We start from the raw sequence: 55558 nt of genomic DNA on the forward strand, positions 1-55558 counted from the left end.
GAGACGGTCGAGCATCCCTTTGGCACGATCAAGGCCCGTATGGGTGCAACCCACTTCTTGATGAAGCGCCTACGGAACGTCGCCGCCGAGATGGCTTTGCACGTCCTGGCCTATAACCTCACTCGGGTGATGAACATCGTCGGCAAACCGAGCCTGATTGCAGCAATCCGCGCCACCTGAACGCGCGGAAGTGCGTCCAAAAGCGCCACCGCGCGTCGCTATAACCACCTCAGCCGGCTATTGGACGATCCGACGCGAAAACATCGGCGGCCTGCAACGATTGTCGACTACGGCCGCTTCCGAGCTATCCATTTCCACACAACCAAGACCCTCCGCTGACCTCACCGAGGTATCTGCTGCGCAGCCCTCCAAGAACTCGCGCGTCCTCCCGAGTTCGGCGCGCGGCCTGATGCCGGTATCCGCCTGTTGTAGGAGTGCGGAGCAAAAAGCAGGTGCGGCGCCCCCGCGACAGGCGCGCCACGTCCGTCGTTCTGCTATAATGTAACCATGACGATCGGGATTTCCGGACCCGAACGGAAGGCACCAGGGCGAAGCGCCGTGGTGGGATTCATCATCGCGGCCATCATCGCCGCAATCGGCCTGATCCTGCTCGCTCTCGTCGGCGACTTCCTGGTCGACTGGATGTGGTTCTCGTCGATCGGCTACACGCAGGTCTTCTGGACCACAATCGGCGCGAAAGCCGCCGTCTTCCTCGTCGTTTTCGCGGCGACCGCCGCCATCTTGTGGGCGAACGCGCGCCTTGCACTAGGCCTTGCCGGGCGCCGAAGCCGGTTGCCCGCGGCCTTCGACCCGCCGCTCGTGGCCGCCGCGGCGCAGCCCGATCCGCTTGAATTCCTGCGCGAGCGGCTGCCGTGGCGCAGTATGATCGCCGCCAGTAGCGGCCTCGTCGCTCTGCTTGTCGCCTGGGGAGAAGTCGGCAACTGGAGCACTCTTCTGCGCTTCATCTATCAGGTGCCCTACGGCACCAACGATCCCTTGTACGACAAGGATATCGGATTCTACCTGTTTTCCCTGCCGGCCTTTGTGGCCATCAAGAATTGGGCATTGCTGACGCTCGTCATGAGCGCACTGTTCGCCGGGTCTATCTACTGGGTGCACGGCGACATCGAGGACCGGGTGCAGCAAATATCGCCAGCGGCGATCTCGCACGGTTCGGCGCTTCTCGGCCTTTTCTTTGGCGTGAAGGCGTGGTCCTACAGTCTCGACCGCTATCTCCTGCTGTACGGCGACAACGGCGTGGTGGTCGGCGCAGGCTTCACAGACGTCAATGTGGAACTGCCGGTGCTGTGGTTGCTGATCGCACTTTCGATCGTCGCCGCTTTGGCGGCGTGCGCGAACCTGTGGGTGCGTACCTACCGCCTCCCCACCGCCGCGATTGTGCTGCTGTTCGGCGGCGCACTCCTGCTATCGGGCATCATCCCCGCAGTGTTTCAGCGCTTCTATGTCGGGCCGAACGAGCTGGACTGGGAGCGGCCCTACATGGAGCGCAACATTGCGCTGACCCGGGAGGCCTACAATCTCAATCGGATCGTGCCGAAGCCGTTCCCTGCGGAACAGAACCTGACCTTCAGGACACTCGAGGCCAACAAGGCCACCATTGAAAATATAAGGCTGTGGGATTGGCAACCATTGGCCGACACCTACGCGCAACTGCAGGAGATTCGCACCTACTACAAACTGCGCGACCTCGATGTCGATCGCTACTGGTTTGGCGACACCTATCAAAGCGTGATGATTTCAGGCCGCGAGTTGAATTCCGCGCTGCTGCCACCGAACGCGCAGACCTGGGTCAACCGCCACATCCTGTTCACCCACGGCAATGGTGCGGTGATGAGTCCGGTCACCCAGAAGAGCGGTGAAGGCCTTCCGCTTCTCTATCTGCACGACATTCCTCCGGTCGCGCACGGAGGTCCCGCCATTCGCGAGCCGCGCATCTATTACGGGCAGCAGACCGAGGACTACGTCATCGTCAAGGGAACCGTGCCGGAATTCGACTATCCCAGGGGAAAGGACAATGTCTACGCATCCTATGACGGCTCCGGCGGCGTGCCGCTGTCGGGCATGGTGCGGAGACTGATCTTCGCCCACCATTTCAACGATGTGAACCTGCTGCTGTCAGACTACATCGGTGACGGCAGCCGCATCATGATCCGGCGCAACATTCAGAAGCGGGTTGGCACGATCGCCCCGTTCCTCCCTCTCGATCGCGATCCCTATCTGGTCGTCAGCGAGGGCCGGATGTTCTGGATGCAGGACGCCTACACGACCAGCGAATACTTTCCCTACGCACAGCCTGCGCCCGGCTACAACCTCAACTATATCCGCAATTCGGTGAAGGTCGTGATCGACGCCTACAACGGCACCGTCGATTTTTACCTGATGGATCCGGCCGACCCGGTTGCCGCGACCTATCAGCGAATCTTCCCGGACCTGTTCAAGCCGTTCGCGGCCATGCCGTCCGATCTTCAGAAGCACATCCGTTATCCCGAAGATCTCTTCCTGATTCAGGCGCGACTTTTCCAGACCTACCACATGGAAGCTGCCGATGTTTTCTATAACCGGGAGGACCTCTGGCAGTTTCCGCGCCAACCGGCCGGTGATGGCGTCTCTTCAATGGACGGCATCACCACCATGGCCCCCTACTACATCATCATGCGGCTGCCCGGAGAGGCGCAAGCCGAGTTCTTCATCATGATCCCGATGGTGCCGAGCCGTCGCGACAACATGATCGCTTGGCTTGCCGCGCGCTGCGACGAGCCCGGCTATGGCAAGCTGATCGTGTACGAATTTCCCAAGGAGAAGCTGGTCTACGGGCCTTTCCAGATCGAGGCGCGAATTCATCAGAACACGGAGATCTCCCAGCAGATATCGCTGTGGAACCAGATGGGGTCGCGGGTGATCCGGGGAAATCTGCTCGTGATTCCGATCGAGAATTCGATTCTCTACGTGTCGCCGCTGTATTTGCGGGCGGAGCAAGGACATTTGCCGGAGCTCAAGCGGGTGATTGCCGCCTATGGTGAGCATGTCGTCATGAAGGAAACGCTTGCCGAGGCTCTGTCGGCACTCTTCGTGGACGGCGGCCCCTCCGCGGCAGCGTCGGGTGTGACCGCGGAAACACCCACCGAAGGCTCCGCGGCAGCGCGCGCGCAGGAGGCGCTCACGCACTACAACCAGGCCACGGAGCGGTTGAAATCCGGTGATTGGGCAGGCTTCGGCAAAGAGATCGATGCGATGCGCGGTATTTTGGAAGATATCCGCCGGCAATCGGGTAGCCGCTGAGGTGCCCGAGAAACGCAATTTTTCTGACTGCCGGTGTGACTGCTGACTACGATCGGAATCGTCGCCGCGCCAAAGCGGGTATTAGGCAAAGGCGCATGCAGGCGCGAGTGTGCTGCTCAAGGTGACGCGTCAGGATCGGTGACCTTAACTCAGGACGCGGCGCAGCACCGGTATCCAAATCGTCGAATGCAGCGCCGCCAGCGAGGTGATAAATGTCGCGCCGCGTCAGTGCGGCGTGCGCTCGAGCGACTCCAGCGTCGAGGCGTTGCCGCAATAGCCGTGGTAGTTCTCCGCCGCGGTGCCGTCGGCGAGATCGCGGTCGCATTGCGCCTTTTGGCTGCACAGCGCGCACACCCGCTCCATGTCGCGCAGCAACAGCGGCTGTGCGCGGCCGAGTTGCTCCACGCTGATGCCGAGCTGGTCCAGCATTTTCGGCAGCTCGTCGGCGGCATGTTTGCCGTGGCGGACCAGCTCCTCCAGATCGTCAGGTGAAATCCTGAGGTCGCCTGCAATCCGGTTGAAGTCGGAGCGATCGAGCTGCCGCATCTCGTTCAGCTCGCGGCGATGCTTCAGCCAGCCGGCAAAGGACTCGATGAGGTCCTGGACGATGGGATATGGCCTGCTTGCGGTGCTCATGCGAAGCTCCATTCGAGTCGTGAGATTGAAGCCGAATAGAGCAGACCTGCAGGAAAATGCGTTGCGCTGGATCAAATTGGAATCTCATGTCCCGGACGCGGTGCGGCGCGCTTGGCGATGCGGAGCATCGTCCAATGCGATGCGCCGCAGAGCCAGGACCCATGGTGCCGCATTGCTGGGCCCCGGCTCAGCGACGCATCATTCATGCTGCGTCGCGTCCGGGGCACGAGAGCAACCTAGCGAAACCGCTCCGTCGCCCACGCATACAGGCTGCCGGGAATCGGTGGCTGGCCGCCGCGGCCTTTGGGCGAGATGTGCAGGCCGATGATATCGGGGTTGGTGACGAGGCCGAGATAGCTCGACGGCTCGAAGAAGAGTCGTGGCTCGGCATGCACGGCGTAAAACGACTGCTTCGGCAGCGCGCAGCGGAGCTCGCCGGTGCGGCGGGCGAGCGCGGTGAGTGCTGCCGGGCCGAAGATCGCGACGCGGATGTCGGCTAGGCGGTTCGAGCCGCCGCGCAGGCGGCGCATCGCAAACGTGATGCGATGGCGCAGCGACAGCCAGTCGGGCGTCAGCTCCTCCTGCTCCATCAGTTCTTCGAAGGCGCGGACGATGCCATGCTCCGTCGGCAGGTAGATCACGGAGTTGCCGAGCTGCCGCGGCCGCTCCCAGGCGAAGTAGGGTTTGGCCGGATCGATCTCGACGGGCTTCAGCAGCAGCACGTCAGCGTCGAGCCAGAGGCCCAGGCTCTTGGCCATCAGCTTCATCCGGAAGAAGTCGCTGAACTGCAGCGTGGTCCAGTCGCGCCAGCTGCCGTCAGGCTGCGGCGGCCGCAGCCGTTCGGAGAAGGCATACGGCAGGATCGCCTCGGCATCGGCGTTGCCGACACCCGAGGGCAGGCCGGGAATGGGATCGAAGCTGTAGACCGTGACCTTGTGGCCGGCAGCAAGCTGCGAGCGCAGACACGTCTGGCGCAGCGCATCCATCGGGCCGTGCCAGAAGGTGACGATTTCGGGCAGCATGAGGGGAAGCTTAGAGCATGATCCGGAAAAGTGTGCAGCGGTTTTCCGAGAAGATCATGCTCAAAAAATAGAGGATAACGAGGGCAAAGAAAAAGCCCCGGCGCTGGCAGCACCGGGGCTCGAACTGAAAAGCTGATCTCAGGCCCAGGCACGCTCGCGCTTGAGCTTGTCCTCGTAGGTGTCGATCGAGGCCTTCTTCTCCATCGTGAGACCGATGTCGTCGAGACCGTTGATCAGGCAGTGCTTGCGGAACGGGTCGATCTCGAACTTCACCTTGCCGCCGTCGGGACCGCGGATCTCCTGGTTCGGCAGGTCGATCGTCAGCGTCGCATTGGCGCCGCGCTCGGCGTCGTCGAACAGCTTGTCGAGGTCTTCTTGGGAGACGCGGATCGGCAGAATGCCGTTCTTGAAGCAGTTATTGTAGAAGATGTCGCCGAACGAGGTCGAGATCACGCAGCGGATGCCGAAGTCGAGCAGCGCCCAGGGCGCGTGCTCGCGGCTCGAGCCGCAGCCGAAATTGTCGCCGGCGACCAGCACCTTGGTGTTGCGATAGGCCGGCTGGTTGAGCACGAAATCCGGGTTCTCGCTGCCGTCGTCCTTGTAGCGCTGCTCGGAGAAAAGCCCCTTGCCAAGGCCGGTGCGCTTGATGGTCTTCAGGTACTGCTTCGGAATGATCATGTCGGTGTCGACATTGATGATCTTCAGCGGCGCCGCGACGCCTTCCAGCGTGGTGAACTTGTCCATGGTTGCACTTTCCCGGGTCGGTCAGGGGAACAGGTATTTATCCCGATCAGGGCGGAAATCCTAGGCCGAATTCGGCAGGTCTGCCTTACCTCTCCCGCTTGCGGGAGAGGTCGGCGCGGAGCGCCGGGTGAGGGCTCTCTCCTTCCAGGGGGTCTTGATGGCTGAGGCACCCTCTCCCCAGCCCTCCCCCGCAAGCGGGGGAGGAAGCGCACCGCCGCTGCGGCGACACTATCAATCTGCTTGGGCCTCAATCGCCGCCATATCGTCGTCCGAGAGGCCGAAATGGTGGCCGATTTCGTGGATCAGGACGTGGCGGACGATATGACCGATCGTCTCGTCATGCTCGGCCCAATAGTCCAGGATCGGACGGCGGTAGAGCCAGACCATGTTGGGCAGCCGCGCCACGTCGCCAAAACTCTGCTGGGTCAGGCCGACGCCCTGGAACAGGCCGAGCAGGTCGAACTCGCTCTCGCACTCCATCTCGTCCAGGACCTCGTCGGTCGGGAAGTCGTCGACCCGGATGATCACGCCTTCGCAGAGCTTGCGAAAGTGCGCCGGCAGATGCTCGAAAATGTCATGCGCCATCGTCTCCATCTCGGCCAGCGAGGGCGCTTTCAGGTCGGTCCACATGCTCACTCCTTAGCGCGGGTTCCCTGATGATGCATCCCGCTTTATAGGATGGGACGAAGAGTTGACGTTGCCTGCGAAAACGGAGAGCGTACGTCGCACCAAGGGGATATTTCAGGTGGGTGGTACGATGCGGGCGGGAACAGCGGTACTGGTTCTACTTTGCATGGGGTTGTTTTCGCAATTTTGCGCCGGCGCGGAGGCCCAGACGGCTGGTCCCGAAATCCGCTTGGCCCAGGCGGCGCCCGACGCCCCGCCGCCGCGCAAGCGGCCGCCGACCCGGCTGCGCGTGCAGCCTTACTATTATGGCGACGAGAACCGGGTCTATCCGCGCTACAATCCCGGTCCCGACGCGGTCCGCGAATGCAACGCGACCTATGTCCAGGAATTCCGGCCGAGCGGCACGGTGATCGTGCCGCGTATGAGCTGCTACTGGCGTCGCGGCTGACGCCTGGCGCGCCGCTCAATCCGGCTGGCGCGCCATTGACCATCTCCTGCATTCGCTCGATCAGAAGATGCGCGCGTCACTGACGGCCGGTCTTGGCGCCGCCTGAAAAGTTCTGCCGGCATTCGGAACCTGCCGCGTGTTCTTCGCATTCATGTCCGGGGCGCGTTCATTCATACGCGATTCAGGCCGTGGACTCTAACGTCGTCTGCGTGCCGTAACGTCTGGTCAGCGCGCGCACCGCAGGAACGATGTCAGGAGATCACAGGAAATGCAGTCCATGAAAGTTTTCGGCCTCGCGGCCGTCGGAGCGATGTTCGTTCTCGCCGCGCCGGTCGAACGCGCGCAGGCCGTGTCGCTGATCAATCCGGGCGCCGCACAGTCGGTGCAGGATGTTGCCAAGCCCACGACCGAAGTGCACTGGCATCACGGACATGGCTGGCATCCTCGTCATCACTGGCGGCACCGCTGGCATCGTCACCATCATCATCATCGCCACTGGCGATAGCCTTTGAGGCGCGGACAGGCCCGGATTTCCGGGCCTGTTTTTGCTTGCAGACGGCCTTGCGATGCCCGCATGCTGAGAGCGGAGGTCGCCATGATGAAGTGGATCGGACTGGCCGTTGCTGTTGCGATCATTGCTGGCTCGCCGAGCGAGTCCGTTGCTCAGCCTGTGGCGAAGCCGGCGGCCTCGGCGGGGACAGCGGTTTTCGGTGCAACGCGGCACGCGCAACACCATGATGTAGCGCGGCGCTATGTGCCATATGAACCGCATTACTACGCGCGGCCCGTGTACTATCGGCCCTATCCTTACGCGGTGCCCTTTCCCTTCGTGTTCGGCTTCGGGCCGTGGTGGTGATGTCGCCGCGCTAGATGGCGGGCGTAAATCCCTTGACCAGCAGAACGGTCGCCTGCGCGCCTGCCTTGCGATCGCGTGAGATATCGAGATAGTCGGGCGCGTTCGAGAAGGCGAGAAAAGCGGCCTCATCGGGAAACGACATCATCACCAGCTTGTCGAACGGCCATGCGCCTTCAAGTACGCGCGGCTGTTCATCGGCTGCGAGGAGACGTCCATTGAATTTCCTGAACACGTCGAAGAACCGCGCCTGATAGCGGTCATAGGCCGCGCGGTCTGTCATCTTCAGTTGTGCGATCGCGTAAACGGTCATCTCTAGTGAACTCCATTGTCTCGCGGCTGTCTCGCGGCGCTGCGTTGCAGGCGCGATGCACCGAGCGCCGTTCATTCATGACGCATTCCACCGGCGCTACTATTACGGCGGCTATTATCCCTATTACCACTATCCGCGCCGCTGCCGGATCATCTGGACCTATTACGGCCCGCGCCGCATCTGCCGCTGGCACCATTGGCACCGCTGGCACCATCCGTACCGCTATTGGTGATGTGAGAGCGACCGAACTCTAACCGTTTGCGTCATGGCCGGGCTTCGTCCCGGCCATCCACGTCTTTGCCTCGGGCTCCGAAGTGCGTGGATGCCCGGGGACAAGCCCGGGCATGACGGAGAACGTGGCTCAGAGCCAATCCTTCAGCTTCCACGACGCCGGCTTCCAGCGCGCCAGGGTCTCGAGCTTCCACTGCCGCAACATCGCCGGCGGCCAGCGGCTGAGCTTTGACGTCTCCTCGGCCTCAGGCTTGGCGACGATACGCAATGGCGCCGCGCGCCGCCGGTTCTGGCGTGTCGCCTCGCTGATCAGATCGACATATTCAGGCTTGTTGGCCATGGCGCGCGTCCTCGCGAAAGTGCCGCGAGGACGCAATGTGGGCGATGCCGATTAACGGCGGTTTGCCGCGATCGCTACAATTGCAGGAAGCGGCTTACCGCCAGTCCCTGACATCGACGAAGTGGCCCGCGATCGCCGCGGCCGCTGCCATCGCCGGCGAGACGAGGTGGGTGCGGCCCTTGAAGCCCTGGCGGCCTTCGAAGTTGCGGTTCGAGGTCGAGGCGCAGCGCTCCTCCGGCTTCAGCTTGTCCGGGTTCATGGCGAGGCACATCGAGCAGCCCGGCTCGCGCCATTCGAAGCCCGCCTTGATGAAGATCTTGTCGAGACCTTCGGCTTCGGCCTGCTCCTTCACGATGCCGGAGCCCGGCACGACCATGGCGTTGACATGGCCGGAGACCTGCTTGCCTTCCGCGATCTTCGCGGCGGCGCGCAGGTCTTCGATGCGGCCGTTAGTGCAGGAGCCGATGAAGACGCGATCGAGCTTGATGTCGGTGATCTTCGTGCCTGCGGTCAGGCCCATGTACTTCAGCGCGCGGTGCTTGGAGATACGCTTGGCCTCGTCCGCGATCTTGTCGGGGTCGGGCACGAAGCCGGTCACCGAGATGACGTCCTCGGGGCTTGTGCCCCAGGTCACGATCGGCGGCAGCTTTGCGGCGTCCAGCCGCAGCTCATGGTCGAAATGCGCGCCCTCGTCGGAGCGCAGCTTCTCCCAGTAGCGCATCGCTTCATCCCAGGCTGCGCCCTTCGGAGCCTTCGGGCGATCGCGCAGGAAGTCGTAGGCCTTCTGGTCCGGCGCAACGAGGCCGGCGCGAGCGCCGCCTTCGATCGACATGTTGCAGACCGTCATGCGGCCTTCCATCGACAGCGCCCGGATCGCATCGCCGGCATATTCCAGCACGTAGCCGGTGCCGCCCGCGGTGCCGATCTCGCCGATGATGGCGAGAATGATGTCCTTGCCCGTCACGCCCTCCGGCAATTTGCCGTCGACGGTGACGCGCATGTTCTTCGCCTTCTTCTGGATCAGCGTCTGCGTCGCCAGCACGTGCTCGACCTCGCTCGTGCCGATGCCGTGCGCGAGCGCGCCGAACGCGCCATGCGTCGAGGTGTGGCTGTCACCGCAGACGATGGTGGTGCCGGGCAGCGTAAAGCCCTGCTCCGGGCCGATGACGTGGACGATGCCCTGGCGCTTGTCGAACTCGTTGTAATATTCGATGCCGAATTCCTTGGCGTTCTCCGCCAGCGCCTTGATCTGCTCGATGCTTTCAGGGTCGGGATTCGGCTTGCTGCGGTCGGTGGTCGGCACGTTGTGGTCGACGACGGCGAGCGTCTTCTCTGGCGCATGGACCTTGCGCCCGGTCGCGCGCAGGCCTTCGAACGCCTGCGGCGAGGTCACCTCGTGCACCAGGTGGCGGTCGATATAGAGCAGGCAGGTGCCATCGTCGGCCTCGTGCACCAGATGGTCGTTCCAGATCTTGTCGTACAATGTGGTCGGCTTGGACATGAGCGTCAGCTCCGGGAATGTTGTGTAGCGGATGTGCGCGGGTGGCGCGCGGGGCAACAAAAACGTCTTCAGCGCAGCGATTAAGCTGCGCGGCTAAGCTCTGACGTTGCCGAGGTCGCAAAGCGTCCGAAGAACCGGCCAGGCAGCCGCGAGCGATCGTCGATGACGATGCGCTTGACGGGGGCGAGGCTGGTCGGATCTGGAAACATTCCAAGAATATATAGCAGGCCGAATTGGAATCGCGAGTGGTTTCAATGCGCGGTCAGGACATGACCCTCACCCTGAGGAGCGCGCTCTTGGCGCGCGTCTCGAAGGGCGAGGCCACCGGCCGGGCCTTCATCCTTCGAGACGCGCGTTCCGCGCTCCTCAGGATGAGGTCCGACATCTGTGTCGGCGGCACGAGCGCAACAAAAAAGCGCGGAGCCGAGCCCCGCGCTTTTCGAAACTTGCCTGGTGGCGAAGATTACTCGCCGACGGCAGTCGCGCGGTCCTGCTTCTCGACGATGCGGGCCGACTTGCCGCGAAGGTTGCGGAGGTAATAGAGCTTGGCGCGACGCACCTTGCCGCGACGCACCACCTTGATCGAATCGATCATCGGGGAGAGCAGCGGGAACACGCGCTCGACACCCTCGCCGTACGAAATCTTGCGCACGGTGAAGCTCTCGTTGAGGCCACCACCGGAACGCGCGATGCAAACGCCCTCATAGGCCTGCACGCGTGTGCGCTCGCCTTCGACGACCTTCACGTTGACGATCACGGTGTCGCCGGGCGCGAACTCCGGGATGTCCTTGCCGGCGGAGAGCTTGTCGAATTGCTCTTTTTCGAGCTGCTTGATCAGGTTCATGGGTAAATCTCCATCGGCGCGCCCAGCCGCAGGACGGGGGCTGCGCAAAATTCGTCTATCCAGCCATTGCGGATTTGGCCGCTCCTATAAGGCAAGCCGAAGCGTTTGTCACCCGTCTGTCTTGTTTTTTGGCGTTTTTTGGCGACTGGCCCGATTCGGGACTTTGCCTGGGACCTGGGCCCACAAATCCGGTCGCCGGGCCGCCGTCAGGGCCTCGGATTCCGCTCTTCGCCAGGCAGCGACCTTGGCATGGTCGCCGGAGATCAGGACCTGCGGTATCGGAACCCCCTCGAACAGCTGCGGACGGGTGTATTGAGGGTATTCCAGAAGGCCCTCGGAAAAGCTTTCCTCGGCTCCGGAGGCCTCCTTGCCCATGACCCCCGGCAGCAGCCGGACGCAGGCGTCAATCAGCGCCAGGGCTGCGATTTCCCCGCCGGAGAGCACGTAGTCGCCGATCGAGACCTCCTCCAGGCCCCGTCCGTCGATCACCCGCTGGTCGACCCCCTCGAACCGCCCGCAGACGATCAGGGGACCAGGACCTTGGGCGAGCTCGGCGACGCGGACCTGGGTCAATGGCCGACCGCGGGGGCTCATCAAGAGCCTTGGTCGATCTTTTGGCCGCTCCGGACCGACCTCCGCGGCATCGATTGCGGCCGCCAGAATGTCGGCCCGCAGCACCATGCCCGGGCCGCCGCCGGCCGGCGTGTCGTCGACGCTGCGGTGGCGGTCGGTTGCCGAGGCGCGGATGTCCCGCGCCTCGAGCTCCCAGAGCCCGGACGCGAGCGCGCGGCCAGCCAGGCTCACCCCGAGCGGCCCCGGAAACATCTCGGGAAACAGGGTGAGGACGGTTGCTCGCCAGATCGGGGCTTGGGTGGTCATGCCGCTGGTTAGGGCATCGCACGTCTCAGGTCGAGGGCCTGCTAGGCGCCTCTCTGCGAGAAACTCCGGCGAACGCAGTTATTTCTTGCGGCCATATTCGACGAGTTCGCTCGTGCTGCTGTTGACCAAGTGGTTATTGGCCCGGGACACGAAGCTGCGCTTGACCCAGTGATCGATCGCCGGGGCATACCAAGTCTGCGCCGTGATCTCGCCCTTGTTGGACGGATCGTTGGTCGATTGCCTGGAGACGACCGTTTCGATCTTGAACGTGTCGAACGTGCCGGCCTTGGTGGTGATGGTTTCCTGACCGGTGACTTTTGAATTGACGGAGCGTCTGAAGATGCTGCCGTTTTGCGAGTTGACGTCGTCTGCGGTGACGCTCCAGGCAGAGCCAACCTTCAGCGGTGTACGAATCCCGGAGCCGTCAATCGGCTGATATTTCCAAGGGCCCGTGCTCTTCAGATTCCATGACCGGTCATAGACATTAAGCCGATCGCCGTTCCCGACTCCGGTAGCGAGTTGGATGCGAATCTCGCCGGGAGTTACGTCGGTGACGACAAACCGGCGGACTGTAGACGTTCCGCCGATTTCGTCCCTCACGTCGTACGCCCAGAAGTCGCCCGGCATCGGCTCTTCCATTGAAATGATCGGCTTTGCTTCGCCCGGTTTTGCAGGAGCAGGCGGCGCGCCGCCCTCGGCGGCCCGTGCCCAGGGAACGCTCGCGAGCAAGCAAATCGTTGCCACGGCGGCACAACGAGACATCGGTATCTCCAGCGACAGTGATCGGAATGCCTGGGCCGACGACTAGCGGCGGCCATATTCGATCAGCTCGACCGATCCCTTGTCGCTGACCCTGCCCTCCGATTTGCTGACCCAGGTACGCTTCACCCAATGATCGACGGTCGGCGCGTACCAGGTCTGCTGGCTGCTCTGAAACTTCTTGGTCGGATCATTGGCGTTTTGCATGTCGATCGACGTTTCAATCTTGTACGTCTCGAACGTGCCGGCGCGCGTCGTAATGCTTTCCTTGGCAGTGACCTTCGATGTGACCGAGCGCTTCAGGCTGGCGCCGCTACCGCTGTTGAAGTCAGTCGATCTGACGGACCAGGACTTGCCGACCTCAAGCGGGGTCTTGATGCCCGTGCCGTCGTTTGGGGTAAATTTCCATGTGCCGGTGTTGATGGAATTCCAGGAATGATCGAACGTCTGGAAGCCAATACCCGGTTTTCCGAGAAAGGTCAGGCGGATACCGATTTCAGCGGGAGATACATCGGTGATGGTTTGGGTGACGGTCGATTTCAGCTCGCCGGTGATCTCATCGCGAACCTCGTAGGTCCAGCGATCGCCTGTCCGCGGCTCTTGCTGCTCGGGGGTCTCCGTGGATGCTTCAGCAGGCGGCTGGCTCGCCGGCGTCTGCGCCGCTACCACGCTCGCGCACGCAAGCAGGCCGATCGTTGCCAGAAGACAGCGCCGCAACATTTGTATCTCCGGATGTTCAGGAGTCGTCGAGAGGAGGGGTGCAACCCGAGCGTGAACGAGCCCGGAACCAAACGCAAATCTCGATTTTGTGAGGACAATCGGCGGTCCGTCGTCGTCGTCATGTCATGACGGCGACGCCTCGTCCTCATCCTCGATCTCCTGCGGCAGCGCGATCACGACGCGTCCACCCGCGACGTTGACCTCCGGCACCACCGCGTTGGAGAACGGCAGCAGCAGCGTCGTGCCTGTCGGCGGGGCGATCTCGATGATGTCGCCGGCGCCAAAATTATGGACTGCGACGACACGGCCGAGCGTGTCGCCGGCCGTGGTGACGGCGGCGAGCCCGATCAAATCGGTGTGGTAATATTCGTCCTCGTCGGTCGCGGGCAGTTTTTCGCGCGCGACGTAGAGTTCGATGCCGTTGAGCCGCTCGGCTTCATCGCGGGTCGTGACGCCCTTGAACGTCGCGACCAGATGATCCTTGGCTTCACGGGCCTGCGCGACCTCGAACTGGCGCTTGCCGTCCTGGGTGACGAGCGGACCATAGCGCCGCACGGCAAAGGGATCTTCGGTGAAGGTCCACAGTTTGACCGCGCCGCGCACACCATGCGCGGCGCCGATCCGCGCGACGCAAACGAGCTGAGACATCAGGTGGCCTCTCCCTTCGAGACGCACGCTTCGTTTGCACCGTTCGCGACGGCCTCGCTTACGCTCGGCCTGCTCGGGTGTGCGTGCTGATCAGGATGAGGAGATAGACCCTCATGCTGAGGAGCGCGGCACAAGCCGCGCGTCTCGAAGCATGAAGGCCCGGCCATCGAAGCGGCTTACGCCTTCGCGGCGGCTTCGGCCTGCGCCTTGCGCTCCTTGCGCGGCACGGCCTTCTGCGGGTTGCTGCGTGCTTCGCGCTTCTTGACGCCGGCGGCGTCGAGGAAACGCATCACGCGGTCCGACGGCTGGGCGCCCTTGGCGAGCCAGGCCTTCACCTTGTCCATGTCGAGCTTGAGGCGGGTCTCGTTGTCCTTCGGCAGCAGCGGGTTGAAATAGCCGAGACGCTCGATGAAACGGCCATCGCGCGGGAAGCGCGAGTCGGCGACGACGACGTGATAGACCGGGCGCTTCTTGGTGCCTGCGCGAGCGAGGCGGATAACGACTGACATCTAGTTCTCCTTCAAAGTACGTTTTGTTCGGTTGATTGGTATTCCGCGTTGCGCGGGACGCTTGCGATCCCCCGCGACGAATTCCTCATTTCTTCTTGCCCGGAAATCCGCCGAGGCCCGGCAGCATCGGCTTGCCGCTCAGCCCGGTCAGACCAGGAACGTTCGGCAGACCGGTGCGAAGACCAGCCGGCAAATCCTTCGGCAGGTTGGGCAGACCCTGTCCGCCGCCGCTCTGCATCTTTTCCTGCAGCGCCTTCATCTCTTCCGGCGAGGGCATCTTCATGCCGCCGCCAAAGCCCATCGCCTGCGCGATGCCGGCAAGCGGGCCGCGCTTGCCCGAGCCCATGGCCTTCATCACGTCGGCCATGTTCCGGTGCATCTTCAAGAGCTTGTTGACGTGCTCGACGCTCTGGCCGGAACCTGCGGCGATACGTTTCTTGCGGCTGGCCTTGAGCAGGTCGGGGTGCCGGCGCTCGTCGCGCGTCATGGAATCGATGATCGCGACCTGGCGCTTCAGGATCCTGTCGTCGATCCCTGCGGCCGCGATCTGGTTCTTCATCTTGGAGATGCCGGGCATCATGCCCATCAGGCCGCTGATGCCGCCCATATTGGACATCTGCAGAAGCTGCTCGCGCATGTCGTTGAGGTCGAACTGGCCCTTGCGCATGCGCTCGGCAGTGCGCGCGGCCTTCTCGGCGTCGATGTTGGCGGCAGCCCGTTCGACCAGCGACACCACGTCGCCCATGCCGAGGATACGGCCGGCGATACGGTCGGGATGGAAATCCTCCAGCGCGTCGGTCTTTTCACCGGTGCCGATCAGTTTGATCGGCTTGCCGGTGACGGCGCGCATCGACAGCGCGGCGCCGCCGCGGCCGTCGCCGTCGACGCGGGTCAGCACGATGCCGGTCAGTCCCACGCGCTGATCGAACGAGCGGGCGAGGTTGACGGCGTCCTGGCCGGTGAGGCTATCCGCGACCAGCAGCACTTCATGCGGATTGGCGGCGGCTTTGATTGCAGCGGCTTCCGCCATCATCTCTTCGTCGAGCGTGGTGCGGCCGGCGGTGTCGAGCAGCACGATGTCGTAGCCGCCGAGCTTGCCGGCCTCCAGCGCGCGCTTCGCAATCTGCGGCGGCTGCTGGCCGGCAACGATCGGCAGGGTCGGAATGTCGAGATCGCGGCCGAGCACGGCAAGCTGCTCCATCGCCGCCGGGCGATAGACGTCGAGCGAGGCCATCAGCACCTTGCGCTTGTCACGCTGGACGAGGCGGCGGGCGAGCTTTGCGGTGGTGGTGGTTTTGCCGGAGCCTTGCAGGCCGACCATCATGATCGGCACCGGCGGCACCGAATTCACGTCGATGGTCTGCCCTTCTGCGCCGAGCGTGTTGATGAGCTCGTCATGGACGATCTTGACCACCATCTGGCCGGGCGTCACCGACTTCACGACGGTGGCGCCGATCGCCTGCTCGCGCACGCGTTCGGTGAAGCTGCGCACCACTTCGAGCGCAACGTCGGCTTCGAGCAGCGCGCGGCGCACCTCGCGCATCGCGGCGTCGACGTCCTTTTCGGTCAGCGCACCGCGCCCCGTCAGACGATCAAGGATGCCGCCAAGCCTTTCCGACAGATTGTCGAACAATGCCGTTGTCCTGTTCTTGCCCTCACCCTGAGGAGCAGGCAAAGCCTGCGTCTCGAAGGGTGCCGTCGTGGCCCCATCCTTCGAGGCGCCGCTTCGCGGCTCCTCAGGATGAGGGTCGTCCAAACACCTTTACGCCCGAGGGCGCACAGCGCTGTCGGGCGTTGACCTCTGGCCTCCAGGACCAGTCGGCGGGTCGAAAAGAAAGCCTTTCCGAGAAAGTGGCGGGGTTAAACGCCGCTCACGCCCAAAAGTCAAGGAAAGTTAGGCTGCCGGTGCGCATTTTGTAGGGCAAGCCATTGAAAATATAAGACTTCCGGCGATGGGTTCCTTTTTCTGCGGGCCCGCCCATATAGCCGGTGATGAACTCCCTCCGCTATCATCCCTGAAGCCGCCGTGTCGATCACCCGTCGCCGCCTGTTTGGACTGCTGGCCGGGGCGGGCGCGCTGGTCGGTGTCCCCCTTTGGATGTCCCGCATGAAAACCTACGACGGACCCGTCTCGGACCATTTCGACGGCCTGCACTTCTTTGATCCCGACGGTGTACCGCCGAAATCGCTGGGTGAAGTGTTCCGCTGGCAGTTCGGCGGCGGGCGGAAGCGCGAGACCTGGCCGGACTGGGTGCCGAGCCCTCACGCCGATACCCCGCCCGCGCGCGTCGACGGCGACAAGGTGCGGCTCTCCTTCGTTGGCCATGCAAGCTGGCTGATCCAGACCGCCGGCCTCAACATTCTCGTGGACCCCGTCTGGTCGATGCGGGTCTCGCCTGTCGGCTTTGCCGGACCGAAGCGGCATAACGATCCCGGCATCGCCTTCGACAAGCTGCCGAAGATCGACGTCGTGCTGGTCTCGCACGGCCACTACGATCATCTGGACATCGCGACGCTGTCGCGGCTCGCCAAGAATTTCGCCCCGCGCGTGGTCACGCCGTTCGGCAATGACCTGACGATGCGCGGTGCCGATTCCACGATCAAGGTGGAGGCCTTCGACTGGCATGACTGCGTCGAGCTCGGCGGCGGCCTCGCCGTGACGCTGGTGCCGACCCGGCACTGGTCGGCGCGCGGCATGTTCGACCGCAACAAGGCGCTGTGGGCGAGTTTTGTGCTGGAGACGCCGGCGGGGAAGATCTACGTCGTCTGCGATTCCGGCTATGGCGAGGGCAAACACTTTCGCCGCGTCGCCCAAGCGCACGGGCCGCTACGTCTGGCGATCCTCCCCATCGGCGCCTACGAGCCGCGTTGGTTCATGCGCGACCAGCACATGAACCCGGAGGACGCGGTGAAGGCATTGCTCGATTGCGGCGCGCAGGCCGCGCTCGGGCATCATCATGGGACGTTCCAGCTCACCGATGAAGCGATCGACGCGCCCGCGAAGGCGCTGGTCGAGGCGCTCGATGCGGCAAAGATTCCGCAGGAGCGGTTCGTGGCGATGCAGCCGGGGCAGGTGGTGGAGATTTAGGTCGATCCACGCAAAGACTCGTCGTCCCGGCCTTCGCCGGTTACTGTGCCGGCCTGATCGACCAGCTCACATTCACCGTCACCGACAGTGTTTCCTCGCCGGGCGCAACGGCGGCTGACGCTGCGGCCATCGGTGCTGTCGCCATCCGGCCCTTGAACAGCGGCACCGGGCCGCCGCCTTCGGAGACGCTGAGCGGCGCACCCAAGGCGACGCCGGCGGCCTTGGCGTAGATCTCGGCCTTGCGGCGGGCATCGGCCACGGCCTGCTCGCGGGCGCCGTCGAGCAGCTTCGAGGCCTGCGTCACCTCGAAGGAGATGTTGCCGATGTCATTGGCGCCGGCGCTGACCAGCGTGTCGATGATGCCTGCGGCCTTGGTCACGTCGCGAATCTTCACCGTGACGCGGTTGCTGGCGCGGAAGCTGACTACGGGCGAGGCGCCGCTGGAGCGGTTCGGCGCATATTGCGGCTGCAGCGACAGCCGCGAGGTCTGATAGTCCTTCTCGTCGATGCCGGCGCCCTTCAGCGCCAGCAGCACCTTGCCCATCGCGGCGTTGTTGGCGTCGGAAGCCTCCTTCGCCGTCTTGGCGTCGTTGGCGACGCCGGCGTCGAGCTGCGCGAGGTCAGGGGCCGCAGACACCGTGGCTTCGCCGCTGACCGAGATCGCGGCTGGAAAATCGTCGGCGCGCGCCGGCGCGGCGAGCAGCATGGTGGCAAGGGCGGCGGCAAGGACGGAGGTCAGCGCGGCGGGCTTTTTCATTGGTCTCACTTCAAGGGTACGTAGACATTGATCACGAGCTTGTCCTCGGCCGTCTTCAGGGGATCGGTGAGGTACTCCTCGATGAAGGTGTCCTTGGCTTCCAGCTTCTTGTCGTCGAGGTGATTGGTGATCGCCTCATAGGTGTTGTCCATGTTGTCGTAGGAACCGCGATGGACAAACTTGAGCGCCTTGCCCTCCGGCGATTTGCCCATGCTCATGTCCTTGGGCAGGTTCTTGAGATCCTGATCGACCGGGATCTCGGCGAGGAAGGTGAAGCCGGTATCATCCGTCGAGGTGTAGACGATCATCGGATTGCCCGCGGGCTTGATGCCCTGCTTGTCAAGCAGCGCGGTCACCGCCTTGAAGGCATCGATCAGGGTGTCGAAGGCCGAATCCCAATTGGCAGTACCCTTGACCATCACGACCTTCTTCGCCTCGAGCGTGGTCTCCTGGCCGAAAGGATCGGCGGTCTGCACCGGGGCCGGGGAGGCGGACGCGGCCGGCGGCGCTGCCGTCGGACTGGGCGAGGGTGAGGCGCTGGCCGCCGGGGCCGGCGAAGGCGTTGCCGCAGGGGCGGGCGAGGCGCTTGCAGCCGGGGTGGGCGAAGCCGATGGCGCCGGGGAAGGACTGGCCGATGCGGCCGGTGCCGGGCTTGGGGTTTGTGCCGAGGCGGCAGACAGGCCAAACGACATGGCGGCTGCCGGGATCAGCGCGACCAGAGCGAGACGACAAAAACGATTCATTACCATTCTCCCCAAGAGCTTATCCGCCAAGGTCTTGACCTGCCAAGGCCTTGCGCCCTCAAGGCCTCAAACTTGGCTTTGCGCCATGCCGCGCGTCCCGGTTTGCGCGAATGCCGCCGTTCTAACACGCGAGCGCCGAATTCGTCCCATGACAGATGCGTCATGGCAGATACGTCTTGGCCCTCCGCAGCAAATCACTGGTCAAGCCGCCAAGGATCGCCATATAAGGCGGGCGAAAATCGGGAATTTTCATGAGCGCGCTGGCCAACCACGCATTTGCCAAGATGAATGGCATCGGCAACGAGATCGTCGTTGTCGACATGCGCGATGCCGCGTCCCCGGTCACGCCGGACGATGCCCGCGCGGTGGCATCGGCGCAGGGCGGCGTGCCCTACGACCAGCTCATGGTGCTGCAGAAGCCGCGCCTGGACGGCACCGAAGCCTTCATCAGCATCTACAACAATGACGGCTCGGAAGCCGGCGCCTGCGGCAACGGCATGCGCTGCGTGGTGCGCCGGATCTTCGAGAAGACCGGGCAGACCGCGGCGACGTTCGAGACCCGCGCAGGCCTGCTCAATTGCTGGCAGGGCCCGGCGCCCGATCTCTATACCGTCGACATGGGCGCGCCCAAGTTCGGCTGGCAGGACATTCCGCTCGCGGAAGAGTTTCGCGACACCCGCTACATCGAATTGCAGATCGGGCCGATCGACAATCCGATCCTGCATTCGCCGTCAGTGGTGAGCATGGGCAATCCGCACGCGATCTTCTGGGTCGACGACGTCAACGCCTATGATCTCGAGCGCTTTGGTCCGCTGCTGGAGAATCATCCGATTTTCCCCGAGCGCGCCAACATCACGCTCGCCCATATCGTCGATCGCGATCACATCACGATCCGCACCTGGGAACGCGGCGCCGGCCTCACCAAGGCCTGCGGTTCGGCGGCCTGCGCGACCGCGGTCGCGGCGGCGCGCCTGAAGCGCGCCAACCGCATTGTCGAGATCACGCTGCCCGGCGGCAAGCTCGGCATCGAATGGCGCGAGCGCGACGACCACGTGCTGATGACGGGCACGGCGACCTTCGAATATGACGGCACCTTCGATCCGGCGCTGTTCGCGCCGGTCGGGTAATGGCTGTCGACGTCGTCACCTTCGGCTGCCGCCTCAATGCGTTCGAGGCCGAGGTGATCCGCCGCGAGGCCGAAGGCGCGGGCCTTTTCGATACCATCGTCATCAACAGCTGCGCGGTCACCAACGAGGCCGTGGCGCAGGCGAGGCAGTCGATCCGCAGATTGAAGCGCGAGCGGCCCGAGGCGCGCATCGTCGTCACCGGCTGCGCGGCGCAGACGCAAAGCGATATGTTTGCCGGTATGGCGGAGGTCGATCGCGTCGTCGGCAATGACGACAAGATGCGCGCGTCCGCCTGGCGCGAGGCGCGCGACGCGTTCGACATCGGCGCGAGTGAGAAGATCGCCGTCAGCGACATCATGGCGGTCAAGGAGATGGCGCCGCATCTGATCGACGGCTTTGCCGCCGGCCTGCCGCGCGTGTTCGTGCAGGTGCAGAACGGCTGCGACCATCGCTGCACCTTCTGCATCATTCCCTATGGTCGCGGCAATTCACGCTCGGTGCCGATGGGCGCCGTGGTCGACCAGGTGCGGGCGCTTGCTCAGCGTGGTCATGCCGAGATCGTGCTCACCGGCGTCGATCTCACGAGCTATGGCGCCGATCTGCCGGGTGCGCCGAAGCTCGGGATGCTGACGAAGCAGATTTTACGGCACGTGCCGGAGCTGAAGCGGCTGCGGATCTCCTCGATCGATTCGATCGAGGCGGATAGCGATCTGCTCGACGCCATCGCCGGCGACGCACGGCTGATGCCGCATCTGCATCTGTCGCTGCAGTCCGGCGACGACATGATTTTGAAGCGCATGAAGCGGCGTCATTCGCGCGAACATGCGATCGCGTTCTGCGAGCACGTGCGCCGCCTGCGGCCGGACATCGCGTTCGGCGCCGACATCATCGCGGGCTTCCCGACCGAGACGGAGGAGATGTTCTCGCGCTCGCTCGATCTCGTCGACGAATGTGGCCTCACCTTCCTGCACGTCTTCCCCTATTCCCCGCGCCCCGGCACGCCTGCCGCGCGCATGCCGCAGGTTACGGGTGCCGTGATCAAGGAGCGTGCGAAGCGGCTCCGTGCGGCTGGCGAGGAGGCGTTGCGACGGCGGCTCCAGACCGAGATCGGCGCGACGCGCGAGGTGCTGGTCGAGAGCGAGGGCCAGGGCCGCACGGAGCATTATCTGCCGGTGGCGATTGCGGGCGGGCGCGTGGGGAGTGTGGTGCCGCTAAGGATTCGCGGCAGTGATGGCGAGCGGCTCACGGTCTAGCTGCCGAAGCGCTGGCTCTACCCCAAGGTTGTCCTGGCGAAAGCCAGGACGACATCGAAGATGTGGGCGCAGCCTGCCTAAATGCGCGCCCTACAACGCCCTTACCTGCCAGAACCGCAGCGTCCGGAGTGCATTCTCCGGTGTCATGCGGGCGTAGTGGCCCCTTGCTTTGGCGAGATCCGCTGGCTTCATCGCGCCGGTGGCGTAACGGCTCCCCAGCACGGCGGCGGTCGTTTCCCAACTGAGCTGCGCCGCGCGGCACGGCACCAGCAGGCCGTCATCGCGCAGGCTCTGCATCAGCGGGCGGATGACCTCGATAGTGGAGCCGGCCAGCACCGCCAGGGCCGCCACGGTCTCCTCATACCGTCGCTGCGTGGCGAAGCCGAGCAGCGTCGCTTCGCTGAGTTGGCCGGTCGCCTTGAGACCCGCGATGGCGCGTTTGGCGCCTTCGAAGTCGCGAATGCTCGACATCTCGCGCTCGACGCCGACACTGACGGCTGCAATCGCGCTCTGGATCTCCTCGAACAGATGCGGCGGCGCGCGCGACAATAATCGTGTGCGAACGGTATCCGTCGCCGAGCGCAGCAATTGCCGGCGCAGCTCCGACGGCAAATCGACCCGCACGCCGACGCTCACGGCCAGGTCCGGATCGGACTCGGCCTGTCCGACGATGACGGCAAATCCGCCTCCCGAGACGCGTGCACCGGGATTGGCGGCGAGCTTGCGGCTGACGCTCGGATAGCGGCGCGCCAGCAGCGCGTCGGTGACGATCTCCTTCAGCCACCAGCGGCCGGCGACCGCGAGCAGATGCGGCTCGCCCTTGGTCGCGGCGATCTTCACCAGCTCGCCATCGTCGAGGCGCGCCGATTCCTGCAGCACGGGGCCTGCGATGCGGATCTCGTCATTGTTGGCGAGGCGGCGGATGACGGAGGGCGGCGCCTGCGCGATCGGCGCGAGCTGCGCGCTGATCTCGGCGAGCGCGACGCGCGCGCCCATGTCGGCGATCGCGCGCAGCTCGATGGTGCCGATCAGGCGTTCGAGCACGTCGTCGAACAGCGCGATCTGTTCGTCGTTGAAGCTGCCGGCGGAGGACAGGAACAGGTCGGTGACGCGCCGGGCGGTTTCCAGCCCCTTTTCCGCCGAGCCGAAGCGAATCGCGGATTCGACCTCGTTGATGATCGATAGCTGGGCCTTGGGCATCACGCGCTGCTCGTCCTGAGCGGGATTACGGAAGCTTGTTCTAAGCAACCGCTAGCATTAGCAGCGAGCGCTGAACGTTTCGTAAACCATGCGCGGTACTGTCGTGACATCACACCACGAAGGAGGTGGGCTCCCTCTCCCGCTTGCGGGAGAGGGCTGGGGAGAGGGTGTCTTCGCAATCGAGAGCCCCCAAGAGGAGAAGGCCCTCACCCGCGCCTTTGGCGCGACCTCTCCCGCTTGCGGGAGAGGTGAACGACAGCGGCACCTACTCCCCGTTCCACCCGCAGGCGCTGAGCCGCTCGTGCATATGGGCCGGCGCCGGGGCCACCACGCGGACCGGCTCCTTGTTCCGGGAGATCGGCACGACGATCTCGCGGGAATGCAGATGCAGGCGCGGCTCGCCGAAACGCGGGCCGTTGCCGTAAATGTTATCACCGACGATCGGCCAGCCAGTCGCCGCCGAATGCACGCGCAATTGATGGGTGCGCCCGGTGACGGGTTCCATGGCGAGCCAGGTAAGACCCGCGCCCCGGCCCATCACCTTCCAATTGGTCACCGCCTTTTGCCCGTCCGGGTCCGGCTTCTGCCACCAGCCGCGCTCGGCATTGAGCCGGCCGAGCGGCATGTCGATCGTGCCTTCGTCCTCGGCAGGACCGCCCTCGACCACTGTCCAGTAGGTCTTGCCGATCTTGCCATGCTTGAACAGCAGGCCTAGCGAGGCGGTCGCCTTGCGATGGCGGCCGAGCACAAGACAACCGGAGGTGTCCTTGTCGAGCCGGTGGGCGAGCACCGGCGGCCGCGGCAGGCCGAACCGAAGCGCATCGAATGAGGCTTCCAGGTTCGCCCCGCCCTTGGGGCCGCGATGCACCGGCAGGCCCGCCGGCTTGTCGATGACCAGCATCAGCCCGTCGCGATGGAGCACGCGCGCCAGGATTTCGTCGGCGGTCAATTCGGGAACATCGAGCAAGGACAAGGACTTTCGGTCAAGACTTTCGTTTACGGGCCGGAACGGCTAACACGCCACCATGAACGATACCACCGATACCCCTAAGCTGAGCTGGTGGCGCCGCCTGTCCAATGGGCTCAAGCGCACGTCGTCCTCGCTCGGGACCGCGGTCGCCGATCTCGTCACCAAGCGCAAGCTCGACCGCGCCATGCTCGACGACATCGAGGACGTGCTGTTGCGCGCCGACCTCGGCACCGAGGTCGCGGTCAGGATCGCCGATGCCGTCGGCACCGGGCGCTATGACAAGGCGATCTCGGCGGACGAGGTGAAGGACGTCGTCGCGACCGAGGTCGAGAAGGTGTTGTCGCCGGTCGCGAAGGCGCTCGAGATCGATGCGGGCAAGAAGCCGTTCGTCATCCTCGTGGTCGGCGTCAACGGCTCCGGCAAGACCACGACCATCGGCAAGCTCTCGGCAAAGTTCGCATCCGAAGGCCGCAAGGTGATGCTGGCCGCTGGCGACACGTTTCGCGCAGCCGCGATCGAGCAGCTCAAGGTCTGGGGCGAGCGCACCAGGACGCCCGTCATCGCGGGCGCGCAAGGCTCGGATTCGGCAAGCCTCGCCTTCAACGCGCTCACCGCGGCGAAGGAGCAGAACATCGACGTGCTCCTGATCGACACCGCAGGGCGCCTGCAGAACAAGGCCGAGCTGATGAACGAGCTCGAAAAGGTCGTGCGCGTGATCCGCAAGGTCGATGCGACGGCGCCGCATGCGGTGCTGCTGGTGCTGGATGCGACCGTCGGCCAGAACGCGCTGTCGCAGGTCGAGGCGTTCCATCGCACCGCAGGGGTCACCGGCCTCGTGATGACGAAGCTCGACGGCACGGCGCGCGGCGGCATCCTGGTCGCGCTCGCCGAGAAGTTCAAACTGCCGGTGCATTTCATCGGCGTCGGCGAAGGCGTCGACGATCTCGCGCCGTTCACCGCGCGCGATTTCGCCCGCGCGATCGCCGGAATCGAATAGCATCGTCCTTCGAGACGCGCGCCGCTGGCGCGCTCCTCAGGACGAGGTCGTGCCACAGGTGAGGTCCTCATCCTGAGGAGATCGCGAAGCGGTCGTCTCGAAGGACGAGAGAGATGGAAGAGAGTATGGACAAGACCCAGCCGCATCCGCTGTTCAAGCTTGCGACCGAGCTCGGTCCGCTGCTCGTCTTCTTCTTCGTGAACGCGAAGTTCAACCTCTTCGCGGCGACCGGTGCCTTCATGGTCTCGATCGTGGCGGCGATGATCGCGTCCTATGTAGTGACACGCCATATACCGATCATGGCCATCGTGACCGGCGTCATCGTGCTGGTGTTCGGCACGCTGACCTTGGTGCTGCACGACGAGACCTTCATCAAGGTCAAGCCGACCATCATCTACGGCCTGTTCGCCGCGATCCTCGGCGGCGGCCTTCTGTTCGGCCGTTCCTTCATCGCCATCATGTTCGACCAGATGTTCAACCTGACGCCGCAGGGCTGGCGCATCCTCACTTTGCGCTGGGCGCTGTTTTTTGCCGGCATGGCGGTCTTGAACGAGATCGTCTGGCGCACGCAGAGCACGGATTTCTGGGTGAACTTCAAGGTGTTCGGCGTCACGCCGCTGACCATGATCTTCGCCATCGCGCAGATGCCGCTGACCAAGCGCTATCACCTCGACCCGGTGTCGCTGGAGGCGAGCGAGGCCGAGGCGGGGGACGTCAGGAAGGGCTGAGGACTCTTTCAGCTCGTCATTGCGAGCGAAGCGAAGCAATCCAGACTGCCGCCGCGGTGACAGTCTGGATTGCTTCGTCGCTTCGCTCCTCGCAATGACGACCGCGACTACTTCAGCGCCCTCTCCAGCTGCGGCAGCAGCACCGTCCGGAAATTCTCCGGCGTGATCGGGCCGACCAGCTTGTAGACGATGGTGCCTTCGCGCCCGACGACGAACGTCTCCGGCACGCCATAGACGCCCCACTCGATCGAGGCGCGGCCGTTGGCATCCAGGCCGACGCGACCGAAGGGATTGCCGTAACGGCCGAGGAAGCGCCGCGCATTGTCGGGTGCGTCCTTGTAGTTGATGCCGACGATCTGGAAGCGCTTGTCCTTGGCAAGCTCGGTCAAGAGCGGCGCCTCGTCGTGGCACGGGACGCACCAGGAGGCCCAGACGTTGACGAGACTGACCTTGCCCTTGAATGCGGCCGGGTCGAGTCCCGGCACCTGCACGCCGCCCTCCTGCAGTCCGTCGAGCGGCGGCAGCGTGGTTTGCGGGGCCGGATGCCCGATCAGCGCGGACGGAATCCGCGACGGATCGCCACTGCCGAGCCGGAACCAGAACAGCAGCGCCAGTGCGAGGAAGACGAGCAGCGGCAGCACCATCAGGAAGGTGCGGCGTTGCCTTGCGGCGGAGGTCGATGAATCGCTCATGGCCTGTCCGTGGCGCTGCGCCCCGAGCGGCGGGTGATGCCGCTGCGATCAAGCTCGCGCAGGCGCTGGGTCTGGTTGCGATAGTCGATCATGACCCAGCCGATCAGGATCACGACCACGATGGCTGCGGCGGCATAGGACGTCACGATGAAGGACGCGTAGGGGCCGAGCGACATCGTCATGCAGCCTTCTGGCTCGCCTGCATCATCTGCAGGGAGCGGACGCGGCGGCGCAGGATCTCGTTGCGCATCGCGGCCAAGTGCAATGTGACGAACAGCAGCGTGAACGCGATTGCCATCACCAGCAGCGGGATCAGGAACGACTTGTCGAGCGTCGAGCCGCCCATGCGCATCACCGAGGCCGGCTGATGCAGCGTGTTCCACCAGTCGACCGAGAACTTGATGATCGGAAGATTGATCGCGCCGACCAGCGTCAGCACGGCGGCGGCGCGCGCCGCACGCGAGGGGTCCTCGACGGCGCGCCACAGCGCCATCAGGCCGAGATACATCAGGAACAGGATCAGCACCGAGGTCAGCCGCGCGTCCCACTCCCAATAGGTGCCCCACATCGGCCGGCCCCACAGCGATCCCGTGACCAGCGCGAGGAAGGTGAAGGCGGCGCCGATCGGCGCGGCCGATTTCGCGGCGACGTCGGCGAGCGGATGCCGCCACACCAGCGTGCCGAGCGAAGCCACGCTCATCACGCCCCACACGAACATCGAGAGCCAGGCATTGGGCACATGGATGAACATGATCTTCACGGTCGCGCCCTGCTGATAGTCGTCGGGCGCAAAAGCGGATTGATAGAGGCCGATCGTGAGCAGGATGATGGTTGCGGCCGCAAGCCACGGCAGCACGCGCGCTGTCAGCGCGAGGAACCGCGTCGGGTTGGCGAGGTCGATCAGCGTCATGGTGTCCTGATAATCACCGGGGACCGCTCAGGCAATGAGCACGAAAGGGCGCAGCGAAAGTTGATCGGGGTCAAGATCAGTCGAGCCCATGTCTGAGGCTCATGGCCGCCGCGAAAGGGCCGACCACGAGGCTGACCAGCGACAGAGCGCAGAGGATCGAGAACGGCGCGCCGAACGACAATGGCCCGGTGATCGCCGCCTGCGAGGCCGCGACGCCGAAGATCAGCACCGGAATCGACAGCGGCAGCACCAGAACCGCCATCAGGAGGCCGCCCCGATGCAGGGTCACCGCCAGCGCGGCGCCGATCATGCCGGTGAAGGTCAGCGCCGGCGTGCCGGCCAGCAGCGTCAGCGCCACGGCGCCGGTTGCGACCATGTCGAGGTTGAGCAGCAGCCCGAGCACGGGGGTTGCGACAATCAGCGGCAGGCCCGCCGCCAGCCAATGCGCCAGCGCTTTGGCGGCGCAGGCGAGTTCCAGCGGCGTCCGGCTCATCGTGATCAGGTCGAGCGAGCCGTCCTCATGGTCGGCCATGAACAGCCGGTCCAGCGTGAGCAGGCTCGCCAGCAGCGCGCCCAGCCACAGGATGGCCGGCCCGAGCCGCGACAGGAGCGCCAGATCCGGCCCCACCGCGAACGGCATCAGCACCACCACGGTCAGGAAGAACAGCACCCCAATCAGCGCCCCGCCGCCAACGCGGAGCGCGATCCGGATGTCCCGTCGAATGAGAGCAGCAAGGGCCGTCATGGGATGCCTCCGATCGAGGAGGAGCAATGCATGACCACCTCGCGCCCCAGGCACACTGCGCTCCCTCCCTCCCGGCGGGGGAGGGTGGGGCAGGGGGGTAGCCCCGGGGAGGATGCTTGTGGGGGGCGGACCGCCAGCAGGGGAGTCCCCGCGTCCCGAGTGCTTGAACCGAGAGAGCTTACCGTGTGGCACCCCCCTCCCTGACCCGCCCCCGCCTTCGCTAAAGCTTCGGCGGACAAGGGGGCGAGAACGAAGAGGGCGGAGCCCTGCCGCTCAGAAAGCTGAGGGTCCGTGAATCTCACGCCGCACCCCCGATCCGAAGCTCCCGCGCATCGATGCCGAGCGGGGCGTGGGTGGCGGCGATGATCAGGCCGCCGTGGGTGAGATGATCGCGCATCAGGCCGGCGAACATGTCCTGGCCGGCCGCATCGAGCGCCGCAGTCGGCTCGTCCAGCAGCCAGACAGGGCGGCGGACGGTCAGCAGCCGGGCCAACGAGAGCCGGCGGCGCTGGCCGGCCGACAGGAACGCCGCAGGCAGATCGGTGGCGTGGTCGAGCCCGACGGTCGTGAGGCTGCCCTCCGCGTCAAAACGCTCCCCGCCGAGAAAATCGGCCCAGAATGCCAGGTTTTCCGCCACGCTCAGCGCCGGCTTCAGAGCGTCGCGATGGCCGAGATAGTGGCATTGCTCGGGGAGCGTGAGCTCGGAATCCCCTCCTGCCAGCGCAATCGTGCCGCCAGCTGGAACGAGCAGGCCGGCGATCAGCCGCAGCAGCGATGTCTTGCCCGACCCGTTGCGGCCGACCACCGCCACGGCCTCGCCGGACCTCGCCTCGAAATCGAGCCCGGCGAACACCTCGCGGCCACCCCGCACGCAGACGAGCCCGCGTCCGGAGAGCTGCATCTCGCCGCTTGTCGAAGCTCTCAACGGAGCCCCCAGAAGGGCCCGAGAGAAAACCCTAAGAAAATCTTGGGGTAGCGCATCAGAATTTTTGGCTCGCGAATTGCTGCGGTACGATTGTGGCTGTGGCGGCGCGGTTAGAAAGCTTCTATAAGCCCGGAACTACTTGATGCAGCAACTCAACCTGCCCCTGCAAGCGACCCAGCCGGATTCGCTGACGGTGTTAAAGTACCCTCGCCGGGTATAACTAACAATTGGGATTTCCTACATGACCTCGCTCGACAGCTTCAAATGCAAAAAGACCCTCAAGGTCGGCGCCAAGACCTATGTCTATTACAGCCTGCCCACGGCCGAGAAGAATGGTCTGAAGGGAATTTCCAAACTTCCCTATTCGATGAAGGTCCTGCTCGAGAACCTGCTGCGCAACGAGGACGGCCGCTCGGTCAAGAAGGAGGACATCGTCGCGGTGTCCAAGTGGCTGCGCAAGAAGTCGCTTGAGCATGAGATCGCGTTCCGCCCGGCCCGCGTATTGATGCAGGACTTCACCGGCGTGCCGGCGGTGGTCGACCTCGCCGCGATGCGCAACGCGATGCAGAAGCTCGGCGGCGATGCCGAGAAGATCAACCCGCTGGTGCCGGTCGATCTCGTCATCGACCACTCCGTGATCGTGAACTTCTTCGGCGACAACAAGGCCTTCGCCAAGAACGTCACCGAGGAATACAAGCAGAACCAGGAGCGCTACGAGTTCCTGAAGTGGGGCCAGAAGGCGTTCTCGAACTTCTCCGTCGTGCCGCCCGGCACCGGCATCTGCCACCAGGTCAATCTCGAATACCTCGCCCAGACCGTCTGGACCAAGAAGGAGAAGATGACGGTCGGCAAGAAGACCGGCACCTTCGAGGTCGCCTATCCCGACTCGCTGGTCGGCACCGATTCCCACACCACCATGGTCAACGGTCTTGCCGTGCTCGGCTGGGGCGTCGGCGGCATCGAGGCGGAAGCCTGCATGCTCGGCCAGCCGCTGTCGATGCTGCTGCCGAACGTGGTCGGCTTCAAGCTCAAGGGCTCGCTGAAGGAAGGCGTCACCGCGACCGATCTCGTGCTGACGGTCACGCAGATGCTGCGCAAGCTTGGCGTCGTCGGCAAGTTCGTCGAGTTCTTCGGCCCCGGCCTCGATAACCTCTCGGTCGCCGACAAGGCCACGATCGGCAACATGGCGCCCGAATACGGCGCGACCTGCGGCTTCTTCCCGGTCGACGCTGCCGCGATCGATTACCTCAAGACCTCCGGCCGCGCCCCGGCGCGCGTCGCGCTGGTGCAGGCCTATGCCAAGGCGCAGGGCCTGTTCCGCACCGCCAAGTCGCCGGACCCGGTGTTCACGGAGACCCTGACGCTCGACCTCGGCGATGTCGTGCCGTCGATGGCAGGTCCCAAGCGTCCCGAAGGCCGCGTCGCGCTGCCCTCCGTGTCGGAAGGCTTCTCGCTGGCGATGGCCAACGAGTACAAGAAGGGCGATGATGCCGAGAAGCGCTACGCAGTCGAGGGCAAGAACTTCGAGCTCGGCCATGGCGACGTCGTGATCGCGGCGATCACCTCCTGCACCAACACCTCCAACCCGAGCGTGCTGATCGGCGCCGGCCTGCTGGCGCGCAACGCGGCCAAGAAAGGCCTGAAGGCGAAGCCGTGGGTGAAGACCTCGCTCGCCCCGGGCAGCCAGGTCGTCGCCGAATATCTCGCCAATTCGGGTCTGCAGGCCGATCTCGACAAGGTCGGCTTCAACCTGGTCGGCTTCGGCTGCACCACCTGCATCGGCAATTCCGGCCCGCTGCCTGAAGAGATCTCGAAGTCGATCAACGACAACGGCATCGTTGCGGCCGCCGTGCTCTCCGGCAACCGCAACTTCGAAGGCCGCGTCTCGCCGGACGTGCAGGCGAACTATCTCGCCTCGCCGCCGCTCGTCGTCGCCCATGCGCTTGCGGGCAGCGTGACCAAGAACCTCGCCACCGAGCCGCTCGGCGAAGGCAAGGACGGCAAGCCGGTGTACCTGAAGGACATCTGGCCGACGGCGAAGGAGATCAACGCCTTCATGAAGAAGTTCGTGACCGCGTCGATCTTCAAGAAGAAGTATGCCGACGTGTTCAAGGGCGACACCAACTGGCGCAAGATCAAGACGGTCGAGAGCGAGACCTATCGCTGGAACATGAGCTCGACCTATGTGCAGAACCCGCCCTATTTCGAAGGCATGAAGAAGGAGCCGGAGCCGGTCACCGACATCGTCGAGGCGCGCATCCTCGCCATGTTCGGCGACAAGATCACCACCGACCACATCTCGCCGGCCGGCTCGATCAAGCTCACCTCGCCCGCGGGCAAGTATCTCAGCGAGCACCAGGTGCGTCCGGCCGATTTCAATCAGTACGGCACGCGCCGCGGCAACCATGAAGTGATGATGCGCGGCACCTTCGCCAACATCCGCATCAAGAACTTCATGCTCAAGGGTGCCGACGGCAACATTCCCGAAGGCGGTCTGACCAAGCACTGGCCCGACGGCGAGCAGATGTCGATCTACGACGCCGCGATGAAGTACCAGCAGGAGAACGTGCCGCTGGTCGTGTTCGCCGGCGCCGAATACGGCAACGGCTCCTCGCGCGACTGGGCTGCGAAGGGCACGCGCCTGCTCGGCGTCCGCGCCGTGGTCTGCCAGAGCTTCGAGCGCATCCACCGCTCCAACCTGGTCGGCATGGGCGTCCTGCCGCTCACCTTCGAGGAAGGCACCTCCTGGCAGTCGCTTGGCCTGAAGGGCGACGAGAAGGTCACGCTGCGCGGCCTCGTCGGCGACCTCAAGCCGCGTCAGAAGCTGACCGCGGAGATCGTTTCCGGCGACGGCTCGCTCCAGCGCGTCCAGCTGCTCTGCCGGATCGATACGCTGGACGAGCTCGACTACTACCGGAACGGCGGCATCCTGCACTACGTGCTGCGCAAGCTCGCGGCATAAGCGCGGATTTGTGAACGGTGGCTCACTGCGAAGTGAGTAGAAGCTTAAACGAAGGCGGCCTATCAAAAGGCCGCCTTCGCGCGTTTGCGGCACGCTTCAGATGGGCCCGCCCGGCGGAAAACTCCGCCTTGGTGGATCAATGTGCCGCGCCCCGTAAGATTACGGTGACCATCAAGCGATACGATTTTTCCCCCACGAGCTAGGATGTGCGACGTTCGACATGACTGGAATGATGGCTACTAATCAAATTTCACGCTGGTCTGGTGCATTCTGGTCGGGAGCACTCAGCGTCTGTGCCATCATCGCCATCATTCGTCCCGCCCACGCCGATCCCCGCGCCGTGGTCGAACTCTTCACCTCGCAGGGCTGCTCGTCCTGTCCGCCCGCCGACGCAATCATCGGCGAACTCTCCAAGGATCCCTCGATCATCGCGCTGAGCATGCCGATCGACTATTGGGATTATCTCGGCTGGAAGGACACGCTGGCGGATTCGCGCTTCTCCGCACGGCAGCGCGCTTATTCGCGCATGCGCGGCGACCGTGAGGTCTATACGCCGCAGGTCGTGGTCAACGGCTCGGCGCATGTCATCGGCAGCGATCTCGCCGGTATCGAAAGTGCGATCGGAAATACCACCAAGAATGAATCCGTCATGAGCGTGCCGGTAACGATGTCGCTGGCGGGCAAGCAGATCAACGTGTCGGTGGCGGCGAGCAAGGAGCCGGCGGTCTCGCACGGCGAGGTCTGGATCTGCTCGATCTCGAAGTCGGTGCCGATCGCGATCGGCCGCGGCGAGAATCGTGGGCAGCAGATTACCTACCACAACGTGGTCCGCAACGTGCTCAAGGTTGGCGACTGGAACGGCCGTCCGGAAAGCTGGACGGTGCCGATCGAGAACCTGACTCGCGACGGCGTCGACGGCGCGGTGGTCTACGTCCAGGACGGCAATCGCGAAAAGCCCGGTCCGATGCTGGGCGCGGCGTACACGTCGCTGCATTGAAGCGCGTAAATAGTTTCCGAAGATCTTCCCTTCGTCATTCCGGGGCGCGCCTCTTGGCGCGAGCCCGGAATCCATTTCTCATCTTGGAAAATTGGATCGATGGATTCCGGGCTCGCGCTTGGCGCGCCTCGGAATGACAGCGGGCACACATCCCGACCCGATACAAACAAAAAAGGACCAACTCGCGTTGGCCCTCCTTGTCGCGCGTACAGACCCGATCCTGACGACCCCGGGGGGCTGGGGGCTGAGGAATCCGGAACCGAAAGGACCGGGCCAACGCACATGAGTCTTTTCGCAATGCAGGGCGGCAGTCGCTAGGCGGAAAAGAGGCGAGACTATGATTCCTGCTAACGATCCCGTGACGGTTTGTCGCTGAGAAGTTCTACCATAGCGTGTGCCCTGATTCGCCCACGCTCTGGCGGGATTGGCCGGGAACCTCTTGCGGTAAGCAGCAGTTGGCGCAATCATGCAACTGTCATGATCCGCGGGTTCCCGCGACGGTTTCGCGGACGCGATCATGTTGTGCGACAGGAGGCGCCCATGAATCTGTCGGAGGATGCCGATCCGAGCGAGCAGCGCGCAGTGGCGCGTGTCGCCGCTGCGAATTCCCAAGGCAACCGGGTGACGTTCAACCGGCTGGAACTGCATCGCATCCTCAATCTCTACGGCCGCATGGTCGCCGACGGCGAATGGCGCGACTATGCCATCGACTTCCTCAAGGACCGGGCGGTGTTCTCGGTCTATCGCCGCGCCTCTGAAGTGCCGATCTATCGCATCGAGAAAGATCCGCGGCTGGCGCGCAAGCAGGGCATGTACAGTGTAATCTCGGCCACCGGCCTGATCCTGCGCCGCGGCCACGAGCTCGAGCGCGTGCTGCTGGTGATCGACCGCAAGCTGGCGGTCGTTTAGCTGCCGTAGGGTGGGCAAAGGCGCAACGCGCCGTGCCCTCCGCGACCGCTGCGGCAATCGTGGGCACGCTTCGCTTTGCCCACCCTACGAGGTCCTACTTGGTCGGTACCGTGCTGCCGCCCTCGCCGAGGTCGCGCTGCATCATCACGGTGTCCAGCCACCGGCCGAACTTCAGCCCGACATTGGGATGCGTGCCGATCATCCTGAAGCCGCCCCTGGTGTGGACCCCAATCGAGCCGGCGTTGGCGGAATCGCCGATCACGGCGATCATCTGGCGGAAGCCGCGCGCTTCGCATTCGGTGATCAGCCGCTCCAGCAGCAACAGGCCGATGCCGCGGCGGTGGAACGACGGATCGAGATAGATCGAGTTCTCGACCGTGAAGCGATAGGCCGGCCGCGGCCGGTAGGCGCCGGCATAGGCATAGCCGGCCACGCGTCCGTCGAGCATGGCGACGAAGTGGGGATAGCCCCCATCAATCAGCGCGCGATAGCGCCGCGTCATCTCGGCAAGGTCGGGCGGTTCCAGCTCGAACGTCGCCGTGCCCTCGCGGACGGCCTGCTGGTAGATGGCGGTGATGGCGGAAAGGTCGGCCTCAGTGGTGGGCCTGATCTCAGGTGCGGACATGAGGGTAGATTAAAGCGTTCCCGGAACCGCTGAAAGGGGCAATGCCGCGTTCACGTACTCCGTCATTGCGAGGAGCCCTTGCGACGAAGCAATCCAGAGCCCCTCCGCGGGCGCATTTCTGAATTGCTTCGCTGCGCTCGCAACGACGGTGTTTGGGGATGCAGTCAGCCCAAATAAAAACCCCGGCCTTTCGGCCGGGGTTCGTGTCGTTCGCTCGGGTCTACCGCTTAGTCGCGCTGGCCGAGCAGCTGCAGCAGCAGCGTGAACAGGTTGATGAAGTTCAGGTACAGCGACAGCGCACCGGTGATCGCCGCACGCTCTGCGATGTCACCGCCGGCCGACGCGTAGCCGTAGATGTAGTCGTTCTTCAGCCGCTGCGTATCCCAGGCGGTGAGGCCCGCGAACACAAGCACGCCGACCACCGACACGATGAACTGCAGCGCCGTGCTGGCCAGGAACAGGTTCACCAGGCTCGCGATGATGATGCCGATCAGGCCCATGAACAGGAACGAGCCCATCCCGGTCAGGTCACGACGCGTGGTGTAGCCGTAGAGGCTCAGCGCACCGAAGGTCGCCGCGGTGATGAAGAACACCCGCACGATCGAGGTGTGCGTGAACACCAGGAAGATCGAGGACAGCGAGATGCCCATCAGCGCCGAGAACACCCAGAACAGGATCTGGGCAGTCGAGGGGGCGAGGCGGTTGATGCCGGCCGAAATGACGAACACCATGGCGAGGGGCGCCAGCATGAACAGCCATTTCAGCGGGCTTACGAACATCGCGTAGCCGAACGGCGTCAGGAACAGCTTGCCGACGCGGACGGCTTCCGGCGTCGGAACGTCCGTCACGGCAGCCATGTAGACGCCGAGCGCGGCGAGGCCGGTGATGGCGAGGCCAATGCTCATGTAATTGTAGATGCGCAGCATGTAGGCGCGCAGACCGGCGTCGACCGCAGCGGCGTCAACACGCCCGGCGGCCCTGCCGAAAGGAGAAGCGTAGTTACGGTCTAGGTCCGACATGGTCGAATTCCCGTTGGTTGTCCGGTCCGGCACGAGGGTCTCCATGCCGCCGGTTCGTCAAATTCTATCTCGGATACCGCTGTCTGCCGACATTAAATTTGGCTAACAATCGGGGCTCCGAACCCATTGGATATGTGGGAAACTAACACATTCGCTGCAACCGTCCACGCGCGGCCGAATGTCGCCCTGGCCTCACAATCCTGACGAGCGGGCGTGGTTAATTGCAGGAATCGTGCGATTTGGATACCGCACGACCACCCGCTACATTTTGTCACAAATTCCGCAGCACCGTGGCGGGCTTCTTGTTCAACGCCAGCAGCGTGCCGGCGAGCCCCAGCCCGACCGTGACGACCAGCGCGGCCGCGACCACGCCGGCCGCGCTGCCGGCCTGCCAGACGAAGCTCAACGTCATCAGCCGCGTCACGATCATCCAGGCCGCGATGCTGCCGGCGAACACGCCGAACACCGCGGTGGCGAGCCCGATCAGGAGGTATTCCAGCGCATAGGCGCCGAGCAGCCGCAGCCGTGTCGCACCCAGTGTCTTCAGGATCACCGCATCGTAGACCCGGTGACGATGGCCGGCGGCGAGCGCGCCGCCCAGGACGAGGATCGCCGAGATCAGCGTCACGGCGCTGGCGCCGCGGATCGCCAGCGCGAGGTTGGTCACGACGGAACCGACCGTCTCCATCACCTCGCGCACGCGCACGCTCGTCACCATCGGATAGGCGTCCGCAACCTGCTTGATGATCTGGCCATCGCCTTTCGCATCGCCACCCGCTTCCGTCAGGGTCGCGATATGGGTGTGCGGCGCACCCTTGAAGGCGTTCGGCGAGAACACCAGGACGAAATTGATGCCGAGCCCCTGCCAGTCGATGGTGCGCAGATTGCCGATCCTGGCCGGGATGTCGCGGCCGAGCACGTTGACCACGACCTCATCGCCGATCTTCAAGGAGAGCCCGTCGGCGATCTTCTTCTCCATCGAGACCAGCGGCGGGCCGGAATAGTCGGCGCCCCACCACTCGCCCTCGACCACCTTGGAGCCCTTCGGCAGTTCCCCGGTATAGGTCAGGCCGCGGTCGCTTTGCAGCACCCATTCGGAATCGGTCGTGGGCTTGAGGTCCTCGGCGCGGACGCCGCGCGCCGCGACGATGCGCCCGCGCAGCATCGGCACGTCCTCGACCTTCGCGCCCGGTACAATCTGGTGGAGATAATCGTCGAACTGCGCGGCCTGCGTGCTCGGAATATCGATGAAGTAGAACGACGGCGCCCGGTCCGGCAGCGCGGCCAGGAACTGCCGGCGCAGATTGCCGTCGATCTGGGTGATGGTGACGAGCACGGCGAGGCCGAGCCCGAGCGACAGCACGACGGACGGCGTCAGTGCGCCCGGCCGGTGGATGTTGGCGATGGCAAGCCGCAGCATCGGTAGCCGCGTGCGCGGCAGCCGCCGCGCGATCGCCATCAGCAACGCGGCGATACCGCGCAGCAGCGCAAACACGACGACGGAGGAGAGCACGAACACCGCGGCGATGCGCTTGTCGAAGGACAGGCCGATCACGACCGCGACGAGCAGGGCGATCACCGCGCCCATGAAGGCGAGATAGCGCCAGCGCGGCCGGTGCCATTCGGCGCTGATGGTGTCGCGGAACAGCGCTGCGACCGGCACGTCATGCACGCGCCCGAGCGGCCACAGGCCGAAGGCGAGCGCGGTCAGCAGGCCGTAGACGAAGGACAGCGCCAGCTCGTCGGCGTGCACGGCCGGCACCACCGGCAGCGGCAGCAGTTTCCCGAACAGGCCGACGATGGCGAAAGGCATCGCGGCGCCCAGCGCCAGCCCGATCACCGAGCCGATCCCGGCAAGCAGGATCACCTGCGCGAGATAGATGCCGAACACGTCGCGGCCGGTGGCGCCGATGGCCTTGAAGGCCGCGATCACCTCGAGCTTGCGATCGATATGGCTCTTCACGGCATTGGCGACGCCGACGCCGCCGACCAGCAGCGCGGCAAGGCCGACCAGAGTGAGGAACTGCGTGAACCGGTTGATGTTGCGCTCGAGCTGCGGCGAGGCATTGGAGCGGCTGCGAATCTCCCAGCCGGCCTGCGGCGCGGCGTTGCGCGCGTCGTCGATGAAGGCCTCGGTGGCGCGATCGCTGTTGGCCGCGTCCGGCAGCTTCACCCGATAGACCCAGCGCACCAGGCTGCCGGGCTGGATCAGGCCGGTGGCGCGCAGGGCCGCCTCGCTGATCAGGAAGCGCGGGCCGAAGCCGATACCACCGGCAAGCTTGTCGGGCTCGGCCTCGACCGTGCTGCGGATCTGGAAGGTCGCCGCGCCAATGGTGACGCGGTCGCCGGTCTTGAGGGAGAGCCGCGCCAGCAGCGTCGGATCGGCGGCCGCGCCATACGCGCCGTCGCGCTCCGCAAGCAGATCGGACAGCGGCATCGGTGGCGCCAGCGTCAACTGGCCGAGCATGGGATAGGTGTCGTCGACCGCCTTCATCTCGACCAGTGCGAGCTTGCCCTCTGCCGAGCGCGCCATGCCGCGCAGCGTGGCCGCGACGGAGACGGTGCCGCGCGAGCGCAGGAACGCGACCTCCTCGGGTTTCGCCTCGCGCTGGAACAGCACGAAGGAGACGTCGCCGCCGAGCAGCGTGCGGCCCTCGCGCGCAAGACCGTCGCTGAGACTCGCCGAGACCGAGCCGACGCCGGCGATCGCCATCACGCCGAGCGCGATGCAGGCGATGAAGACGTAGAAGCCACGCAGGCCTCCGCGCAATTCGCGCAACGCGTAGCGCAGCGACAGCGCGGCACCATTGGGGGGCGCGAAACGTTCGGCTGCGGCGCTCATGCTGGCGAATGCTGCGTGTCGATGCGCCCGGAGCGCAGGCGGATCACGCGATCGCAGCGATGCGCGAGCGAGGAATCGTGCGTGACCAGCACCAGCGTCATGCCGCGCTCGGCATGCTTGGTGAAGAGCAGATCGACGATCTGCTTTCCGGTCGCCTCGTCGAGATTGCCGGTCGGCTCGTCGGCGACGAGGATCGCGGGATCGGGCGCCAGTGCGCGGGCGAGCGCGACACGCTGCTGCTCGCCGCCGGAGAGCTGCGACGGATAGTGATGCAGGCGGTCGCCGAGCCCGACTGACCGCAGCTCCTGCGCCGCGCGTGTCGCAGCGTCGGGATTACCCGCGAGTTCGAGCGGGACGGCAACGTTCTCCAGCGCCGTCATGGTCGGGATCAGATGAAAGGATTGGAAGACGATGCCGACCTCACGTCCGCGGAAGCGGGCGAGTGCATCCTCGTCGAGGGCATTGAAAGGCGTGCCGTTGACCACCACCTCTCCGCTATCAGGACGCTCCAACCCCGCCATGACCATCAGCAGCGTGGATTTGCCCGAGCCTGACGGGCCGATCAGGCCGATCGTCTCGCCCGAGGCGACGCGCAGGCTGATATCCTTGAGGATGTGAACGCGTGCCGCGCCCGTGCCCAATGAGAGATTGACGTTGGAGATGGCGATGGTGTCCGGCGCGGTGCCGGCGAGCGAAGAGGATTCGATGCGACTGTCCATGGTCCGGTCATATGGCAACTCCGCTCGCTCGGTCGAGAGGCGTTGCGGATTCTTCATGCACATAGCCGTGTTGATGGTCGCTTTGATGACGGTGGCAACCAGCGCCGCCGCGGACGCGGCCAAGCCGATCAGGCTCGTCGTCCTCGGCGATTCCTTGAGCGCCGGGCTCGGCCTGCCGGGCCAGGAGGCGTTCCCGGCAAGGCTCCAAAAAGCCTTGCAAGACAAAGGTGTAGGCGTCGACATGACGAATGCCGGGGTGTCCGGCGACACCTCCTCCGGGGGGCGTGACCGGCTCGACTGGTCGGTGCCAGAGGGAACCGAGGGCGTCATCATCGAGCTCGGCGCCAACGATGCGCTGCGCGGCATCGACCCTGACCTGACGCGGGCGGCGCTGAGCGACATCGTTGCGCGGCTGAAGGCGCGCAAGATCGCGGTGATGCTCTGCGGCATGCTGGCGCCGCCGAACTACGGCCCCGACTATGCCGCGCGCTTCAATTCGATTTATCCGGATCTGGCGAAGAAATTCGACGTGCCGCTCTATCCGTTCTTCCTCGAAGGCGTTGCGGCCGACGCCAAGCTCAACCAGGCCGACGGCATCCATCCGACCGCGGCCGGCGTCGACATCATCGTCAAGAATATGATGCCCACCGTGGAGGCATTCCTTGGCACGATAAGCGAGCAACGCCGTTGAAATGCAGGCAGCGCTAACCCTAATTCCCAGGGTTTTCCCGGGGTGGCACGCGTCGAGCTTCGCAGAGTCACACAACTGCGATAGGAATCAGGTTACCGGTGATTCGTCACCGGCTCTAATTCGGATATGGTCCTGCTCAGGGACTGTACCCAGCATCGGGAGATGAACGATGCCGCGTTTGTTCACGGGTCTGGAAATCCCGGCCGAGGTCGGCCACACGCTTTCCAATTTGCGGGGTGGCCTTCCTGGCGCCCGCTGGATCGATCCCGAAAATTATCACGTCACGTTGCGTTTCATCGGCGATATCGACGGCGCCTCCGCCAACGAGATCGCCTCGATGCTGTTTCGGGTCAACCGCAAACCGTTCGAGGTGAAGGTGCAGGGGCTGACGAGCTTCGGCGGCCGCAAGCCGCGCGCGGTCGTCGCCGCCATCGAGCCGAGCAGGCCGCTGATCGAGCTGCAGGCCGAGCTCGAGCGGATGATGCAGCGGATCGGTCTCGATCCCGAGGGCCGCAAATTCATTCCGCATGTCACGCTGGCGCGGCTGCACGACGCTTCGAGCCAGGACGTCGCCGACTATCTCTCGGTGCGCGGCTACTTCCCGAGCAAGATCTTCACCGCAGACCGCTTCGTGCTGTTCTCCTCGCGCGCTTCGACCGGCGGCGGCCCGTACGTGGTCGAGGATTCCTACGACCTTTGCGCGTGATCTCTTCCCTCTCCCCGCAAGGACGCGGAGAGGGAGAAAAAGCGCATACCTCTCGCACCAATTCTCGGCTTGCAATTTGCCGCCGTCTCTGGCGGTAAAGAGCCATGCTCTCCACTCCAAATTCATTGTTCCGCGCAGAATACCAGGCCGAGATCGCGTCCGGCGCGATCGAGCCGGATGCGGCGCAGGCCGAGGTTGCCGAGGCCTATGCGGCGCTGGACCAGCGGCTTGCGAACTACAAGCCTCAGCGCAAGCAGGGCCTGCTCGGCCGTCTGTTCAGAAACGGCGACAAGGACGAGGCGCCGCACGGCCTCTACGTCCATGGCGAGGTCGGCCGCGGCAAGACCATGCTGATGGACCTGTTCTTCCAGCACTCATCGGTCGAGCTCAAGCGGCGCGCGCATTTCCACGAGTTCATGGCAGACGTGCATGAGCGCATCTACGACTATCGCCAGAGTATTGCGCGCGGTGAGATCGCCGATGGCGACGTCATCGCGCTGACCGCGAATGCGATCTTCGAGGAGAGCTGGCTGCTCTGCTTCGACGAATTCCACGTCACCGACATCGCGGACGCGATGATCCTCGGCCGCCTGTTCGCAAAGCTGTTCGAGCTCGGCACGGTGGTAGTCGCGACCTCCAACGTCGCGCCCGACGATCTCTACAAGGGCGGCTTGAACCGCGCGCTGTTCCTGCCATTCATCGCGCAGATCACCGATCACATGGACGTGCTGCGGCTGGATGCACGCACCGACTTCAGGCTGGAAAAGCTCCAGGGCGTGCCGATGTGGCTGACGCCGGCGGATGGCGACGCGGACGCGGCGCTCAATCGCGCCTGGACCAAGATGACCGGCGGCGCCAAATGCAAATCGCGCGACATCTCGATCAAGGGCCGCATCCTGCACGTGCCGTGCTCGGCACACGGCGTGGCGCGGTTCTCGTTCGCCGATCTCTGCGAGAAGCCGCTCGGCGCGTCCGACTATCTTCGGCTCGCGCACGACTATCACACCATCCTGGTCGACCATATTCCAGTAATGGACTTCGCCCAGCGCAACGCCGCCAAGCGCTTCATCACGCTGATCGACACGCTCTACGACAATGCCGTGAAGCTGATGGCTTCGGCCGAAGCCAATCCGGTGTCGCTGTATCTGGCGAGCGAAGGCAACGAGGCCAACGAGTTCAAGCGGACCTCCTCGCGCCTGATCGAAATGAGCTCGGAATCCTATCTGGCGCTGCCTCACGGCCGCAAGGATTCCACCGCCAGCGGCTCCACCAAGGGGCTGGTGGAGACTTAAGTCCTATTTGCCAGCGCTGTCATTCCGGGGCGTCGCGACGGGACCGCGCAAAGCGCGGCCCGGGAGCGATGAGCCCGGAATCCATTCATCAGCGCGCTCTGTTGCCCGATGGATTCCGGGCTTTGCGCCGACGCGTGCCCCGGATGACGGGGCTGCGTGCCCCAGGCATCGGCAAGCCCGACAATTGAGCATCCGGCGACTTGAACGGGGGAGGCGAAAGGGATAACCACCCGTCTCAGTTTTCCCCTCCTCCTTCGGATGTCTAAAGGACAGGTTCACATGGCGCGCGACAAGATTGCTTTGATTGGCTCCGGCCAGATCGGCGGAACGTTGGCTCATCTCATCGGCCTGAAAGAGCTGGGCGACGTGGTGATGTTCGACATTGCCGAGGGCGTGCCGCAGGGCAAGGCGCTCGACATCGCGCAGTCCTCGCCGGTCGACGGCTTCGACGCGCACTACACCGGCGCCAACTCCTATGAGGCGCTCGACAACGCCAAGGTCTGCATCGTCACCGCCGGTGTGCCGCGCAAGCCCGGCATGAGCCGCGACGATCTCCTCTCCATCAACCTCAAGGTCATGGAGCAGGTCGGCGCCGGCATCAAGAAGTACGCTCCCGACGCCTTCGTCATCTGCATCACCAACCCGCTCGACGCGATGGTGTGGGCGTTGCAGAAGGCCTCGGGCCTGCCGCACAAGAAAGTCGTCGGCATGGCCGGCGTGCTGGATTCGGCGCGCTTCCGCTACTTCCTGGCCGATGAGTTCAACGTCTCGGTCGAGGACGTCACCGCCTTCGTGCTCGGCGGCCACGGCGACACCATGGTGCCGCTGGTGAAGTACTCCACCGTCGCCGGCATTCCGCTGCCCGACCTCGTCAAGATGGGCTGGACCTCGCAGACGCGCCTCGACGAGATCGTCGACCGCACCCGCAACGGCGGCGCCGAGATCGTCAACCTGCTCAAGACCGGCTCGGCCTTCTACGCTCCGGCCGCCTCGGCGATCGCGATGGCCGAGAGCTATCTGCGCGACAAGAAGCGCGTGCTGCCCTCCGCCGCCTACCTCAACGGCGAATACGGCGTGAAGGACATGTATGTCGGTGTGCCCGTCGTCATCGGCTCCAAGGGCGTCGAGCGGGTCGTCGAGATCGAGCTCGCCGGCAAAGACCGCGAGGCCTTCGACAAGTCGGTCGGCGCGGTGCAGGGTCTGGTCGATGCCTGCAAGAAGATCGCACCCGATCTTCTCGGCCGCTAAGGCAACAATCCCCGCCGAAGATCGAAAAACCGGTCTTCGGCGGTTTCATTTCCGGGGCCCGGCTGGGCGGGATCCGGGCAAGTCAGTGATTTCGCAGTCCAGAGATCTCGAACGTATTGAAGAATCCGGGTTGCAGTTCCTGTGGTATATGGTATGCCAGCCACAAGACTGAGGTGGGCCCATGGGGTCACCGCCCGCGGGTTCAGGGAGCGACGATATGAATATCCATGAGTACCAGGCCAAAGCGCTGCTGAACGAGTTCGGCGTGCCGATCTCCAAGGGCGTTCCTGTCCTGAAGGCCGCCGACGCCGAGGGCGCGGCCAAGGCCCTGCCGGGTCCGGTGTGGGTGGTGAAGAGCCAGATCCATGCCGGCGGCCGCGGCAAGGGCAAGTTCAAGGAAGCCTCAGCCGGCGACAAGGGCGGCGTCCGCATCGCCAAGTCGGCCGCCGAGGTTGCCGAGTACGCCAAGCAGATGCTGGGCGCCACGCTCGTGACCGTGCAGACCGGCCCTGCCGGCAAGCAGGTCAACCGCCTCTACATCGAGGATGGCTCCGACATCGACAAGGAATTCTACCTCTCGATCCTGGTCGACCGCGAGACCTCGCGCGTTTCGTTCGTGGTGTCGACCGAGGGCGGCGTCAACATCGAGGACGTCGCGCACAACACACCCGAGAAGATTGTCACCTTCTCGGTCGATCCGGCGACCGGCATCATGGGCCACCATGGCCGCACGGTTGCGAAAGCGCTGAACCTGTCCGGCGATCTCGCCAAGCAGGCCGAAAAGCTTACCGCGCAGCTCTACGCGGCCTTCGTCGCCAAGGACATGTCGATGCTGGAGATCAACCCGCTGGTCGTGACCAAGCAGGGCCAGCTCCGCGTGCTCGACGCCAAGGTGTCGTTCGACGACAACGCGCTGTTCCGTCATCCCGAGGTGCTCGCGCTGCGCGACGAGACCGAGGAGGATGCCAAGGAAATCGAGGCTTCCAAGTACGACCTCAACTACGTCGCGCTCGATGGCAACATCGGCTGCATGGTCAACGGCGCGGGTCTTGCCATGGCGACCATGGACATCATCAAGCTCTACGGCATGGCGCCGGCGAACTTCCTCGACGTCGGCGGCAGCGCCAGCGTTGAAAAGGTCGCGGCCGCCTTCAAGATCATCACCGCCGACCCGAACGTGAAGGGCATCCTCGTCAACATCTTCGGTGGTATCATGAAGTGCGACGTGATCGCCGAGGGCGTCACGGCTGCGGTGCGGCAGGTCGGTCTCACCGTGCCGCTGGTGGTTCGCCTCGAAGGCACCAACGTCGAGCTCGGCAAGAAGATCATCCGTGAATCCGGCCTGAACGTGGTGCCGGCCGACAATCTCGATGACGCCGCGCAGAAGATCGTGAAGGCCGTCAAGGGAGGCTAAGGCCATGACCCAAGACCATCTCGCCGCATCATCCCCGTTGCCGGAGCACGCGCGCCTTGCCGCGTTCGCCGGCGAATGGAATGGCGAGGAGATGGTCTTCCCGTCGCGCTGGACCGCCGGCGGGCCGGCGACCTCACGCACAGTGGCGCGCATGGATCTCAACGGCTTCTACCTGATCCAGGACAGCGTCCAGATGCGCGACGGCAAGCAGATCTTCGCCACCCACGGCATCTTCACCTACGATCGCGACGACCGGACCTACAAATTGTTCTGGTACGACTCGCTCGGCTACACGCCGCCCTCGCCCGCCTCCGGCGGGTGGGTCGGCAAGACCCTGACGCTGGTGCGTGGCTCGCTGCGCGGCAATGCGCGCCACGTCTACGAGATCATCGACGACAATTCCTACTCGTTGAAGATCCAGTTCTCGCCGGACGCGGAAGGTTGGGCCGACGTGCTCACCGGTGTCTATCGCCGCATCCACTGACCTCTCACTCTGTTAGTTTCGCGAAAGCAGACCTCATGTCCATCCTGATTGACAAGAACACCAAGGTCATCTGCCAGGGCTTCACCGGCAAGAACGGCACCTTCCACTCTGAAGCCGCGATGGCCTACGGCACCAAGATGGTCGGCGGCACTTCGCCGGGCAAAGGCGGCTCGACGCATCTGGGCCTGCCGGTGTTCGACACCGTGCGCGAGGCGCGCCAGAAGACCGGCGCGGATGCGTCCGTGATCTACGTGCCGCCGCCGGGCGCGGCGGATGCGATCTGCGAGGCCATCGACGCCGAGGTCCCGCTGATCGTCTGCATCACCGAGGGTATTCCGGTGATCGACATGGTCCGCGTGAAGCGCTCGCTGGCCGGCTCCAAGTCGCGCCTGATCGGACCGAACTGCCCGGGCGTCATGACCGCCGGCGAGTGCAAGATCGGCATCATGCCGGCCAACATCTTCAAGACCGGCAGCGTCGGCATCGTCTCCCGCTCCGGCACGCTGACTTATGAAGCCGTGTTCCAGACCTCCCAGGAAGGCCTCGGCCAGACCACCGCGGTCGGCATCGGCGGCGACCCGGTCAAGGGCACCGAGTTCATCGACGTGCTGGAGATGCTGCTCGCCGACCCCAAGACCGAATCGATCATCATGATCGGCGAGATCGGCGGTTCCGCCGAGGAGGACGCCGCTCAGTTCATCAAGGACGAGGCCAAGCGCGGCCGCAAGAAGCCGATGGTCGGCTTCATCGCCGGCGTGACCGCACCTCCCGGCCGCCGCATGGGCCATGCCGGTGCAATCATCTCCGGCGGCAAGGGCGACGCCAATTCCAAGACCGAAGCGATGAAATCGGCCGGAATCACCGTCTCTCCGTCGCCGGCCCGCCTCGGACATACGCTTGCCGAAAAATTGAAAGGCTAATTCAGTTCTTCGTGCTTTTCCGGGCGAAGTTTCGCAGCAAATAGGGTAAATGGTGCCTGTCGCGTCGAGCCTCTGCCGGGGAGCTCGACGCCAGCGCCGTTTGTTATGCGCGAACCGAAATCGCCAGGAACTCAAGTATGTCTCGCCAGGACGCGAACGCAGCCTTTGCCCTCTCTTCCTTTTTGCAGGGCACCAACGCCACCTACATCGACGAAATCTACGCCCGTTATGAGAAGGATCCGTCCTCGGTCGACGCCGAGTGGCAGGAGTTCTTCAAGAGCCTGAAGGACCAGCCCGACGACGTCCGCAGGAACGCCGAGGGTCCGTCCTGGGAGCGCGCCAACTGGCCGCTGACGCCGCAGGACGACCTGACCTCGGCGCTCGACGGCAACTGGGCGGAAGTCGAGAAGGCGATCGGCGGCAAGATTGCCGCCAAGGCTCAAGCCAAGGGCGCCGACCTCACCTCCGCCGACGTGCTTCAGGCGACGCGCGACTCCGTTCGCGCCCTGATGCTGATCCGCTCCTACCGCATGCGCGGCCACTTCCACGCCAAGCTCGATCCGCTCGGCATCGAGGCGCCGAAGAATCGCGAGGAACTCGACCCGCGCACCTACGGCTTCAGCGAAGCCGATTTCGACCGCAAGATCTTCCTCGATCACGTGCTCGGCCTCGAATACGGCACGCTGCGCGAGATCACCGCGATCTGCGAGCGCACCTACTGCCAGACGCTCGGCGTCGAGTTCATGCATATCAGCAATGCCGCGCAGAAGGCCTGGATCCAGGAGCGCATCGAGGGACCGGACAAGGAGATTTCGTTCACTCCCGAAGGTCGCCGCGCCATCCTGACGAAGCTGGTCGAAGCCGAAGGCTTCGAGAAGTTCTGCGACACCAAGTTCACCGGCACCAAGCGCTTCGGCCTCGACGGCGGCGAGTCGCTGATCCCCGCGCTCGAGCAGATCATCAAGCGCGGCGGCAATCTCGGCGTGAAGGAGATCGTGCTGGGCATGCCGCATCGCGGCCGTCTCAACGTGCTGACCCAGGTGATGGCCAAGGCGCACCGCGCGCTGTTCCACGAGTTCAAGGGCGGCTCGGCCAATCCCGACGCGGTCGAAGGCTCCGGCGACGTCAAGTACCATCTCGGCGCGTCCTCGGACCGCGAGTTCGACGGCAACCGCATCCATCTGTCGCTGACCGCGAACCCCTCGCATCTCGAGATCGTCGACCCCGTCGTGCTCGGCAAGGTCCGCGCCAAGCAGGACCAGCACGGCGATCCGCCGGACATGCGCATCTCGGTGATGCCGCTGTTGATGCATGGCGACGCCGCATTCGCCGGCCAGGGCGTGGTCGCGGAATGCTTCGGCCTGTCGGACCTGAAGGGCTACCGCACCGGCGGCTCCGTGCACTTCATCGTCAACAACCAGATCGGCTTCACCACCTATCCGCGTTACTCGCGCTCCTCGCCCTATCCGTCGGATGTGGCGAAGATGATCGACGCGCCGATCTTCCACGTGAACGGCGACGATCCGGAAGCCGTGGTGTTCGCGGCCAAGGTCGCGACCGAGTTCCGGCAGAAATTCCATAAGCCTGTCGTCATCGACATGTGGTGCTATCGCCGCTACGGCCACAATGAGGGCGACGAGCCGGCCTTCACGCAGCCGGTGATGTACAAGCGGATCGCGGCCCATCCCTCGACGCTCACGCTCTACTCCAAGCGCCTGATCGCCGAAGGCGTGGTGACGGAGGGTGAGGTCGACAAGCTCAAGGCCGACTGGCGCGCGCGGCTGGACGCCGAGTTCGAGGCCGGCACCTCCTACAAGCCGAACAAGGCCGACTGGCTCGACGGCAAGTGGTCCGGCTTCAAGATCGCCGACCAGGAAGAGGATGCGCGGCGCGGCGTCACCGGCGTCGATACCGCCGTGCTGAAGGACATCGGCCGCAAGATCACCAAGGTGCCGGACGGTTTTCGCGTTCACCGCACCATCCAGCGCTTCCTCGACAACCGCTCGAAGGCGATCGACGGCGGCAACGGCATCGACTGGGCGACCGGCGAGGCCCTGGCGTTCTGCTCGCTGCTGCTCGAAAACCACCATGTGCGTCTCTCCGGACAGGACTCCGAGCGTGGCACCTTCTCGCAGCGCCATTCGGTCCTGATCGACCAGGAGGACGAGAGCCGCTACACGCCGTTCAACCATCTCGGCACCGAGCAGGGCCATTACGAGGTCATCAACTCGCTGTTGTCCGAAGAGGCGGTGCTCGGCTTCGAGTACGGCTATTCGCTCGCCGAGCCGAACACGCTGACCCTCTGGGAAGCGCAGTTCGGCGACTTCGCCAACGGCGCGCAGGTCGTGTTCGACCAGTTCATCTCCTCGGGCGAGCGCAAATGGCTGCGCATGTCCGGCCTCGTCTGCCTCCTGCCGCACGGCTATGAGGGCCAGGGACCGGAGCACTCCTCGGCGCGTCTCGAGCGTTATTTGCAGATGTGCGCCGAAGACAACATGCAGGTGGTCTATCCGACAACGCCGGCGAACTACTTCCACGTGCTGCGGCGCCAGCTCCACCGCGAGATCCGCAAGCCGCTGATCCTGATGACGCCGAAGTCGCTGCTGCGCCACAAGCGTGCGGTGTCCCGGCTCGAGGAGCTCGCCAAGGGAACGACGTTCCACCGCATCCTCTATGATGACGCCCAGATGCTGCCGGACGAGCCGATCAAGCTCGTTCCGGACGAGAAAATCCGCCGCATCGTGCTCTGCTCCGGCAAGGTCTATTACGACCTCTACGAGGAGCGCGAGAAGCGTGGCATCGACGACATCTATCTGATGCGCGTCGAGCAGCTCTATCCGGTGCCGCTGAAGGCGCTGGTCGTCGAGCTGTCGCGCTTCAAGAAGGCGGAAGTGATCTGGTGCCAGGAAGAGCCGCGCAACATGGGTGCATGGCACTTCATCGAGCCTTATCTGGAATGGGTGCTGAACCAGGTGAACGGCGTGAGCCGGCGTCCGCGCTATGTCGGGCGCGCCGCTTCCGCCGCGACCGCCACTGGCCTGATGTCGAAGCACCAGGCGCAGCTGAAGGCGTTCCTGGACGAAGCATTGAGCTGAACTTTTTGAACCGAGTCATGCCCCGCGCAAGCGGGGCATCCAGTACGTCGTGACTGCGAACGTCCCGGCTCGCTGGATGGCCTGCTTTTCGCCGGCCGATGACGCCTGAAAATTCTCGACCGCATTGGCGATCTCCTTAAGGAAAAGACCATGACTGAAATTCGTGTGCCGACGCTCGGCGAATCCGTCACCGAGGCCACCATCGGCCGCTGGTTCAAGAAGGCCGGCGATCCCGTCGCCGTCGACGAGCCCTTGGTGGAGCTCGAGACCGACAAGGTCACCATCGAAGTCCCCGCGCCCTCCGCCGGCACGCTGAGCGAGATCATCGCCGCTGATGGTGCAACGGTTGCCGTCGGCGCGCTGCTCGGACAGATCACCGACGGTGCTGGCGCCGCGAAGCCGGCCGCCAAGTCCGCGGCTGCCCCGGCTGCCGCCGCAGCGGCTCCTGCTGCCCCGGCCGCGCCCAAGGCGCCGCCGGCCGATGCCCCGCTCGCCCCGTCAGTGCGCAAGCTCTCCGCAGAGACCGGCATCGATGCCTCGACCGTTCCGGGCTCGGGCAAGGACGGCCGCGTCACCAAGGGGGACATGCTCGCTGCGATCGAGCGTGCGGCTTCCGCGCCGACCCCGGTCAACCAGCCGGCTGCCGCCGTTCAGGTGCGCGCACCGTCGCCGGCCGATGACGCCGCGCGCGAAGAACGCGTCAAGATGACCCGCCTGCGCCAGACCATCGCGCGCCGTCTGAAGGACGTGCAGAACACCGCCGCGATGCTCACGACCTTCAACGAGGTCGACATGACCAACGTCATGGCGCTGCGTGCCCACTACAAGGATGCGTTCGAGAAGAAGCACGGCGCCAAGCTCGGCTTCATGGGCTTCTTCACCAAGGCCGTCGTGCAGGCGCTGAAGGACATTCCGGCCGTCAACGCCGAGATCGACGGCACCGACCTGATCTACAAGAACTACTACCACATCGGCGTCGCCGTCGGCACCGACAAGGGTCTCGTCGTGCCCGTCGTGCGCGACTGCGACCACAAGTCGATCTCCGACATCGAGAAGGGCATCGCCGATTTCGGTCGTCGCGCGCGTGACGGCCAGCTCAAGATCGACGAGATGCAGGGCGGCACCTTCACCATCACCAATGGCGGCATCTACGGCTCGCTGATGTCGACGCCGATCCTGAACGCGCCGCAGTCCGGCATCCTCGGCATGCACAAGATCCAGGAGCGGCCGATGGTCGTCGGCGGCAAGATCGAGGTCCGCCCGATGATGTATCTGGCGCTGTCCTATGATCACCGCGTGATCGACGGCAAGGAAGCCGTCACCTTCCTGGTCCGCGTCAAGGAGAGCCTGGAAGATCCGGCGCGCCTGGTGCTCGACCTCTGATCGCTGATGTCTTGAAGGCGCCGTCGCCTGCACAGGCGACGGCGTATGTACATGGAGGCGAACGTGACGGATAAGGTTGCGATCATCACCGGCGGCAGCCGCGGCATCGGGCGGGCGACCGCGATCGCCGCGGCCGCGCGCGGCTTTCGCGTCGTCATCGGCTATGCCAGCAACAAGCAGGCTGCCGACGAGGTGGTCGCCGAGATCGAGGCCCGCAACGGCAAGGCCATCGCGGTGAAATGCGATGTCGCCGAGGAAAGCGATATCCTCGAACTGTTCAAGGCGGCAGACAAGTTCGGCACGTTGGGTGCGCTCGTCAACAATGGCGGCATCGTCGGCAAGAGCGGCGTGCGCGTCGACGAGATGTCGGCCGAGCGCATCCAGCGCGTGATGGCCGTCAACGTCACCGGCTCCATCCTCTGCGCGCGCGAGGCGGTGAAGCGGATGTCGACCAAGCATGGCGGCAAGGGCGGCGTCATCGTCAATCTGTCGTCGGTCGCCGCCAAGCTCGGCGCGCCCAACACCTATGTCGACTATGCCGCCTCCAAGGGTGCGATCGATTCCTTCACTGTCGGCCTCGGCTATGAGGTCGCGGGCGAAGGCATCCGCGTTGCGGGCATCCGCCCCGGCCTGATCGACACCGAAATTCACGCCGCCGGCGGCGAGCCCGACCGCGCCCATCGTCTGGCCCATCTGGTGCCGATGAAGCGCGTCGGCACCGCCGAGGAAATCGCCAACGCCATCGTCTGGCTGATGTCGGACGATGCCTCCTACGTCACTAGCGCCATTCTCGACGTGTCCGGCGGACGCTGACACGTCTCCTCACGCTTAACCTACGGGACTTCCTCTCATGGCTACCTACGATCTCGTCGTCATCGGCACCGGACCGGGCGGTTATGTCTGCGCGGTGCGCGCAAGCCAGCTCGGCATGAAAGTCGCCGTGGTGGAAAAGAACCCCACCCTCGGCGGCACCTGCCTCAACGTCGGCTGCATGCCCTCCAAGGCGCTGCTGCACGCTTCCGAAATGTTCGAGGAGGCCGGGCATTCCTTCGCCAAGATGGGCGTGTCGGTCTCGGCGCCGAAGCTCGATCTGCCGTCGATGATGAACTTCAAGCAGCAGGGCATCGACGGCAACGTCAAGGGCGTCGAGTTCCTGATGAAGAAGAACAAGATCGATGTCTTGAAGGGCACCGGCAAGATCCTCGGCACCGGCAAGGTGGAAGTATCCGCCGACGGTAAGGCGCAAGTTGTGGAGACGAAGAACATCGTCATCGCCACCGGCTCGGACATCGCGCGGTTGAAGGGCGTCGAGATCGACGAGAAGCGCATCGTGTCGTCGACCGGCGCGCTGTCGCTGGAGAAGGTGCCAGGCAGGCTGCTCGTCATCGGCGCCGGCGTGATCGGGCTCGAGCTCGGCTCGGTGTGGCGCAGACTCGGGTCCGAAGTCATGGTCGTGGAATTCCTCGATCGCATCCTGCCCGGCATGGATGGTGAGATCGCCAAGCAATTCCAGCGCATCCTTGAAAAGCAGGGATTTGCATTCAAGCTGGGCTCGAAGGTCACCGGCGTCGAAGCGAACAGCAAGGCGTTGCTCGTGAAGATCGAACCGGCCGCCGGCGGCGCCGCCGAGACGATCGAGGCCGACGTCGTGCTGGTCTGCATCGGCCGCACGCCCTACACGGACGGTCTCGGCCTGAAGGAAGCCGGCGTCGCGCTCGACAATCGCGGCCGCGTGCAGATCGATCCGCACTTCGCCACCAGCCTCAAGGGCGTCTATGCCATCGGCGATGTCGTCGCAGGCCCGATGCTCGCGCACAAGGCCGAGGATGAAGGCGTTGCGGTTGCAGAGATCATCGCGGGCCAGGCGGGCCACGTGAACTACGACGTTATCCCAGGCGTCGTGTATACCACGCCGGAAGTGTCCGCCGTCGGCAAGACCGAGGAGGAATTGAAGCAGGCGGGCGTGGCTTATACCGTCGGCAAGTTTCCCTTTACCGCCAACGGCCGCTCGAAGGTCAATCAGACCACCGACGGCTTCGTGAAGATTCTCGCAGATGCGAAGACCGATCGTGTGCTCGGTGTGCACATTGTCGGCCGCGAAGCCGGTGAAATGATCCATGAAGCGGCCGTTCTCATGGAATTCGGCGGCAGCGCCGAAGATCTCGCCCGCACCTGCCACGCGCATCCGACCCGCTCGGAAGCCATCAAGGAAGCCGCGCTTGCAGTCGGCAAGCGGGCCATCCATATGTAGGCGACGCCCCGAGCCGAATCGGACGGGACAACACATGCTGCGCCGCCTACTTCAACCGGTCTGGGTCCTGCTGGCGATCATCTTCCTGATCGAAGCCTGGCTGTGGGACCACCTTGAGCCGATCGTCGCGCGGGTTGTCGCAGCGATCCCGCTTGCGCGATTCAAGCAATGGCTGACGGAGCGCGTCGATGCGCTGTCGCCGGCCATGACGCTGATCGTGTTTGCCGTGCCGGTCGTCCCGCTGTTTCCGCTCAAGCTTGTCGGGCTGTGGCTGCTCACGCACGACTATTGGTTCAGCGCGGCTTTCACGATCCTGTTCGCGAAGATGCTCGGCGTCGGCGTCACCGCCTTCGTCTTCGACGTGACGCGCGACAAGCTTCTCGAGATGCATTGGTTCGAGCGGCTCTATGAGCTCGTCCTGAAGCTGCGCGCCAAGGCTTCCGAGCTCGTCGACCCGATCAAGCGGCGCATCAAGGAGCTCATCACCGGCAACGGCGAAGGCTGGTCCTCGCGCACGCTCCGCCTGATCCAGCGTTTCCGCAAGAGCGTGCACGAAGCGCGCTGAGCGCCGAGCCGACGGTAGAGTTGGGTGCGACCGTACCTACCCGTGCAAATGCAACAGATGCGGCCACCACAGGCCGAGTGCGGTCATGACGAGGCCGGCGAGCGTGAGAATGCCGCTGACATAGGCGAGTGCGAACATGCCGGTGATGATGGTGGCCGACGCCAGCACGATGCCGATCTGGAAGGCTGCGGACGCAAGCTCGAAGTGGTGATATTTCGCAGACGCCTCGTCGCGCTCGTGCTCGGCGTGCTTGGCCTTCTCGGCGAGTTGCTCGGTGCCTTCGCCGGTCTCGGGCTCGGAGCGGTAGCGCGCCGCGGTCTTCTGCCAATCATCGATCTGCTTCTGCACCGCCGCCTTGGTGGCGTCATCGGCCGAAGACCCCAGCGTGAGCTTGCCCTGCTCGGCCGCGGTCTGCACCACGGTTCGGCGGATGCTCTTGGCCTGGAAGAAGGCCCAGAGGTTGGCGGCCTCGACGTTCTTGCTGATCGCTTCGGTCTGCGCGCCCTTGCCGAGCGTCTCCGAGATCGCAAGGAACAGTGCCAGCACCGCGATCAGAAGCGCGATCTTGCGGTTCTCGCCGGACGCGTGTTCGGCGTGCTCGGCATGCTCCATGCTTTCATGTGCGCTCATATTTCCCTCCTGGTGTCGCTCGCTACGATTGACCGAACAGCGAGAGCCGCGCAAGGGGCAAGCGCGTTATGACAGCCTCGTGTCAGCTTTCACCGCCGCGGATGCGCGCTGGCATAGACCTCGAGCAGGCGCTCGGAATCGATGCCGGTATAGACCTGCGTGGTCGAGAGCGAGGAATGGCCGAGCAATTCCTGGATCGCGCGCAAATCGCCGCCGCGTGACAGAAGATGCGTGGCGAAGGAATGCCGGAGCGCGTGCGGCGTCGCGCTGTCCGGCAGACCGAGCGCGCCGCGCAGCCGCTCCATCGCGAGCTGGATGATGCGCGGACTCAAGGGACCGCCGCGCGCGCCGACGAAGATCGGGCCCTCCGGCGGCAGGGAATGCGGGCACATCGCGACATATTCGTCGATCAGCGCCAGCACGTTCTGCAGCACCGGCACCATGCGGGTCTTGTTGCCCTTGCCGGTGACGACCAGCACGTCGCCTTCACCCGGCCGCGGCACCTCGCGGCGCTTCAGGCCGAGCGCTTCGGAGATGCGCAGGCCCGAGCCGTAGAGCAGCGCCATCACCGCTGCGTCGCGCACCAAAATCCAGGTCTCGCGCTCCTCGCCGGCGCGCTCGTCGGCGTCGGTGAGGCGCTTTGCGGACGCCATCGGCAGCGGCTTTGGCAGGCTCTTGGCCACCTTCGGCGCACGGATCGCCGACAGCGCCCCGACCTTGCCCTTGCCTTCGCGCTCGAGGAAGCGGCCGAAGGAGCGCAGGCCCGCCAGCGCCCGCATCAAGCTGCGGCCGGATACGTCGTCGGCGCGGCGCATCGCCATGAAGGCGCGGACGTCAGTTGCTTCGAGCGCGGCGAAGCGATCAAGCGTGACGCGCTCGCCCCAATGGCTGCAGAGGAAATCCAGGCACTGCCGCAAGTCGCGTGCATAGGCCTCCAGCGTCTTCGGCGACAGCCGCCGCTCGGCGCCGAGATGCGACAGCCAGCGCGCCATCTCCTGCGCGATCGACGCATCGGCGCTGGCAAGCTCGATTCTCGGGGCGGCGGCTTTGCTCATAAGGCCTGGATTTGGCTCTGGACGCGATGATTCCGCACAGTATATCGCATCACACCCGTTTATCGTTCGCTAAGGCTGCCCGGCGGCGCTAGCCTGACGGCCCAGAGTTCCGATTCTTTCGCCCAAGATCTCCGCCCAAGTCCGTTCATCAAGCCCGTTCATCAAGCTCGTTCATGGATCATTCGCCGCGCAACAGCACCGTCTCCGCCAGCGCGACCCGCATGGTCGACGTGCTGGTGCCGGTCGCGCTCGACCAGACCTATTCCTACAAGGTGCCGCGCGGCATGGAGCTGAAGGCGGGCGATCTCGTCGGCGTGCCGCTCGGCCCGCGCGAGGTGCTGGCGGTGGTCTGGGCGGAAAATGCCAATCCCGATCCGCGCCTGCACAACCGCCTGAAGGATGTCAGCGAGAAGCTCGATCTCCCGCCGCTGAAGGGCGAGCTGCGCTCGGTGGTCGACTGGGTCGCCAACTACACGCTGAGCCCGCGCGGCATGGTGCTGCGGATGTGCCTGCGCATGGGCGAAAACCTTGGCCCCGAGCGGGTGCGTGCCGGCGTGCGCCTGGTCGGCGATCCCCCCAAGCGGCTGACGCCGGCACGGCGCCGCGTGATCGAAGTGCTGTCGGACCGGCTGCTGCATGGCAAGTCGGAGGCCGCCAAGGAAGCCGGCGTATCGTCCGGCGTGATCGACGGTCTGGTCGACGAGGGCACGCTCACGGTCGAGCCGCTGCCGCCGCCTCCACCGCCGCCGGCGCCCGATCCCGCCTATGGCCGGCCGGATTTCTCGCCGCTGCAGCGTGCCGCAGTGGATGCGATGCGCGCGCTTGCAGCCAACGGCACCTTCCACGTCGCCCTGCTCGACGGCGTCACCGGCTCGGGTAAGACCGAGGTCTATTTCGAGGCCGTTGCGGAGGCCATCCGGCGCGGCAAGCAATGCCTGATCCTGATGCCGGAGATCGCGCTCACCGGCCAGTTCCTCGACCGCTTCGCGCGGCGCTTCGGCGTGCGGCCGCTGGAATGGCATTCCGAGCTGACGCCACGCACCCGCGCGCGCAACTGGGCGGCGATCTCCGAAGGCAGTGCGCCGGTCGTCGTCGGCGCGCGCTCGGCGCTGTTCCTCCCCTATGCCGATCTCGGGCTCATCGTGGTCGATGAAGAGCACGACCAGGCCTACAAGCAGGATGACGGCGTGCACTATCACGCCCGCGACATGGCGGTGGTGCGCGCGCATATCGCAAAGATTC

The 55558-nt window shown here is 64.6% G+C and carries 56 protein-coding genes (1 of these 56 cut by a window edge); 26 read left to right on the forward strand and 30 right to left on the reverse strand.

Annotated features, from left to right (window positions below):
* Together K289_RS45325 and K289_RS0127460 are read left to right on the forward strand one after the other, a co-directional pair.
* Positions 1-180: transposase (locus tag K289_RS45325; protein ID WP_027553839.1), on the forward strand; the 180-nt coding region annotated here is incomplete at its 5' end.
* Between the two features lie 327 nt (positions 181-507).
* The gene (locus tag K289_RS0127460; RefSeq protein ID WP_027554448.1) at positions 508-3300 is read left to right on the forward strand and encodes a UPF0182 family protein; all 2793 of its coding nucleotides are present in this window, start codon (positions 508-510) and stop codon (positions 3298-3300) included.
* Positions 3301-3525: 225 nt separating this feature from the next.
* On the opposite strand, the gene K289_RS0127465 is transcribed toward K289_RS0127460, so the two are convergent.
* From K289_RS0127465 to K289_RS0127480, 4 genes are all read right to left on the reverse strand, one after another.
* Entirely contained in the window at positions 3526-3936 is a 411-nt protein-coding gene (locus K289_RS0127465) for a DUF6455 family protein (protein WP_027554449.1), read from the reverse strand.
* 236 nt (positions 3937-4172) lie between these two features.
* Positions 4173-4958: a hypothetical protein gene (locus K289_RS0127470; protein WP_027554450.1), complete on the reverse strand. Its 786-nt coding sequence runs from the start codon at positions 4956-4958 to the stop codon at positions 4173-4175.
* Positions 4959-5096: 138 nt separating this feature from the next.
* Positions 5097-5702: a 3-isopropylmalate dehydratase small subunit gene (gene leuD, locus K289_RS0127475; RefSeq protein WP_011083326.1), complete on the reverse strand. Its 606-nt coding sequence runs from the start codon at positions 5700-5702 to the stop codon at positions 5097-5099.
* A gap of 231 nt (positions 5703-5933) precedes the next feature.
* On the reverse strand, positions 5934-6332 hold the full coding sequence (locus tag K289_RS0127480; RefSeq protein ID WP_027554451.1) for a metallopeptidase family protein: 399 nt from the start codon (positions 6330-6332) through the stop codon (positions 5934-5936).
* A 163-nt stretch (positions 6333-6495) separates the two neighbouring features.
* Here K289_RS0127480 and K289_RS0127485 point away from each other — a divergent pair, with 163 nt between their 5' ends.
* Complete coding sequence (locus tag K289_RS0127485) at positions 6496-6777, forward strand: hypothetical protein (protein ID WP_027554452.1); 282 nt, start codon at positions 6496-6498, stop codon at positions 6775-6777.
* 259 nt (positions 6778-7036) lie between these two features.
* On the opposite strand, the gene K289_RS50735 is transcribed toward K289_RS0127485, so the two are convergent.
* Positions 7037-7273 carry a hypothetical protein gene (locus K289_RS50735; protein WP_156918210.1) on the reverse strand — a complete coding sequence of 79 codons (237 nt, stop codon included), beginning with the start codon at positions 7271-7273 and terminating at the stop codon, positions 7037-7039.
* Between the two features lie 78 nt (positions 7274-7351).
* On the opposite strand from K289_RS50735, the gene K289_RS0127500 reads away from it, so the two are divergent.
* Complete coding sequence (locus tag K289_RS0127500; RefSeq protein WP_245284018.1) at positions 7352-7633, forward strand: hypothetical protein; 282 nt, start codon at positions 7352-7354, stop codon at positions 7631-7633.
* A 10-nt stretch (positions 7634-7643) separates the two neighbouring features.
* On the opposite strand, the gene K289_RS0127505 is transcribed toward K289_RS0127500, so the two are convergent.
* Positions 7644-7943, reverse strand: coding sequence for a DUF1330 domain-containing protein (locus tag K289_RS0127505; protein ID WP_027554455.1), 300 nt, complete (start codon positions 7941-7943; stop codon positions 7644-7646).
* A 55-nt stretch (positions 7944-7998) separates the two neighbouring features.
* On the opposite strand from K289_RS0127505, the gene K289_RS51750 reads away from it, so the two are divergent.
* Positions 7999-8175 (forward strand): hypothetical protein, encoded by a 177-nt coding sequence (locus K289_RS51750; RefSeq protein ID WP_198024786.1) that lies wholly within the window; start codon positions 7999-8001, stop codon positions 8173-8175.
* 129 nt (positions 8176-8304) lie between these two features.
* On the opposite strand, the gene K289_RS0127515 is transcribed toward K289_RS51750, so the two are convergent.
* The 9 genes from K289_RS0127515 to ffh all read right to left on the reverse strand — a co-directional run bounded on the left by K289_RS0127515 (position 8305) and on the right by ffh (position 16007).
* Positions 8305-8514: a hypothetical protein gene (locus K289_RS0127515; protein ID WP_027554456.1), complete on the reverse strand. Its 210-nt coding sequence runs from the start codon at positions 8512-8514 to the stop codon at positions 8305-8307.
* A 94-nt stretch (positions 8515-8608) separates the two neighbouring features.
* Entirely contained in the window at positions 8609-10015 is a 1407-nt protein-coding gene (gene leuC / locus K289_RS0127520) for a 3-isopropylmalate dehydratase large subunit (RefSeq protein ID WP_027554457.1), read from the reverse strand.
* Positions 10016-10478: 463 nt separating this feature from the next.
* Positions 10479-10859, reverse strand: a complete 381-nt coding sequence (gene rplS, locus K289_RS0127535) for a 50S ribosomal protein L19 (protein ID WP_027554458.1) — start codon at positions 10857-10859, stop codon at positions 10479-10481.
* A 108-nt stretch (positions 10860-10967) separates the two neighbouring features.
* The gene (trmD, locus tag K289_RS0127540; protein ID WP_027554459.1) at positions 10968-11738 is read right to left on the reverse strand and encodes a tRNA (guanosine(37)-N1)-methyltransferase TrmD; all 771 of its coding nucleotides are present in this window, start codon (positions 11736-11738) and stop codon (positions 10968-10970) included.
* 78 nt (positions 11739-11816) lie between these two features.
* Positions 11817-12500, reverse strand: coding sequence for a hypothetical protein (locus K289_RS0127545; protein WP_156918211.1), 684 nt, complete (start codon positions 12498-12500; stop codon positions 11817-11819).
* Positions 12501-12542: 42 nt separating this feature from the next.
* Positions 12543-13217, reverse strand: a complete 675-nt coding sequence (locus K289_RS0127555; RefSeq protein WP_027554461.1) for a hypothetical protein — start codon at positions 13215-13217, stop codon at positions 12543-12545.
* Between the two features lie 123 nt (positions 13218-13340).
* Entirely contained in the window at positions 13341-13865 is a 525-nt protein-coding gene (rimM, locus tag K289_RS0127560) for a ribosome maturation factor RimM (RefSeq protein ID WP_027554462.1), read from the reverse strand.
* Between the two features lie 176 nt (positions 13866-14041).
* Positions 14042-14374 (reverse strand): 30S ribosomal protein S16, encoded by a 333-nt coding sequence (rpsP, locus tag K289_RS0127565; protein ID WP_027523519.1) that lies wholly within the window; start codon positions 14372-14374, stop codon positions 14042-14044.
* A gap of 85 nt (positions 14375-14459) precedes the next feature.
* Positions 14460-16007 (reverse strand): signal recognition particle protein, encoded by a 1548-nt coding sequence (gene ffh, locus K289_RS0127570; RefSeq protein ID WP_027554463.1) that lies wholly within the window; start codon positions 16005-16007, stop codon positions 14460-14462.
* Positions 16008-16400: 393 nt separating this feature from the next.
* Here ffh and K289_RS0127575 point away from each other — a divergent pair, with 393 nt between their 5' ends.
* On the forward strand, positions 16401-17462 hold the full coding sequence (locus K289_RS0127575; RefSeq protein WP_027554464.1) for an MBL fold metallo-hydrolase: 1062 nt from the start codon (positions 16401-16403) through the stop codon (positions 17460-17462).
* 40 nt (positions 17463-17502) lie between these two features.
* Here K289_RS0127575 and K289_RS0127580 read toward each other — a convergent pair whose 3' ends face one another.
* Together K289_RS0127580 and K289_RS49045 are read right to left on the reverse strand one after the other, a co-directional pair.
* Positions 17503-18219, reverse strand: coding sequence for an SIMPL domain-containing protein (locus K289_RS0127580; RefSeq protein ID WP_027554465.1), 717 nt, complete (start codon positions 18217-18219; stop codon positions 17503-17505).
* 5 nt (positions 18220-18224) lie between these two features.
* On the reverse strand, positions 18225-18962 hold the full coding sequence (locus K289_RS49045) for a GyrI-like domain-containing protein (RefSeq protein ID WP_027554466.1): 738 nt from the start codon (positions 18960-18962) through the stop codon (positions 18225-18227).
* Positions 18963-19213: 251 nt separating this feature from the next.
* On the opposite strand from K289_RS49045, the gene dapF reads away from it, so the two are divergent.
* On the forward strand, positions 19214-20089 hold the full coding sequence (gene dapF / locus K289_RS0127590; RefSeq protein WP_027554467.1) for a diaminopimelate epimerase: 876 nt from the start codon (positions 19214-19216) through the stop codon (positions 20087-20089).
* Positions 20089-21342, forward strand: coding sequence for a tRNA (N(6)-L-threonylcarbamoyladenosine(37)-C(2))-methylthiotransferase MtaB (mtaB, locus tag K289_RS0127595; protein ID WP_027554468.1), 1254 nt, complete (start codon positions 20089-20091; stop codon positions 21340-21342). The genes dapF and mtaB overlap by 1 nt, the downstream gene beginning before the upstream one ends.
* Before the next feature lie 90 nt (positions 21343-21432).
* Here the strand turns inward: mtaB and K289_RS0127600 are convergent, their stop codons facing one another.
* Complete coding sequence (locus K289_RS0127600) at positions 21433-22542, reverse strand: DUF2336 domain-containing protein (protein WP_027554469.1); 1110 nt, start codon at positions 22540-22542, stop codon at positions 21433-21435.
* A gap of 265 nt (positions 22543-22807) precedes the next feature.
* On the reverse strand, positions 22808-23509 hold the full coding sequence (locus tag K289_RS0127605; protein WP_027554470.1) for an RluA family pseudouridine synthase: 702 nt from the start codon (positions 23507-23509) through the stop codon (positions 22808-22810).
* Between the two features lie 58 nt (positions 23510-23567).
* Here K289_RS0127605 and ftsY point away from each other — a divergent pair, with 58 nt between their 5' ends.
* Positions 23568-24509 (forward strand): signal recognition particle-docking protein FtsY, encoded by a 942-nt coding sequence (ftsY, locus tag K289_RS0127610; protein ID WP_027554471.1) that lies wholly within the window; start codon positions 23568-23570, stop codon positions 24507-24509.
* A gap of 125 nt (positions 24510-24634) precedes the next feature.
* On the forward strand, positions 24635-25237 hold the full coding sequence (locus K289_RS0127615) for a septation protein A (RefSeq protein ID WP_027554472.1): 603 nt from the start codon (positions 24635-24637) through the stop codon (positions 25235-25237).
* Between the two features lie 107 nt (positions 25238-25344).
* On the opposite strand, the gene K289_RS0127620 is transcribed toward K289_RS0127615, so the two are convergent.
* From K289_RS0127620 to ccmA, 5 genes are all read right to left on the reverse strand, one after another.
* Positions 25345-25929 carry a DsbE family thiol:disulfide interchange protein gene (locus K289_RS0127620; RefSeq protein ID WP_027554473.1) on the reverse strand — a complete coding sequence of 195 codons (585 nt, stop codon included), beginning with the start codon at positions 25927-25929 and terminating at the stop codon, positions 25345-25347.
* Entirely contained in the window at positions 25926-26111 is a 186-nt protein-coding gene (ccmD, locus tag K289_RS0127625) for a heme exporter protein CcmD (protein WP_027554474.1), read from the reverse strand. Before ccmD ends, K289_RS0127620 begins: the two co-directional genes overlap by 4 nt.
* Positions 26108-26839 (reverse strand): heme ABC transporter permease, encoded by a 732-nt coding sequence (locus tag K289_RS0127630; protein WP_027554475.1) that lies wholly within the window; start codon positions 26837-26839, stop codon positions 26108-26110. The genes ccmD and K289_RS0127630 overlap by 4 nt, the downstream gene beginning before the upstream one ends.
* A 76-nt stretch (positions 26840-26915) precedes the next feature.
* Positions 26916-27584, reverse strand: coding sequence for a heme exporter protein CcmB (ccmB, locus tag K289_RS0127635; protein ID WP_027554476.1), 669 nt, complete (start codon positions 27582-27584; stop codon positions 26916-26918).
* Positions 27585-27882: 298 nt separating this feature from the next.
* Entirely contained in the window at positions 27883-28485 is a 603-nt protein-coding gene (gene ccmA, locus K289_RS0127640) for a heme ABC exporter ATP-binding protein CcmA (RefSeq protein ID WP_027554477.1), read from the reverse strand.
* 265 nt (positions 28486-28750) lie between these two features.
* Between ccmA and acnA the strand changes: the two genes are divergently transcribed.
* From acnA to K289_RS0127655, 3 genes are all read left to right on the forward strand, one after another.
* The gene (acnA, locus tag K289_RS0127645) at positions 28751-31471 is read left to right on the forward strand and encodes an aconitate hydratase AcnA (protein WP_027554478.1); all 2721 of its coding nucleotides are present in this window, start codon (positions 28751-28753) and stop codon (positions 31469-31471) included.
* A gap of 220 nt (positions 31472-31691) precedes the next feature.
* Positions 31692-32468, forward strand: coding sequence for a thioredoxin family protein (locus tag K289_RS0127650; protein WP_027554479.1), 777 nt, complete (start codon positions 31692-31694; stop codon positions 32466-32468).
* A 540-nt stretch (positions 32469-33008) separates the two neighbouring features.
* Entirely contained in the window at positions 33009-33377 is a 369-nt protein-coding gene (locus tag K289_RS0127655; RefSeq protein ID WP_027554480.1) for a DUF2794 domain-containing protein, read from the forward strand.
* A 94-nt stretch (positions 33378-33471) separates the two neighbouring features.
* Here K289_RS0127655 and K289_RS0127660 read toward each other — a convergent pair whose 3' ends face one another.
* The 4 genes from K289_RS0127660 to K289_RS0127675 form a co-directional block, all read right to left on the reverse strand.
* Entirely contained in the window at positions 33472-34002 is a 531-nt protein-coding gene (locus K289_RS0127660; protein WP_027554481.1) for a GNAT family N-acetyltransferase, read from the reverse strand.
* A gap of 227 nt (positions 34003-34229) precedes the next feature.
* Entirely contained in the window at positions 34230-35021 is a 792-nt protein-coding gene (locus K289_RS0127665) for a Bax inhibitor-1/YccA family protein (protein ID WP_027554482.1), read from the reverse strand.
* A 271-nt stretch (positions 35022-35292) separates the two neighbouring features.
* Positions 35293-37863, reverse strand: a complete 2571-nt coding sequence (locus tag K289_RS0127670) for an ABC transporter permease (protein WP_027554483.1) — start codon at positions 37861-37863, stop codon at positions 35293-35295.
* Entirely contained in the window at positions 37860-38582 is a 723-nt protein-coding gene (locus K289_RS0127675; RefSeq protein WP_027554484.1) for an ABC transporter ATP-binding protein, read from the reverse strand. Before K289_RS0127675 ends, K289_RS0127670 begins: the two co-directional genes overlap by 4 nt.
* Positions 38583-38637: 55 nt before the next feature.
* On the opposite strand from K289_RS0127675, the gene K289_RS0127680 reads away from it, so the two are divergent.
* The 12 genes from K289_RS0127680 (at position 38638) to K289_RS0127735 (ending at position 52631) form a co-directional block, all read left to right on the forward strand.
* Positions 38638-39273, forward strand: coding sequence for an arylesterase (locus K289_RS0127680; RefSeq protein WP_027554485.1), 636 nt, complete (start codon positions 38638-38640; stop codon positions 39271-39273).
* A gap of 169 nt (positions 39274-39442) precedes the next feature.
* Positions 39443-39979: an RNA 2',3'-cyclic phosphodiesterase gene (thpR, locus tag K289_RS0127685; RefSeq protein WP_027554486.1), complete on the forward strand. Its 537-nt coding sequence runs from the start codon at positions 39443-39445 to the stop codon at positions 39977-39979.
* Between the two features lie 104 nt (positions 39980-40083).
* Entirely contained in the window at positions 40084-41271 is a 1188-nt protein-coding gene (gene zapE / locus K289_RS0127690) for a cell division protein ZapE (RefSeq protein WP_027554487.1), read from the forward strand.
* Positions 41272-41550: 279 nt separating this feature from the next.
* Complete coding sequence (mdh, locus tag K289_RS0127695) at positions 41551-42519, forward strand: malate dehydrogenase (protein WP_027554488.1); 969 nt, start codon at positions 41551-41553, stop codon at positions 42517-42519.
* Between the two features lie 217 nt (positions 42520-42736).
* Positions 42737-43933 (forward strand): ADP-forming succinate--CoA ligase subunit beta, encoded by a 1197-nt coding sequence (gene sucC / locus K289_RS0127700; RefSeq protein WP_027554489.1) that lies wholly within the window; start codon positions 42737-42739, stop codon positions 43931-43933.
* A 4-nt stretch (positions 43934-43937) separates the two neighbouring features.
* Positions 43938-44417 (forward strand): DUF1579 family protein, encoded by a 480-nt coding sequence (locus tag K289_RS0127705; protein ID WP_027554490.1) that lies wholly within the window; start codon positions 43938-43940, stop codon positions 44415-44417.
* 35 nt (positions 44418-44452) lie between these two features.
* The gene (sucD, locus tag K289_RS0127710) at positions 44453-45337 is read left to right on the forward strand and encodes a succinate--CoA ligase subunit alpha (RefSeq protein ID WP_027554491.1); all 885 of its coding nucleotides are present in this window, start codon (positions 44453-44455) and stop codon (positions 45335-45337) included.
* Positions 45338-45474: 137 nt separating this feature from the next.
* Complete coding sequence (locus tag K289_RS0127715; protein ID WP_027554492.1) at positions 45475-48432, forward strand: 2-oxoglutarate dehydrogenase E1 component; 2958 nt, start codon at positions 45475-45477, stop codon at positions 48430-48432.
* Positions 48433-48582: 150 nt separating this feature from the next.
* Positions 48583-49815: a 2-oxoglutarate dehydrogenase complex dihydrolipoyllysine-residue succinyltransferase gene (gene odhB, locus K289_RS0127720; protein ID WP_027554493.1), complete on the forward strand. Its 1233-nt coding sequence runs from the start codon at positions 48583-48585 to the stop codon at positions 49813-49815.
* A 51-nt stretch (positions 49816-49866) separates the two neighbouring features.
* Positions 49867-50628 (forward strand): SDR family oxidoreductase, encoded by a 762-nt coding sequence (locus K289_RS0127725; protein ID WP_156918218.1) that lies wholly within the window; start codon positions 49867-49869, stop codon positions 50626-50628.
* A 37-nt stretch (positions 50629-50665) separates the two neighbouring features.
* Positions 50666-52066 (forward strand): dihydrolipoyl dehydrogenase, encoded by a 1401-nt coding sequence (gene lpdA, locus K289_RS0127730; protein WP_027554495.1) that lies wholly within the window; start codon positions 50666-50668, stop codon positions 52064-52066.
* A 34-nt stretch (positions 52067-52100) separates the two neighbouring features.
* The gene (locus K289_RS0127735) at positions 52101-52631 is read left to right on the forward strand and encodes a hypothetical protein (RefSeq protein WP_027554496.1); all 531 of its coding nucleotides are present in this window, start codon (positions 52101-52103) and stop codon (positions 52629-52631) included.
* 36 nt (positions 52632-52667) lie between these two features.
* On the opposite strand, the gene K289_RS0127740 is transcribed toward K289_RS0127735, so the two are convergent.
* Positions 52668-53261: a DUF4337 domain-containing protein gene (locus tag K289_RS0127740; RefSeq protein WP_027554497.1), complete on the reverse strand. Its 594-nt coding sequence runs from the start codon at positions 53259-53261 to the stop codon at positions 52668-52670.
* An 89-nt stretch (positions 53262-53350) separates the two neighbouring features.
* On the reverse strand, positions 53351-54316 hold the full coding sequence (locus tag K289_RS0127745) for a tyrosine recombinase XerC (RefSeq protein ID WP_027554498.1): 966 nt from the start codon (positions 54314-54316) through the stop codon (positions 53351-53353).
* A gap of 173 nt (positions 54317-54489) precedes the next feature.
* On the opposite strand from K289_RS0127745, the gene K289_RS0127750 reads away from it, so the two are divergent.
* Positions 54490-55558: the 5' portion of a primosomal protein N' gene (locus tag K289_RS0127750; RefSeq protein WP_027554499.1), read on the forward strand. 1142 nt of this gene lie beyond the right edge of the window; the window shows 1069 of its 2211 coding nt (coding positions 1-1069); the start codon lies at positions 54490-54492; its stop codon lies off the right edge, out of view.

It is taken from the genome of Bradyrhizobium sp. Cp5.3, from assembly GCF_000426265.1.
GTDB classification, from domain to species: Bacteria; Pseudomonadota; Alphaproteobacteria; order Rhizobiales; family Xanthobacteraceae; genus Bradyrhizobium; species Bradyrhizobium neotropicale.

Excerpts from the sequence above, each read along its gene's own strand:
- K289_RS0127460 (WP_027554448.1), top strand. The coding sequence starts at position 508 with ATGACGATCGGGATTTCCGGACCCGAACGGAAGGCACCAGGGCGAAGC.
- K289_RS0127465 (WP_027554449.1), bottom strand. The coding sequence starts at position 3,936 with ATGAGCACCGCAAGCAGGCCATATCCCATCGTCCAGGACCTCATCGAG.
- K289_RS0127470 (WP_027554450.1), bottom strand. The coding sequence starts at position 4,958 with ATGCTGCCCGAAATCGTCACCTTCTGGCACGGCCCGATGGATGCGCTG.
- leuD (WP_011083326.1), bottom strand. The coding sequence starts at position 5,702 with ATGGACAAGTTCACCACGCTGGAAGGCGTCGCGGCGCCGCTGAAGATC.
- K289_RS0127480 (WP_027554451.1), bottom strand. The coding sequence starts at position 6,332 with ATGTGGACCGACCTGAAAGCGCCCTCGCTGGCCGAGATGGAGACGATG.
- K289_RS0127485 (WP_027554452.1), top strand. The coding sequence starts at position 6,496 with ATGGGGTTGTTTTCGCAATTTTGCGCCGGCGCGGAGGCCCAGACGGCT.
- K289_RS0127500 (WP_245284018.1), top strand. The coding sequence starts at position 7,352 with ATGCTGAGAGCGGAGGTCGCCATGATGAAGTGGATCGGACTGGCCGTT.
- K289_RS0127505 (WP_027554455.1), bottom strand. The coding sequence starts at position 7,943 with ATGACCGTTTACGCGATCGCACAACTGAAGATGACAGACCGCGCGGCC.
- K289_RS51750 (WP_198024786.1), top strand. The coding sequence starts at position 7,999 with ATGCACCGAGCGCCGTTCATTCATGACGCATTCCACCGGCGCTACTAT.
- K289_RS0127515 (WP_027554456.1), bottom strand. The coding sequence starts at position 8,514 with ATGGCCAACAAGCCTGAATATGTCGATCTGATCAGCGAGGCGACACGC.
- leuC (WP_027554457.1), bottom strand. The coding sequence starts at position 10,015 with ATGTCCAAGCCGACCACATTGTACGACAAGATCTGGAACGACCATCTG.
- rplS (WP_027554458.1), bottom strand. The coding sequence starts at position 10,859 with ATGAACCTGATCAAGCAGCTCGAAAAAGAGCAATTCGACAAGCTCTCC.
- trmD (WP_027554459.1), bottom strand. The coding sequence starts at position 11,738 with ATGACCACCCAAGCCCCGATCTGGCGAGCAACCGTCCTCACCCTGTTT.
- K289_RS0127545 (WP_156918211.1), bottom strand. The coding sequence starts at position 12,500 with ATGTCTCGTTGTGCCGCCGTGGCAACGATTTGCTTGCTCGCGAGCGTT.
- K289_RS0127555 (WP_027554461.1), bottom strand. The coding sequence starts at position 13,217 with ATGTTGCGGCGCTGTCTTCTGGCAACGATCGGCCTGCTTGCGTGCGCG.
- rimM (WP_027554462.1), bottom strand. The coding sequence starts at position 13,865 with ATGTCTCAGCTCGTTTGCGTCGCGCGGATCGGCGCCGCGCATGGTGTG.
- rpsP (WP_027523519.1), bottom strand. The coding sequence starts at position 14,374 with ATGTCAGTCGTTATCCGCCTCGCTCGCGCAGGCACCAAGAAGCGCCCG.
- K289_RS0127580 (WP_027554465.1), bottom strand. The coding sequence starts at position 18,219 with ATGAAAAAGCCCGCCGCGCTGACCTCCGTCCTTGCCGCCGCCCTTGCC.
- K289_RS49045 (WP_027554466.1), bottom strand. The coding sequence starts at position 18,962 with ATGAATCGTTTTTGTCGTCTCGCTCTGGTCGCGCTGATCCCGGCAGCC.
- dapF (WP_027554467.1), top strand. The coding sequence starts at position 19,214 with ATGAGCGCGCTGGCCAACCACGCATTTGCCAAGATGAATGGCATCGGC.
- mtaB (WP_027554468.1), top strand. The coding sequence starts at position 20,089 with ATGGCTGTCGACGTCGTCACCTTCGGCTGCCGCCTCAATGCGTTCGAG.
- K289_RS0127600 (WP_027554469.1), bottom strand. The coding sequence starts at position 22,542 with ATGCCCAAGGCCCAGCTATCGATCATCAACGAGGTCGAATCCGCGATT.
- ftsY (WP_027554471.1), top strand. The coding sequence starts at position 23,568 with ATGAACGATACCACCGATACCCCTAAGCTGAGCTGGTGGCGCCGCCTG.
- K289_RS0127615 (WP_027554472.1), top strand. The coding sequence starts at position 24,635 with ATGGACAAGACCCAGCCGCATCCGCTGTTCAAGCTTGCGACCGAGCTC.
- K289_RS0127620 (WP_027554473.1), bottom strand. The coding sequence starts at position 25,929 with ATGAGCGATTCATCGACCTCCGCCGCAAGGCAACGCCGCACCTTCCTG.
- ccmD (WP_027554474.1), bottom strand. The coding sequence starts at position 26,111 with ATGACGATGTCGCTCGGCCCCTACGCGTCCTTCATCGTGACGTCCTAT.
- K289_RS0127630 (WP_027554475.1), bottom strand. The coding sequence starts at position 26,839 with ATGACGCTGATCGACCTCGCCAACCCGACGCGGTTCCTCGCGCTGACA.
- ccmB (WP_027554476.1), bottom strand. The coding sequence starts at position 27,584 with ATGACGGCCCTTGCTGCTCTCATTCGACGGGACATCCGGATCGCGCTC.
- ccmA (WP_027554477.1), bottom strand. The coding sequence starts at position 28,485 with ATGCAGCTCTCCGGACGCGGGCTCGTCTGCGTGCGGGGTGGCCGCGAG.
- acnA (WP_027554478.1), top strand. The coding sequence starts at position 28,751 with ATGACCTCGCTCGACAGCTTCAAATGCAAAAAGACCCTCAAGGTCGGC.
- K289_RS0127650 (WP_027554479.1), top strand. The coding sequence starts at position 31,692 with ATGACTGGAATGATGGCTACTAATCAAATTTCACGCTGGTCTGGTGCA.
- K289_RS0127655 (WP_027554480.1), top strand. The coding sequence starts at position 33,009 with ATGAATCTGTCGGAGGATGCCGATCCGAGCGAGCAGCGCGCAGTGGCG.
- K289_RS0127660 (WP_027554481.1), bottom strand. The coding sequence starts at position 34,002 with ATGTCCGCACCTGAGATCAGGCCCACCACTGAGGCCGACCTTTCCGCC.
- K289_RS0127665 (WP_027554482.1), bottom strand. The coding sequence starts at position 35,021 with ATGTCGGACCTAGACCGTAACTACGCTTCTCCTTTCGGCAGGGCCGCC.
- K289_RS0127670 (WP_027554483.1), bottom strand. The coding sequence starts at position 37,863 with ATGAGCGCCGCAGCCGAACGTTTCGCGCCCCCCAATGGTGCCGCGCTG.
- K289_RS0127675 (WP_027554484.1), bottom strand. The coding sequence starts at position 38,582 with ATGGACAGTCGCATCGAATCCTCTTCGCTCGCCGGCACCGCGCCGGAC.
- K289_RS0127680 (WP_027554485.1), top strand. The coding sequence starts at position 38,638 with ATGCACATAGCCGTGTTGATGGTCGCTTTGATGACGGTGGCAACCAGC.
- thpR (WP_027554486.1), top strand. The coding sequence starts at position 39,443 with ATGCCGCGTTTGTTCACGGGTCTGGAAATCCCGGCCGAGGTCGGCCAC.
- zapE (WP_027554487.1), top strand. The coding sequence starts at position 40,084 with ATGCTCTCCACTCCAAATTCATTGTTCCGCGCAGAATACCAGGCCGAG.
- mdh (WP_027554488.1), top strand. The coding sequence starts at position 41,551 with ATGGCGCGCGACAAGATTGCTTTGATTGGCTCCGGCCAGATCGGCGGA.
- sucC (WP_027554489.1), top strand. The coding sequence starts at position 42,737 with ATGAATATCCATGAGTACCAGGCCAAAGCGCTGCTGAACGAGTTCGGC.
- K289_RS0127705 (WP_027554490.1), top strand. The coding sequence starts at position 43,938 with ATGACCCAAGACCATCTCGCCGCATCATCCCCGTTGCCGGAGCACGCG.
- sucD (WP_027554491.1), top strand. The coding sequence starts at position 44,453 with ATGTCCATCCTGATTGACAAGAACACCAAGGTCATCTGCCAGGGCTTC.
- K289_RS0127715 (WP_027554492.1), top strand. The coding sequence starts at position 45,475 with ATGTCTCGCCAGGACGCGAACGCAGCCTTTGCCCTCTCTTCCTTTTTG.
- odhB (WP_027554493.1), top strand. The coding sequence starts at position 48,583 with ATGACTGAAATTCGTGTGCCGACGCTCGGCGAATCCGTCACCGAGGCC.
- K289_RS0127725 (WP_156918218.1), top strand. The coding sequence starts at position 49,867 with ATGGAGGCGAACGTGACGGATAAGGTTGCGATCATCACCGGCGGCAGC.
- lpdA (WP_027554495.1), top strand. The coding sequence starts at position 50,666 with ATGGCTACCTACGATCTCGTCGTCATCGGCACCGGACCGGGCGGTTAT.
- K289_RS0127735 (WP_027554496.1), top strand. The coding sequence starts at position 52,101 with ATGCTGCGCCGCCTACTTCAACCGGTCTGGGTCCTGCTGGCGATCATC.
- K289_RS0127740 (WP_027554497.1), bottom strand. The coding sequence starts at position 53,261 with ATGAGCGCACATGAAAGCATGGAGCATGCCGAGCACGCCGAACACGCG.
- K289_RS0127745 (WP_027554498.1), bottom strand. The coding sequence starts at position 54,316 with ATGAGCAAAGCCGCCGCCCCGAGAATCGAGCTTGCCAGCGCCGATGCG.